The organism is Novosphingobium sp. PhB57, assembly GCF_004342985.1.
GTDB lineage: Bacteria > Pseudomonadota > Alphaproteobacteria > Sphingomonadales > Sphingomonadaceae > Novosphingobium.
The window spans coordinates 57,672-115,342 of sequence record NZ_SMBO01000009.1 but is presented as its reverse complement, the minus strand read 5'-3'; the positions used below and the strand labels follow the sequence as shown (position 1 = coordinate 115,342).

General features: G+C 67.0%; 40 protein-coding genes and 1 riboswitch (2 of these 41 cut by a window edge). Of the genes, 15 read left to right on the top strand and 25 right to left on the bottom strand.

From position 1 onward, the window contains the following. A protein-coding gene (locus EDF58_RS21705) for a transglycosylase domain-containing protein (RefSeq protein ID WP_132269364.1) crosses the window boundary here: on the bottom strand, positions 1–1,969 show its 5' portion. It extends 128 nt beyond the left edge of the window; 1,969 of the gene's 2,097 nt are visible here — the first part of the coding sequence; it begins with the start codon at positions 1,967–1,969; the stop codon falls past the left edge of the window. A 324-nt stretch (positions 1,970–2,293) separates the two neighbouring features. Here EDF58_RS21705 and EDF58_RS21700 point away from each other — a divergent pair, with 324 nt between their 5' ends. The 6 genes from EDF58_RS21700 to EDF58_RS21675 are packed head-to-tail and all read left to right on the top strand — an operon-like array spanning position 2,294 to position 9,022. Beyond that, positions 2,294–3,781 carry an aspartate aminotransferase family protein gene (locus EDF58_RS21700; RefSeq protein ID WP_132269362.1) on the top strand — a complete coding sequence of 496 codons (1,488 nt, stop codon included), beginning with the start codon at positions 2,294–2,296 and terminating at the stop codon, positions 3,779–3,781. A 4-nt stretch (positions 3,782–3,785) separates the two neighbouring features. Next, entirely contained in the window at positions 3,786–5,378 is a 1,593-nt protein-coding gene (locus tag EDF58_RS21695; protein ID WP_165921521.1) for a glycosyltransferase family 39 protein, read from the top strand. 40 nt (positions 5,379–5,418) lie between these two features. Beyond that, entirely contained in the window at positions 5,419–6,459 is a 1,041-nt protein-coding gene (locus tag EDF58_RS21690) for a UbiA family prenyltransferase (protein WP_207913092.1), read from the top strand. Positions 6,460–6,472: 13 nt separating this feature from the next. Continuing rightward, the gene (locus EDF58_RS21685) at positions 6,473–7,168 is read left to right on the top strand and encodes an HAD family hydrolase (protein ID WP_165921520.1); all 696 of its coding nucleotides are present in this window, start codon (positions 6,473–6,475) and stop codon (positions 7,166–7,168) included. Then, on the top strand, positions 7,161–7,559 hold the full coding sequence (locus EDF58_RS21680) for a hypothetical protein (RefSeq protein ID WP_132269355.1): 399 nt from the start codon (positions 7,161–7,163) through the stop codon (positions 7,557–7,559). Before EDF58_RS21685 ends, EDF58_RS21680 begins: the two co-directional genes overlap by 8 nt. Next, entirely contained in the window at positions 7,556–9,022 is a 1,467-nt protein-coding gene (locus EDF58_RS21675; protein WP_132269353.1) for a GMC family oxidoreductase, read from the top strand. The genes EDF58_RS21680 and EDF58_RS21675 overlap by 4 nt, the downstream gene beginning before the upstream one ends. A gap of 163 nt (positions 9,023–9,185) precedes the next feature. On the opposite strand, the gene EDF58_RS21670 is transcribed toward EDF58_RS21675, so the two are convergent. From EDF58_RS21670 to EDF58_RS21660, 3 genes are read right to left on the bottom strand one after another with little or no spacing between them, the layout of a single operon-like run. Continuing rightward, the gene (locus tag EDF58_RS21670) at positions 9,186–10,223 is read right to left on the bottom strand and encodes a lysylphosphatidylglycerol synthase transmembrane domain-containing protein (protein WP_132269351.1); all 1,038 of its coding nucleotides are present in this window, start codon (positions 10,221–10,223) and stop codon (positions 9,186–9,188) included. Between the two features lie 2 nt (positions 10,224–10,225). Next, positions 10,226–10,888 (bottom strand): response regulator transcription factor, encoded by a 663-nt coding sequence (locus EDF58_RS21665; RefSeq protein WP_132269350.1) that lies wholly within the window; start codon positions 10,886–10,888, stop codon positions 10,226–10,228. Continuing rightward, positions 10,885–12,540 carry a histidine kinase gene (locus EDF58_RS21660; protein WP_132269348.1) on the bottom strand — a complete coding sequence of 552 codons (1,656 nt, stop codon included), beginning with the start codon at positions 12,538–12,540 and terminating at the stop codon, positions 10,885–10,887. The genes EDF58_RS21665 and EDF58_RS21660 overlap by 4 nt, the downstream gene beginning before the upstream one ends. Positions 12,541–12,718: 178 nt before the next feature. After that, a riboswitch (SAM-I-IV-variant riboswitch) is annotated at positions 12,719–12,830 on the top strand. A gap of 65 nt (positions 12,831–12,895) precedes the next feature. Between EDF58_RS21660 and EDF58_RS21655 the strand changes: the two genes are divergently transcribed. The 5 genes from EDF58_RS21655 (at position 12,896) to EDF58_RS26160 (ending at position 20,770) form a co-directional block, all read left to right on the top strand. After that, the gene (locus EDF58_RS21655; RefSeq protein ID WP_132269346.1) at positions 12,896–14,023 is read left to right on the top strand and encodes a low specificity L-threonine aldolase; all 1,128 of its coding nucleotides are present in this window, start codon (positions 12,896–12,898) and stop codon (positions 14,021–14,023) included. Positions 14,024–14,068: 45 nt separating this feature from the next. Next, complete coding sequence (locus tag EDF58_RS21650; RefSeq protein ID WP_132269345.1) at positions 14,069–15,412, top strand: hypothetical protein; 1,344 nt, start codon at positions 14,069–14,071, stop codon at positions 15,410–15,412. A gap of 170 nt (positions 15,413–15,582) precedes the next feature. Continuing rightward, positions 15,583–18,132 (top strand): sulfite reductase flavoprotein subunit alpha, encoded by a 2,550-nt coding sequence (locus EDF58_RS21645; protein ID WP_132269343.1) that lies wholly within the window; start codon positions 15,583–15,585, stop codon positions 18,130–18,132. A 247-nt stretch (positions 18,133–18,379) separates the two neighbouring features. Further along, positions 18,380–20,041 (top strand): YbaL family putative K(+) efflux transporter, encoded by a 1,662-nt coding sequence (gene ybaL / locus EDF58_RS21640; RefSeq protein ID WP_132269341.1) that lies wholly within the window; start codon positions 18,380–18,382, stop codon positions 20,039–20,041. Between the two features lie 216 nt (positions 20,042–20,257). After that, positions 20,258–20,770, top strand: a complete 513-nt coding sequence (locus EDF58_RS26160) for a hypothetical protein (RefSeq protein ID WP_207913091.1) — start codon at positions 20,258–20,260, stop codon at positions 20,768–20,770. A gap of 35 nt (positions 20,771–20,805) precedes the next feature. On the opposite strand, the gene EDF58_RS21630 is transcribed toward EDF58_RS26160, so the two are convergent. The 9 genes from EDF58_RS21630 to EDF58_RS21595 form a co-directional block, all read right to left on the bottom strand. Further along, positions 20,806–22,023 carry an HlyD family type I secretion periplasmic adaptor subunit gene (locus EDF58_RS21630; RefSeq protein WP_132269339.1) on the bottom strand — a complete coding sequence of 406 codons (1,218 nt, stop codon included), beginning with the start codon at positions 22,021–22,023 and terminating at the stop codon, positions 20,806–20,808. Then, positions 22,020–24,164: a type I secretion system permease/ATPase gene (locus EDF58_RS21625; RefSeq protein ID WP_132269338.1), complete on the bottom strand. Its 2,145-nt coding sequence runs from the start codon at positions 24,162–24,164 to the stop codon at positions 22,020–22,022. The genes EDF58_RS21630 and EDF58_RS21625 overlap by 4 nt, the downstream gene beginning before the upstream one ends. Continuing rightward, a complete protein-coding gene (locus EDF58_RS21620) occupies positions 24,157–25,764 on the bottom strand; it encodes a TolC family protein (RefSeq protein WP_132269336.1) in 1,608 nt (535 codons plus the stop codon). The genes EDF58_RS21625 and EDF58_RS21620 overlap by 8 nt, the downstream gene beginning before the upstream one ends. Positions 25,765–25,805: 41 nt before the next feature. Beyond that, a complete protein-coding gene (locus EDF58_RS21615; RefSeq protein ID WP_132269334.1) occupies positions 25,806–37,535 on the bottom strand; it encodes an Ig-like domain-containing protein in 11,730 nt (3,909 codons plus the stop codon). A gap of 737 nt (positions 37,536–38,272) precedes the next feature. Beyond that, a complete protein-coding gene (locus EDF58_RS21610) occupies positions 38,273–40,240 on the bottom strand; it encodes an oligopeptide transporter, OPT family (RefSeq protein ID WP_132269333.1) in 1,968 nt (655 codons plus the stop codon). A gap of 18 nt (positions 40,241–40,258) precedes the next feature. Continuing rightward, a complete protein-coding gene (locus EDF58_RS21605; protein ID WP_243654429.1) occupies positions 40,259–41,416 on the bottom strand; it encodes a phosphatase PAP2 family protein in 1,158 nt (385 codons plus the stop codon). A 479-nt stretch (positions 41,417–41,895) separates the two neighbouring features. Further along, positions 41,896–42,069 carry a hypothetical protein gene (locus tag EDF58_RS25970; RefSeq protein WP_165921519.1) on the bottom strand — a complete coding sequence of 58 codons (174 nt, stop codon included), beginning with the start codon at positions 42,067–42,069 and terminating at the stop codon, positions 41,896–41,898. 132 nt (positions 42,070–42,201) lie between these two features. Further along, positions 42,202–42,933 (bottom strand): Crp/Fnr family transcriptional regulator, encoded by a 732-nt coding sequence (locus EDF58_RS21600; protein ID WP_243654428.1) that lies wholly within the window; start codon positions 42,931–42,933, stop codon positions 42,202–42,204. Between the two features lie 116 nt (positions 42,934–43,049). After that, positions 43,050–43,715: a Crp/Fnr family transcriptional regulator gene (locus EDF58_RS21595; RefSeq protein ID WP_165921518.1), complete on the bottom strand. Its 666-nt coding sequence runs from the start codon at positions 43,713–43,715 to the stop codon at positions 43,050–43,052. Between the two features lie 701 nt (positions 43,716–44,416). Between EDF58_RS21595 and EDF58_RS21590 the strand changes: the two genes are divergently transcribed. Further along, positions 44,417–44,776, top strand: coding sequence for a hypothetical protein (locus tag EDF58_RS21590; protein WP_165921517.1), 360 nt, complete (start codon positions 44,417–44,419; stop codon positions 44,774–44,776). Positions 44,777–45,086: 310 nt separating this feature from the next. Then, a complete protein-coding gene (locus EDF58_RS21585) occupies positions 45,087–45,341 on the top strand; it encodes a hypothetical protein (protein ID WP_132269327.1) in 255 nt (84 codons plus the stop codon). A gap of 25 nt (positions 45,342–45,366) precedes the next feature. Here the strand turns inward: EDF58_RS21585 and EDF58_RS21580 are convergent, their stop codons facing one another. The 6 genes from EDF58_RS21580 to EDF58_RS21555 form a co-directional block, all read right to left on the bottom strand. Then, entirely contained in the window at positions 45,367–46,677 is a 1,311-nt protein-coding gene (locus EDF58_RS21580) for a glycosyl hydrolase family 28 protein (protein WP_132269326.1), read from the bottom strand. A gap of 90 nt (positions 46,678–46,767) precedes the next feature. After that, complete coding sequence (locus EDF58_RS21575; RefSeq protein ID WP_132269324.1) at positions 46,768–47,286, bottom strand: lipocalin family protein; 519 nt, start codon at positions 47,284–47,286, stop codon at positions 46,768–46,770. Positions 47,287–47,352: 66 nt separating this feature from the next. Beyond that, positions 47,353–47,616: a DksA/TraR family C4-type zinc finger protein gene (locus tag EDF58_RS21570; RefSeq protein ID WP_132269322.1), complete on the bottom strand. Its 264-nt coding sequence runs from the start codon at positions 47,614–47,616 to the stop codon at positions 47,353–47,355. Between the two features lie 85 nt (positions 47,617–47,701). Further along, positions 47,702–48,151 (bottom strand): c-type cytochrome, encoded by a 450-nt coding sequence (locus EDF58_RS21565; protein WP_132269320.1) that lies wholly within the window; start codon positions 48,149–48,151, stop codon positions 47,702–47,704. Between the two features lie 5 nt (positions 48,152–48,156). After that, positions 48,157–48,477 carry a hypothetical protein gene (locus tag EDF58_RS21560; RefSeq protein ID WP_243654427.1) on the bottom strand — a complete coding sequence of 107 codons (321 nt, stop codon included), beginning with the start codon at positions 48,475–48,477 and terminating at the stop codon, positions 48,157–48,159. Continuing rightward, positions 48,470–48,898: a DUF983 domain-containing protein gene (locus tag EDF58_RS21555; protein ID WP_132269318.1), complete on the bottom strand. Its 429-nt coding sequence runs from the start codon at positions 48,896–48,898 to the stop codon at positions 48,470–48,472. Before EDF58_RS21555 ends, EDF58_RS21560 begins: the two co-directional genes overlap by 8 nt. Positions 48,899–48,990: 92 nt before the next feature. Between EDF58_RS21555 and EDF58_RS21550 the strand changes: the two genes are divergently transcribed. Both EDF58_RS21550 and EDF58_RS21545 read left to right on the top strand, forming a co-directional pair. Continuing rightward, positions 48,991–50,361 carry a PLP-dependent aminotransferase family protein gene (locus EDF58_RS21550; protein WP_243654426.1) on the top strand — a complete coding sequence of 457 codons (1,371 nt, stop codon included), beginning with the start codon at positions 48,991–48,993 and terminating at the stop codon, positions 50,359–50,361. 268 nt (positions 50,362–50,629) lie between these two features. Then, positions 50,630–52,213: an alkaline phosphatase D family protein gene (locus EDF58_RS21545; RefSeq protein WP_132269314.1), complete on the top strand. Its 1,584-nt coding sequence runs from the start codon at positions 50,630–50,632 to the stop codon at positions 52,211–52,213. Positions 52,214–52,220: 7 nt separating this feature from the next. Here EDF58_RS21545 and EDF58_RS25965 read toward each other — a convergent pair whose 3' ends face one another. The 6 genes from EDF58_RS25965 to EDF58_RS21520 all read right to left on the bottom strand — a co-directional run. Beyond that, positions 52,221–52,394: a hypothetical protein gene (locus EDF58_RS25965; RefSeq protein ID WP_165921516.1), complete on the bottom strand. Its 174-nt coding sequence runs from the start codon at positions 52,392–52,394 to the stop codon at positions 52,221–52,223. Positions 52,395–52,618: 224 nt separating this feature from the next. After that, a complete protein-coding gene (locus EDF58_RS21540; RefSeq protein WP_132269313.1) occupies positions 52,619–53,521 on the bottom strand; it encodes a glycosidase in 903 nt (300 codons plus the stop codon). Between the two features lie 4 nt (positions 53,522–53,525). After that, complete coding sequence (locus EDF58_RS21535) at positions 53,526–54,317, bottom strand: glucose 1-dehydrogenase (protein WP_132269311.1); 792 nt, start codon at positions 54,315–54,317, stop codon at positions 53,526–53,528. A gap of 76 nt (positions 54,318–54,393) precedes the next feature. After that, entirely contained in the window at positions 54,394–55,368 is a 975-nt protein-coding gene (locus EDF58_RS21530; protein WP_243654425.1) for a copper resistance protein B, read from the bottom strand. After that, entirely contained in the window at positions 55,368–57,143 is a 1,776-nt protein-coding gene (locus tag EDF58_RS21525) for a copper resistance system multicopper oxidase (RefSeq protein WP_132269309.1), read from the bottom strand. Before EDF58_RS21525 ends, EDF58_RS21530 begins: the two co-directional genes overlap by 1 nt. A 24-nt stretch (positions 57,144–57,167) precedes the next feature. Next, a protein-coding gene (locus EDF58_RS21520) for an RNA polymerase sigma factor (RefSeq protein WP_243654424.1) crosses the window boundary here: on the bottom strand, positions 57,168–57,671 show its 3' portion. Its footprint extends 66 nt past the window's final position; 504 of the gene's 570 nt are visible here — the last part of the coding sequence; its start codon lies beyond the right edge, outside the window; the stop codon is at positions 57,168–57,170.

The window sequence follows — 57,671 nt, the reverse complement described above, 5'->3', positions numbered from 1 at the left end:
TGATCTGGGTCGAAAGCACCGCCTTGCCCTGTTCGACGCGCAGATTGGCATCGCCGAGCGGAATATCGCCGAGATCGGGCACGTCGAGCGGCTGGACCGGGCCTTCCGGATCGGGGCTCTCGGTCGCGCGCGGACGGGGCGCAGCGCGCTCGCCCAGGGCCTGCTGCATGAAGTCGCGCCAGATGCGCGCGGGGATGGTACCGCCGGAAACCCCCTTGAGCGGCGTATTGTCGTCATTCCCCACCCACACGCCGACCACGAGGTCCTTGGCATAGCCAACGAACAGCGCATCGCGGTTTTCCTGGCTGGTCCCGGTCTTGCCGTAGTTCGCCGCCTGGAGCCGCGCCCCGCGCCCGGTACCGCGATTGACGGCGCCGCGCAGCAGGGTCTCCATGTTCTCGTGGACATCGCTGGACAGGCTGCGGCGGCCGCTGATCAGCCCGTCGAACCAGCCTTCCTCCTTGGACTTGAACGCCGTGGGCACGACCGGGAAACGGTTGCCCGCGACACCCGCGTAAGCGGCGGTCAGTTCCATGAGGTTCATGCTGGAGGTACCCAGCGCCAGGCTGGGATCGCCATGGGGCAGCGGCGCAGTGACGCCCAGCTTGCGGGCCATGTCGATCACCGCCTTGTCGCCCACTTTCTGGAACAGGCGCACGGCGGCGACATTGCTGGAATGGGCGAAGGCATCGGCCAGCGTGATCGTCTTCGAATAGGCCCCGCCCGCGTTCTGGGGGCGGTAGTAGCCGATCTCGAACGGGGTGTTCTCGATGGTATCCTCGGGCTTCCACCCATCGTTCAGCGCGGCCAGGTAGACGAAGAGCTTGAAGGTGGAGCCCGGCTGCCTCTGTGCCTGGGTCACGCGGTTGAACGGCGACTTGGCGTAGTCCCTGCCGCCGACCATCGCCACCACTTCACCGTTCGGACGCATCGCCACGAGCGCAACTTGCGCGTTGCCGAGCGGCGCGCCTTCGATGGCGCGGCGCGCCGCGGCCTGGAGGCGCGAATCGAGCGTGGTCTTGTAAGTCTGCGCGGCATAGCTCGCCTCGTCGATCCCGCGCGCCTGCGGCAGCGCCCAGTCGGCGAAGTACGTGCCGGTCGGCAGGTCGTTGCGCGAGCGCACGTCGAGCCGCGGCGGACGCGTGGCGCGGGCTTGCGCGGGCGTCATGTAGCCGGCATCGACCATGGCCAGAAGCACCACTTTCATGCGCTTTTCGGCCAGGTCGTAATTGTTGGTGGGCGCCAGGCGAGAGGGCGCCTTCATAAGACCGGCCAGCATGGCCGACTGCGCCGGCGTCAGGCTTTCCGGCTTGCGGTGGAAATAGTGGAGCGAGGCGGCGCGAAGGCCATAAGTATTGTCACCGAAGTAGGCGTTCGAAAGGTAGCGTTCGAGGATCTCGTCCTTGGTGAGCCAGGCTTCCAGCCAGAACGCGATCAGCACTTCCCGCGCCTTGCGGGTGAGGCTGCGTTCGGAGGTGAGGAACGTGAACTTGGCCAACTGCTGGGTGATCGTGCTGCCGCCCTGGGTGCTGCCGCCGCTGACGTTGCTCCACAAGGCGCGGGCGATCCCGCGCGGGTCGATCCCCCAATGGCTGTAGAAGCGGCGGTCCTCGATGGCGATGAAAGCCTGAGTGACGTGGATCGGCAGCTTCTTCACTTCGACCGGCGCGTCGACGATGGCGCCGTTGCGGGCGATCGGCGTCCCGTCCGCGGCCAGCAGGGTGATCTGCGGCGGCGAGATCGGCTGCAGCGATTTCGACATGGGCGCGGTCACGGCCAGCCAGCCGATCGTCACGATGAAGAGCATGAGCAGCGCCGCCACCCCGCGCGAGAACCACCACCAGCGAGAGCGACGCCTTCGCGGCTTGCCTTCGGGCGGCGGAGGCGGGTTCGGGGAATGGGGGGAAAGGTCGCCCTGAGCGGGTCCGCCTTCCGGCAGACTGTCCAGGTTATCCAACGTCAAGGCCATGGTTTTCGGCTTCGCCTGCATTTCCCGTGTATCGGGCCCACCCCGGGCCGGATTCCGCCAATACGGGGTTCCGTGCCGCGTTGCGAGGCAATTGTTGTCGCAAAATCGACAAACCGCAGACCCGGCCCGATGACCATCGCGCCGGCCATGCTCTCGTTTACGCAGTCCCCGGGTCATCGGTCCTACCCAGCAGGGATAGGCCTTCGCTCTGCCGGGTTAGAGCGCGCGGCCCGGCCGGGCATTCGGTAGTATATGGTCCTGTAGATACATTCCGCCCTCACCCTCCGGTAGCGTCTTCCCATTCGCTTGAAGGAGGGAACGAGCGTGACGGCACTTGCAAAGATAGAAGCCCCGAGCCGCGAAGACCGGCAGAACCGCGGCCTGCTGACCCTGGACCAGAGCCTTGCGCTCGACAGCGAGTCCGCGATGGGCCTCTACGCCGCCCACCTCAACAAATACATGCTCCAGGTCTTCGACATCCTGGGCCTGGCGCAGATGGATATCGAAAGCGCGCAGGGCGCCGAGATCACCTTGCGCGACGGGCGCAGGATCCTCGATTACTCGGGCGGTTTCGGCGTGCTGGGGCTGGGCCACAACCACCCCCGCATCATCGCCGCAGAGCGCCGCTGCCACGATCTCAAGGTGCTGGACTGCATCAAGATCGCCCCGCACAAGCTGCAGGGCGCGCTGGCCTACAACATCTCCCGCTTCCTGCCGGAACCGCTCGACGTCTCGTTCCTCGCCGTCTCCGGCACCGAGGCCAACGAAGCGGCGATGAAGATCTGCGAGCGCGTGCAAACACCCAAGGGCAAGACCAAGTTCCTCTGCTTCAAGGGTGCCTTCCACGGCAAGACTCACGGCCCGCTCTCGCTCACCACGGCTACCGACGTGCAGAGCGGCTTCATCATGGGCGTGCCGAAGGAGAACGTGGTCTTCGCGACCTATGGCGACATCGCCTCGGTGCGCGAGGCGATCGCCCGCGAGAAGGCCGATATCGGTAAATCCGGCAGCGGCAACCGCATCATCGCCGGCATCATCGAGACGATCCGCGGCACCTCCTGCCACGTTCCCGATCCCGGCTTCCTCACCGAATTCGCGCAAGTCTGCCGCGAGAACGACATCCTGACGATCTTCGACGAAGTGAAGGTCGGCATGGGACGCACGGGCAAGTTCTGCGCCTTCCAGCACGAGGACGTGGTGCCCGACGTCGTCACGCTCGCCAAGACGCTGGGCGGCGGCAAGCGCGAGCTGGGCGCCATGGTCACTTCGCAGGCGCTGTTCGACAAGGCCTATGGCAACAAGAACGACTGCAACCTGCACAGCTCCAGCTTCAGCGGCATGGGCGAGACCTGCGCCGTCGGCATCGAGACGCTCAACGTGCTGGAGGACGAACGCCTGATCGAGCGCGCCGCCCGCATGGGTGAATATCTGCGCGCCGGGCTGGAGCGCCTGCGCGAAAAGTACCCGCGCAAGATCGTGTCGCTGCGCGGCAAGGGCTGCTTCCAGGCCATCGAGCTGAACTTCGGCCAGCAACTGGCTGAAAAGGCGATCGATATCCGCAAGAACCCGCTTTTCGTCACTTACGAGACGGTCCTGATCGGGGCGATGGCCCGCGAACTTTACGAGCGCCACGGCATCCTGGTGCACTTCCAGCCCGGCGCCCGCGACCTGCTGCATTTCATGCCGCCCTACATCGTTTCCGAAGCGCAGATCGATGCCCTGGTCGATGCCCTCGACGATGTGCTGGGCCGCGGCGTGGCCGATGCCACGGTGCGCTTCGTGGTCAAGAACATCAAGCGCGTGCTGGGCTGACGCCATGGCCACTCCCGCCGACAGGCTCACCTCCGCCCCGCGCAGCTTCACGGCTCCGCACGTCTCCGCCGCCGCTCCGGGCGGATGGATCGCCTGCGCCGCGATCCTGGTCCTCTCGCTGGTGCTGTTCCAGCTCAACGTCCATCACGGCATGGTCGTCACGCCGGACAGCACCCGCTACATGGGGATCAGCCCGATCCCCTACGACGCGCCGGTCTATCACTGGATGCTGGTGCTGCCCCATGCCCTGGGCATGCCGCTGCTGACGGCAGCCAGCGCCTGGGCGCTGGTCACCCTGGTGGCCAACGTGATCCTGATCTTCGCGCTGATCCGGCGCACGGCCGCAGACTGGCGCTATGCCGCCATCGGCACTGCGCTCATCGCATTGGCGCCGCAGTTCGTTTCGCTTCACGCTGCGGTGATCTCCGAGCCCCCGTTCATCACGTTCGTCCTGCTGACCCTGTGGTTCACGCTGGACTATTTCGAACGCGGCGCCCGGCGCGATCTCCTGATCGCTTCGCTGATGCTGGGCATGGCCACGCTTACCCGCTTCACCGCCCCGCCGATCGGCGCCGCCGTGGTCCTGGTGATCCTGGCGAACCCGCGACTGCCCTTCGGACGCCGGATCGCCGACAGTGCCCTGTTCGCCATTCCCGGCGCCGCGCTGTTCTTCGTCTGGGTCGTCGCCAGCACGCTGACGGTCGGCCATTCGATCGGGCGCGAACTGCGCTTCTACGGCAACATGGGTCCGGCACAGTGGTGGGCGAACCTGGAGACGACCGCCGCCTGGCTCCTGCCCGACGCCGTGCCGCTGGCCCTTCGCGTGCTGCTGCTCGTCGCCGTGCTCGGCTTCGCCGGCTGGCAGTTCGCCCGCCAACTCGCCGCCTGGCGCCGCGTTCGCCCCGATGCGACCCCGCGCGATGGGGGCTGCGACCCGCGCTTGGCGTTCTCGCTGATGCTCGGCCTGTCCTTCGTCGGCTACTTGGCTTTCGTCTGGCTCTCCACGGCGCTGGAAGCGAACCTGCAGTTCGTCGGCCGCTACGGTTTTCCGGCCTATGTCATGCTGGTCATGATGGTCACCGCGCAGGCCAGCGGCCTCGACCAGCGCCTCGGCGGCCTGCGGACGATCTGGCTGGCCCTTGCCGCCCTCGCCGCGCTGGTCCTCGTCGGCCACACGGTCCGCACTTCGGCCCGCACGTATCAGGTATTCCGCGAGGGTATCGGCTTCCTCAGCCTCGAATGGCGCGCCTCGCCGACCATCGCCGCCGTCGAAGCGCTCCCGGGCAATGCCTCGCTCTTTTCCAACGGCCCCGAAGTGGTCGCCCTGCTTACCCAGCGCAGCGCCCAGATCGTGCCGCAGGAGCGCCTGCTGCGCACCAACAGGCCCGATCCGGCCAACCCGCCCGAAGCCCAGCTTGCCCGCATCCGGGCCCAGGCGGACGCAGGCCTGCCGGTCTACGTGGTATGCTTCGACCGGATCGACTGGCGCTTCTACCTCGCCAGCGAACAGCGCCTGAAGCGCGACCTCTCGCTAGAACCTGCCGGCGCCTTCGCCGACGGCCGCATCTACCGCGTCAAAGCCACCCTGCATCCGTGAATGCCCCAAGTTCACCCCTCCGTTCCAGGAGAATCCGGAAATGAACACATCTGAAATGAGGGGGCCTGAAATTGCGGGACCCACCACGAAGGGCGCCGCATCGCGCAACCGGAAGACCGCGCGCCTGCGCGACTACCTGAGCCTTGCCCGCTTCGATCACGCCACCAAGCACGTCTTCGTGATCCCGGGCCTGATCCTGGCCTATGCGCTGCGCGAACCTTCGCTGCTGGACGCCCCGGCGCGGATCGTGATCGGCTTCGTGGTGGCGATCGCCATCGCCTCGGCCAACTACATCATCAACGAGTGGCTGGACCGCGAATCCGATGCCCACCATCCCAGCAAGCACCACCGCACCGCGGTGTCGCTGCAGCTCTCCCCGGCGCTGGTCTACCTGCAATACACGGTCTTCGCGGCCTTCGGCCTGGCCCTGGCGACCTCGCTGGGCAGCGCCTTCTTTACCGTGGCGGTCGTGTTCCTGGTCTCCGGCATCGTCTACAACGTGCGCCCGCTGCGCTCCAAGGACCGGCCGTTCCTGGACGTGGTCTCGGAATCGGTGAACAACCCCATCCGCCTGACCCTGGGCTGGCTGATGATGGACCCCTCCAGCATGCCGCCTGCCAGCCTCCTGCTGGCCTACTGGGCCGGCGGCGCGTTCCTGATGGGCTCCAAGCGCCTTTCCGAATATCGCGACATCACCGCCATGGTGGGGATCGAGACGCTGACCCGCTACCGCAAGTCCTTCGCCGGCTACACGGCGGAAAGCCTGGTGGTGAGCTGCCTGGTCTATGCCATGCTCTCCTCGTTCTTCCTGGGCGTGTTCCTCATCAAGTACCGGGTGGAATACATCCTGGCCTTCCCGTTCATCGCCGGGCTGTTCGGCTGCTACCTCTGGCTTTCGATGCTGCGCGACTCCATCGCCCAGCGGCCTGAGCGCATGTTCCGCTCGCGCCGCCTGATGACCACGCTGGGCATCACGGTGGGTGTGCTGCTGCTGCTCTCCTTCGTCGACCTGCCCAGCCTCACCGCGCTTTCCAACCGCAGCTTCACGCCGGTGGACATGCTGCCCGGCCACGGCAAGTAAGGGAGTGGAAACCGTGACCGACGTGGCCTGGAGCAAGGTGCGGCTCGTGGTGTTCGACCTCGACGGCACGCTCTACGACCAACCGCCGCTCCGCCGCGCGATGGCGCTGGAACTGGTCAAGCACAGCCTTCGCCGCCGCAGCCTGCGCACGGTGGAGACGCTGCGGGCCTTCCGCCAGATCCGCGAGCTGCTGGGCGAGGTGCAGGGGGACGACTTCAACAACGAGCAGTTCCGCCTCACCGCGCGGCGTTGCGGCTGCTCGGAAGGCGAGGTCCGCGCGCTTGTCGAGGAGTGGATCGAGCGCCGCCCGCTGGCCTTGCTGCCCCGCTACAAGGCGCGCGGGATCGACGGCCTGTTCTCGGCCCTGAGGGCGACCGGGCGGCGGATCGCGGTCTGGTCGGACTATCCCGTGAACGACAAGCTCGCCGCGCTCGGCCTCAAGGCGGACCACGTCATCTGGTCCGGAGACCGCGGTATCGGCCGGCTCAAGCCCGATCCCACCGGCCTGCTGGCCCTGCTGGAAGAGGCCGAAGTCACCGCGGAGGAAACGCTGGTCATCGGCGACCGGCAGGACCGCGACGCCGCCGGTGCCGCCGCGATCGGCGTGCCCTCGCTGATCCGCAGCGCCCGTTCCAGCGGCGATGCCCTGTTCCGTCGTTTCGACGATCCCCCGTTCGCACCCATCCTTGCGGAGGCCCGCCATGTCTGACCGAACCCGGCGCCATACCGACGCGGTCGCGCGCTGCGTGACGGCCATCGTCGATGTCCTGATCGACGAATCCCGCCCGGACCTGCCCGCGCCGGAGCGCGGCCTGGTGGCGGACTATGTGCGCGCAACCCTGGCCAGCATGCCGGACTATTTCCGCATCGGCTTCCGCGCGCTGGCCCTGGCTTTCGACGTGGCGGCGCTGCCGGCCCACGGGCAGCGCTTCTCACGCCTCGGCGCGGCCGAGCGACAGGCCCATCTCGCCGCCTGGCGCCGGTCCCGCATCGGCTTTCGCCGTTCGATGATCGCTTTCTACACGACTTTCGCCTGCTACGGCCTCTATTCGCTGCCCGCTACCGCGAACAGTGCGCAGGCGGCGAGGATCGCGGCATGAAGGGGGCTGCCAACGGCGCCAGACACGGCTCGGGCGAGATCGAGACCGAGATCCTCGTCATCGGATCCGGCCCCGGCGGCGCGGTGAGCGGAACGCTCTTCGCCGAAGCCGGGCGGGACGTGACCATGGTGGAGGAAGGCGATCATCTCGCCCTCGAAGCCGCGCCCCACTTCTCGCGCGAGGAAATGCTCCTCAAGTACCGCAATGCCGGTGTCGGCGTGGCGCTGGGGCGACACAAGCTGGCCTGGGTGGAGGGCCGCTGCGTGGGCGGCGGGAGCGAGGTCAATCGCGGCCTCTATCACCGCACCCCCGGCTATGTCTTCGACGACTGGCGGCGGCGCTTCGCGGTGCACAGTCTGGACCTGGCGGAAATGACGCCGCATTTCGCGGCCTGCGAGGCCGTCGCCCGGGTGGAATACGCCGGCAGTGCCGCCTCCGACATGTCGCGCCGCCTCCAGCAGGGCGCCCAGGCGCAAGGCTGGCTGGCGATCGAGGCGCCGCGCCTCTATCGCTACGACCATGACCATGGGCGCGGCGTGAAGCAATCGATGTCGGCCACATTCGTGCGCCGCTTCCTGGAGGCCGGCGGCGCGCTGCTTCCGGCAACCCGCATCGCCCGGCTCCGCCGCATGAACGGCCACTGGATCGCCGAGGGCACGCGCCGCGGCGAGGATGGCAGTCGGCGCGCGGTCACTTTCCGCGCAAAGACGGTGGTGGTTGCCTGCGGCGCGGTCCAGACGCCCGCCCTGCTGCGCCGCTCGGGGATCACGAAAAACGTCGGCGACAGCCTGCGCTTTCACCCCATGGTCAAAGTCGTCGCCGAATTCGACCGCGACGTGAACCATCCCGGAGACTTCGACCCGGTCCACCAGGTCAAGGAATTCGAGCCGCGCTTCGGCATGGGCTGCTCCATCAGCACGCCGGCCATGCTGGGCGTCGCGCTGTCGGGCCGGCCCGGCCACTGGGACCTGGTGGCTGAGCGCTGGCGGCGCATGGGCATATACTACGTCCAGTCCGGCGGCGGCGAGGCAAGCGTTCGCAACCTGCCCGGCTTCGAGGATCCCATCGTGCGGGTGCGCTTCTCGCAAGGCGATCTCTCGGTGCTGGGCGAAGGTCTCCGCCGGCTGTGCGAGGCGCTGTTCGCGGCGGGTGCGCAGCGGATCTATCCCTGTCTCGCAGGCTATCCTGACCTGCATTCCCCGGCGGACCTTGCCGGCCTGCCCGAACTGCTTCAGGCCAGCGATGGCAACGTCACGTCAGTCCACGTCTTCTCGTCCTGCCCGATGGGCGAGGACGACCGGCGTACCGCGGCCAATTCCTTCGGCAAGGTTCACGGCACCGACGGCCTCTACATCAACGACGCCTCGCTGCTCTGCGGGCCCACTTCGGTCAACCCGCAAGGCACGGTCATGGCCGTCGCCCATCGCAATGCCACTGAGGCCCTGACCCGCCGGTTCCACTGATCGGGTGCGGTGCGGGCCGGGTCGGCCCGCATCGACGCCTTTTGCCGCGGCGCCAAAGGCCAGCCGCGCTCTATCCCTCCATCATCGGGAATCCGACAAGAAGCAGCGCCCTGCCGGCGGGCCTTCCGGTGTCCTGGCGCATGCCTCCCGCTGCGGCGCAAGCCTAGCCGGCCTGGCCTGCCTTCATGACCAGCAGCGGAGACTCCCGCCGCATCGATACCAGCCAGCCCAGCGCGAACAGCGCGGTGGGCAGCCAGAGCAGCAGATGGGCCAGCAGGATCGTCGCCGTCGCCTGCTCGGCATCGACGCCGACGGCGCGGTAGGAAAGCATGCCGAAGAATTCGTAAGACCCGAAATGGCCCGGCAGCGCGGGCACCAGCGTGCCCAAGGTCGAGAATGCAAAGGCCACCAGCGGTTTCAATGCGCCGCCCACCTCGCCGCCCAGGCTCACCCAGGCACCGAACATGACGAGGCTTTCCAGCAGCCACAGCGCAAAGGACAGCAGGACCATGCCCAGGATGCGGCGCGGATCGCCGGTGCCGCGCACGGCCCCCGCCACCGAGCGGGCGGTCTGGGCAATGCGGGCCACCAGAGACAAGGGAAACGTGCGTTCGGCCCATCCGGCCACCGCCTCGATCGCGCCGGGCGAGAGCAGGACGAGCAGGCTCGCCCCTACCGCCACTAACAGCACGAGGCGAAACTGCGCCACGATCTCGGCCGGCAAGGCCGTGTCGACCAGAAGCAGCGCCAGCCCAGCGACCATCAGGATCGAGACGAGATCGAGCACGCGCTCCACCACCATGGCGCCGAGCACATGCCCCATCGGCAGCGAGAAACTGCGGTGGAACCAGTAGACGCGGAACACGTCGCCGAGGCGGAACGGCAGTATGTCGCTGATCCCGAAGCTGGCGACGAAAGGTGCAACGCTCGGCCCGAACGGCACTTGCCGCCCGCCCGGATCGAGCAGGACGCGAAACCGCCAGGCGCGGAGCAGGAAATCGAGCCCATAGGCAAGCAGCGCCAGCACCAGCGGCGGCCAGCTCGCCCGCGCCAGCAAGGCGCCCACGGCCGCCATGTCCACCGAAGTCCAGAGCAGCCCCAGGAACACCGCGCCAACCAGGGCGCCGAGCCAGAAGCGCAGTTGTCCGCCGCCCTTCTTGCTGCCGGCGTTGCCCCCCGCTCCTGCCGCTGCCCGGTCCATGGTCAGCCGTTGTCGCTGATCTGGGACTGATACTTGACGAAAAGCGTGGCCAGGGTGGTGCGGCTGGAAATGTCGAGCTTGCGGTAGATGTTGTGCAGGTGGATGCTCACCGTGCCTTCGGTCGATCCCACCATCCCGGCGATGGCCTTGTTCGAGAAGCCCCGGCAGACCAGCGCGCTGATCTCCTTTTCGCGCGGCGTCAGGCTGGCGATCTCGCCGCCGATATCGACGCCGCCGCCGCGCTTGGCCTTGGCCACGAGGTCTTCGGGCAGCCACTTGCGGCCGGCCATGACCTCATGCAGGCAATCCAGCAGCGAATCCGAGGCATAGTCCTTCAGCAGCAAACCCCAGACGCCAAGCCCGATGGCCTCGGCGATCTGCCTTCCGGTCATCGTGGCCGAGAGGAATATGACCCGCACAGGCCAGCCGTTCTCGCGAATGGCGCGCAGGATCGCCAGCCCGCCGACATCGGGCATCGACACGTCGAGCACGGCGACTTCGGGCCGCTTGTCGCGGATCACCGCCAAGGCGCGCGTACCGCTGCCCGTCGCTTCCACCAGTTCGACTTCGCGGGTCGCCTGGAGCAGGTCGGCCAGCCCGCGCAGCAGCAGCGGATGGTCGTCGGCAACGAGGACCCGGCAGGTCTTGAGGTTCACGACGCTCATGCCGCCTCGTCCAGCGGGATGACCATGGTGACGCGCAGCCCGTCGGCACTGTCATTGAGCGCGATCGAGCCGCCGAGCTGCATGGCGCGGCTGCGGAGCGAAACCGGGCCGATCCCGTTCGCCGCCGGTCCCAGGCCGCGCCCGTTGTCCACCACGCCGAGTTCGAGCGCGCTGCCCACGCGCCGCGCTTCCAGTGCGACGCGAGTGGCCGACCCATGGCGCACGGCATTGGCCGTCGCCTCGGAGAACAGCGCGATCACTTCCTCCACCAGGTTGCGCGGCAAGTGGGTGGAGCGGCCGTGCCAGTCGAAAGCGACGGTGACGCCCCATTTCTTCTCCAGCAGGTCCGCCTGGCGGCGCAAGTCCGCCACCATGTCGGTGGGCTGGTCCGCATAGACGTCGCGCTGTTCCTCCACGAAGCGGCGAATGCGCCGCTGCTGCTCGGTGACGAGTTCCTCGATCGCCTTGAGGTCCTGCGCCACGTCGGGTTCACGGGCGGCCAGGCTGCGCAATTTCAGGCTGGTCGCCGTGAGATCCTGGAGCACGCTGTCGTGCAGGTCCTGTCCCAAACGGCTGCGCTCCTCGGCACGGGCACTGTCGGCGCGCCGTGCCACAAGCTCGACGTGCTCCAGCTCGGAACCGGTGCGCGCGGCGATGATCTCGGTCAGGGCCAGGGCATCTTCGGGGCGGCCGTCCGGGTCCACCACGATCATCGCGCCGCGAAAGCGCAGGCCCGAGAAGCCGGAGCGCACGGCGTAGTCGTGCGGCAGGGGGCGCGGCAATCCCAGCGCATCGAGCGCCAGCGTCAATCCGGACATTTCTGCGGGGCTGACGAGGCTGGCGCGGGTGCGGTCCATGAAGTCCAGCCGCGCCTCCGCGAAGACGCTGCGGAACGTCGCCGGGTCGAGCGGCAGCAGGCGCAGGCCTTCCTTGCGCCAGTGGGCGATGAACCCGGTCGGCTCGTCCTGCTCGCGCCAGATGAGGATCAGGCTTTCGCAGCCGGTGATCGCGCCGGAATGGCCGCAGAGTTCCGCCAGCCAGCCGCGCCGGTCGCCGACGCCCGCATCCATCGGCCAGCCCGCCAGGCGCGCCAGCCGTTCGCGGCTGCTCTCGCGGTAGGCGCCGAAATAGCCGAGCATCACCGCGCAGACCAGGAAGTAGACGGTGCGGATGATCAGCACGTTCAGTTCCGATTCCCCGTCGAGGATGTCGGGAATGCCGATCGTGAACAGCACCACTTCCAGCATGACCGCGCCGATCATGGCGCCCATGAAGCCCCAGCGCACGGTCATCGCCAGCAAGGTGAAGGGCAGGAACGAGAAGAAGGGGCTGGTCAGTTCGTTGGTCAGGAACGCCAGCCAGCCGAGAATGGCGGTGTCCAGCACATGGACGAGGAAATGGACCGGACTGTCGACCGGCCGCCGGATCGGCACGGCCACCAGCACGATCGCCATGACGAGGTAGATCGCCAGCACGTCCTGCACTTCCGCGCGGTAGCGGCTGGGCTGGGTGGGGTCGAGATAGATCGCGATGACGGCGAAGATCGCCGTAATCAGCCGTCCATAGCTGATCAGCCGATTGGGATCGGTGATCAGCAAGGCATTGCGTGCCCGGCTGACGCCGGATGCCGTCGCGTCGAAAGTCCGCCCCATGTGTTCTTCGGTTCCTCGCGCCCGCGCGGCATAACGGCCGGAAGCGTAGGAAAAAGCTACGAAGCTGCCGCAATTTCGTCGAGTCAGACTTACTGCTGATCGGCCTGCGAAAAGGGATAAGTGTGCGGTCGAATCCGCAGAACCGATTGACGAATTCGGGCGCCGGGCCTAGTCAGCGCCCCAGCATCAAGAGTCGGGATCGCGCCCGGCACCAACCTGCTCCCGAGCAAGGTGGTACCTTCGCAGACATGCGAAGGGATGTGGCCGGACCGGCAACAAACGGGTTTTCCAGCTGCATCGCCGTCGTTCCTCCCCGGCTCGCCCGAAGTCCATCGCGCGCCAGAAGGAAGACCGCATGTCCGAACAGTTCCCCTCAGGACCCACGCAGCAGTTCGCCAGCGACAACTATGCCGGCATCTGCCCGGAAGCCTGGAACGCCATGGAGCAGGCAAACCGCGGCTCCGCGACCGCTTATGGCGAGGACGAATGGACGCGCCGCGCCGCCGACGCCTTCCGCGACCTTTTCGCCACCGACTGCGACGTCTATTTCGCCTTCAACGGCACGGCCGCCAATTCGCTGGCGCTGGCCGCCCTGTGCCAGTCCTACCACTCGGTGATCTGCTCGTCCTCGGCCCATGTCGAGACGGACGAGTGCGGCGCACCGGAGTTCTTCTCCAACGGCTCCAAGCTGCTCGTCGCCCAAAGCGCCGACGGCAAGCTGACCCCCGCCGCCATCCGCGGCCTGGCGACCGGCCGCTCGGACATCCACTTCCCCAAGCCCCGCGTCGTCACGATCACCCAGCCCACCGAAACCGGGCAGGTCTATACCGTGGCCGAGATCGAGGCGATTTCCGCGACCTGCCGCGAACTCGGGCTGAAGCTGCACATGGACGGCGCCCGTTTCGCCCATGCCTGCGCCGCCCTGGACTGTGCGCCGGCGCAGATCACCTGGCAGGCCGGCGTGGACGTGCTCTGCTTCGGCGGCACCAAGAACGGCATGGCGGCGGGCGAGGCGGTGATCTTCTTCGACCACGCGCTGTCCGAGGACTTCGCCTATCGCTGCAAGCAGGCCGGCCAGCTCGCCTCGAAGATGCGCTACCTTTCGGCGCCGTGGATCGGCGTGCTGGAAACCGGCGCCTGGCTGGGCAATGCCCGCCACGCCAATGCCTGCGCCCGCCGGCTGGCCGGCGCCGTCACCGGGATCGAAGGACTGGACCTCATCTTCCCGGTGGAGGCCAATGCCGTGTTCCTGGCCGCGCCCGAGCCGGTGCTGGACGGGCTGCGCGCCCGGGGATGGCGTTTCTACACGTTCATCGGCGGCGGTGCGCGGTTCATGTTCGCCTGGGATGCCGACCCCGCCCAAGTCGACCGTCTCGCCGCCGATGTGATCGCGCTGGCGCGGGAAAGCACCCTCGTGCCGCAAGGTTCGGGGACCGCGAATTTTCAGAGAAGCTCTGAGGAATTGGCAGTAAACACCGCATAACTTGCATGTTACGATCGCCCTTCGTGACGAGACGGGGGGCGATCCTTGGCAGAAGTGCGCAAAACGGCAGTCATTCTCGTCCACGGCATCGGCGAGCAGCGGCCGATGGACACGCTCTGGAGCTTCATCGACGCGGCATGGTCGAAAGACCGCTCGCTCGTCGCGGGCTATGACAATACCGTCTACTCCAAGCCCGACGTCACTTCGGACAATTTCGAACTGCGCCGGGTGACGACGCGCTACTTCGACCCGCCCGATCCCCGCCGCGTCGACTTTTTCGAGTATTACTGGGCGCACATGATGATCGGCAACACGGTGGCCGGGATCGGCCGCTGGATCGCCTCCCTGTTCTTCCGCAGCCCGCAGAGCATTCCCCGCGCCTACCTGCCCTACTGGATCGCGGGTTGGCTGGTGGGCCTGGCGATCACCATCGCCATCGTCGCCTGGCAGCTCCTGTCCGGCGACGAAGCGGATCACCGCCTCTGGTGGACGCTGCTGCCCGGCCTGATCGGCCCGGCGCTCACAAGCGTGATCGTGGGCATGCTGGTGCCCTATGTCGGCGACGCGGCACGCTACTTGCGCGCGGAGCCGGACAATGTCGAAGCCCGTCAGCGGATCCGGGCCGGCGGCGTCGAGCTGCTGCGCAAGCTGACCGAGAGCGGCGAGTACGACCGGATCGTGCTGGTCGGCCACAGCCTCGGCTCAGTGATCGCCTATGACATCCTGACCCAGGCCTGGGCTCAGCTCGATCCGCTTCGCCTTCAGGCGCTCCATGCCGCCGGCTCGCCCCTGTTGGAACGACTGACCGCGCTGGAGAAGGCCGGGGCGGTACTCGAAGCGGCCCAGCGCGGGGGCGATTCTGCCCTGGAGGAAACCGCCCTGCCCGCCTGGCGCAATGCCCAGCGCGCCTATCGCCGCGCCCTGGCCGGTGTGCCGGAAGCCCCCTGGCTGGTGAGCGACCTGGTGACGCTCGGCTCGCCGCTGGGCAAGGCGGACCTGCTGCTGGCCGATGATGCCGCCGCCTTCGAGCGCCGAAAGAACCGGCGCGAATTTCCCGTCGACCCGCCGCTCTTCGAATATTGGAGCGAGCGGAACCGGCAGTTCTCCTATCCCGAAGGCAAAGGCGCGCGTATCCCCCATCACGCAGCGCCTTTCGCGCCGACCGTCTGGACAAACCACTGGTTTCCCACCTCGTTGCTGGTTCTGGGAGATCCCATCTCCGGCCCGGTGGCGCGCCATTTCGGCGCCGGCGTGAAGGACGTGAAGCTGCCGGGCAAGCGCCTGCGCTTCCAGCACCTGGACTATTGGACGCGAACGCCCAAGGACGAGACCACCCCGGCCGTCGAGGCCCTGCGACAGGCGCTCAACCTCCGCGACCTGGACGAATAGCGCTCCCCCCGTCGATCCCGCAAACGTGTGAAATCCCCATTGCTATTGCGATTGTATCTCATTAGCGGAGCAAATGGAGGGGAAGCTGGCGAAAGTTCGGGATGCTTATCGGCACCTGCTTTCCAGGGTAACGGTGAGTGGCGCCACCAGATTTTCGGAAAGCGATCAGGGTGACGCGGCAAGTATTGTTCCAAATTCACTGGTTCCTCGGAATCACGGCCGGCTTCGTGCTGGCGGTCATGGGTTTGACCGGCGCCACGCTGAGTTTCGAAAACGAGATCATGCGCGCCCTCAGCCCGGGCATCGTCACGCTCTCCCACGCCACCGGCCCCGCCCTTTCGCCCGACGAAGTGATCGCCCGCGCCGCCGCCCAGCGCCCCGGCCAGGCCGTGGAGCGCTTGAACGTGGAGAGCGATCCCGACGCGGCCTGGACCGTCCAGTTCGCGGCCCGGGAAGGTGAGCGGCGCGGCGAGCGTAGCTTTGTCGACCCGCATAGCGGCATGCTGCTGGGCCAGGCGACCGGCGCGGGCTTCTTCCGCACGATCGAGAACCTGCACCGCTGGCTGGCCCTGCCCGGCGGCCCCAACGGCATCGGCCGCCAGATCACGGCCTTCTCGGCGATCTCGCTGGTGTTCTTCGCCATTTCCGGTCTCTATTTGCGCTGGCCGCGTCGCACGTTCGACTGGCGGGCCTGGCTCGTGCTCGATCTCAGGAAGAGCGGCCGTAATCTCTATCGCGCGCTCCATGCCGTCATCGGCGGCTGGGTGGCCCTAGTCTATCTGCTCAGCGCCATGACCGGCCTCTGGTGGTCCTACGACTGGTACCGCCAGGGTGTGCTCTACACCCTCACCGGCAAGACCAGCCGCGAGGAAGGCGGACACGGCGGCGCAAAGCCCGATCATGCCCAGGACCCGGCAGCCCCGCCGCGCCTCCTGCGCGCCTGGCCCACCGTGATGACCGCCATGGACGGCCGCTACAGCTCCATTTCCGTCACGCTGCCAGAAGGGCACGAACCCGCGACGTTCCGGGTCCTGCTGGCCGATGCCCGCCACGACCGCATGACCGACGATCTCAAGGTGGACCTTGCGACGGGCAAGCTCGTCAAGGCGGACCGCTATGCCGACCGCAATCTCGGCAAGGTCATCACCACCAGCATGTACGAGCTGCACCGCGGCGCCTTCTTCGGCATCGGCGGACGCATCCTGCTCCTGCTGACCAGCCTGACGATGCCCCTGTTCACCGTCACCGGCCTGCTGCTCTATCTCGCCCGCCGCAAGCGCAAACGCGCCTTGGCGGAAGTGGCCGAAGCGACGGCGAGCCAGCCCGCAGGCAGCCCCGGCGCCGCGGGCGGGATCGGCGACATGCTGATCGCCTTCGCCAGCCAGACCGGCGGCGCCGAGCGTCTCGCCCGGCAAACTGCCTCGGCACTGGGCGGCGCGCGCGTGCTGCCGCTTTCGGCCGTGGACGAAGGCGTGCTCTCCGAAGTCGACCGCGCGCTCTTCGTGGTCAGCACGTATGGCGAAGGCGAACCGCCGGACCCGGCGCGCCGCTTCGCACGCCAGACCATGGCGACGCCTCCCGGCGCCGATCATCTCGAATATGCCGTGCTGGCGCTGGGTGACCGCGAATATCCCGAGTTCTGCGCCTTCGGCCATTCGGTAGACCGCTGGCTCCATGCCGGCGGCGCCCGCCGCCTGTTCGACATGATCGAGGTCGACGGTGACGACACCGACGCCCAGCGCCAGTGGCAGCAGCAGCTCGCCGCGCTCGGCGCCGAGCCGGACATGCCGGACTGGGAACCTGCCGCCTATTCCCGCTGGCGGCTGGCCTACCGGCGCCGGCTCAACGCCGGAAGTGCCGGCGGCCCCGCCTTCCTCGTCAGTCTGGAGCCCTGCGACGGCAGCGCTGCCTGGCAGGCCGGCGACATTGCCGAAGTGCTCCCCGGCGCCAACGATCCCGCCCGCGTCGCGGCCTATCTGGCTCACTGCGGCCTGGCCGGGTCGGAGATGGCGAGGGGCCAGCCGCTGGCCCACCACCTCGCCCTGGCGCTGATTCCCGACCATCCCGTCGCCACTGCAGAGGAACTTCTGGCCGCGCTGCGCCCGCTGCCTCACCGCGAATATTCGATTGCATCGATCCCGGCGGACGGCCGCCTCGACCTGCTCATCCGGCAAGTCGAACGAACCGACGGCACCCTGGGGCTGGGTTCTGGCTGGCTGACGCATTTCGCCCCGCTCGGCAGCGAGATCGCCCTGCGGCTGCGCGGCAATGAAGGCTTCCACGCGCCCGTGGCCGGCCCTGCCGGACCGCGGCGGATGATCCTGATCGGCAACGGCACGGGCCTTGCCGGACTGCGCGGCCATTTGCGCGCTTCCGAAGCGGCTGGGCGCGGCGGTCACTGGCTGCTGTTCGGTGAGCGCAATCGCGATCACGACGCCCTGCTGCCTGACGAGATCGAGCACTGGCTGGCACGCGGCACCCTCACCCGGCTCGACCGCGCCTGGTCACGCGATGCCGATTGCGGGCGCTACGTCCAGCACCTCTGCGCCGAGGCTGAAGCCGACTTGCGCGACTGGGCGGAGAACGGCGCGGCGATCATGGTCTGCGGCAGCCTTCAGGGCATGGCCCCCGCCGTCGACGCCGCATTGCGCGCGGCGCTTGGCGACGAGCGCCTGGAAGGGATGGCCGAAGCCGGGCTCTACCGCCGCGACATCTATTGAGGCCCCGGCCCGGAGAAACATTCCGAAACGCGTCGGACACCAACAGGAAGCCGGTTCCTGAGCAATATGCGGTTCGTCAACGCAAGCGGAAAGGAACCGGCGATGGTCCGTAGGCGTAACATGGCTCCGGGGTGGCTGCTGCCGCTCCTGCTGGTCGGATCGATGGTCGCGGCCGCAATCGCCGTCGCTTTCGTCTCGACCGTGGAGTGAAGGATTCGCCGGTGGTGAAACACGCCAGGAGTCCCGATTGCCCCATAGTACGCCTCTCGTCGCAACGGTCGTCGCCGGTCTGGTCGCCGCCTTCGCGATGGGCGCTGTTGCCCACCGGCTGAGGATATCGCCGGTCGCCGGCTATCTCTTCGCCGGAGTGCTGGTCGGCCCGTTCACGCCGGGCGTCGTGGCGGACAGCGCGCTGGCGAACGAACTGGCGGAGCTGGGCGTGATCCTGCTGATGTTCGGCGTCGGCCTGCACTTTTCCGTCCGCGACCTGCTCTCGGTCCGCAAGATTGCCGTGCCCGGTGCCGTGCTCCAGATCGCCTTCGCCACCGCGCTGGGAGCGGGGCTGGCGACCTGGCTCGGTTGGAACCTTGCCGGCGGCCTGGTGTTCGGCCTCGCGCTGTCGGTGGCCAGCACCGTGGTGCTGCTGAGAGCGATGCAGGTCGGCAAGCTGATGGACACCGAACGCGGCCGCATCGCGGTCGGCTGGCTGATCGTCGAGGATCTGGCCATGGTGCTGGTTCTCGTGCTGCTGCCCGCGCTCGCCGGCCTGGCCAACGGACGCGCGCAATCGGGCATGGAACTGGCGTGGATGATCGGCCTGACCCTGGCGAAAGTCGGCGGCTTCATCGCGCTCATGCTGATCGTCGGCAAGCGGGTGATCCCGGCCGCGCTGCACTGGGCCGCCCATACCGGCTCGCGCGAGCTGTTCCGCCTCGCGGTCCTGGCGATCGCACTGGGCGTCGCGTTCGGAGCGGCCTACGTCTTCGACGTCTCCTTCGCGCTGGGCGCCTTCTTCGCCGGCATGGTCATGGGAGAGAAGCAGCTCAGCCGCCGCGCCGCCGAAGAGACCCTACCGCTGCGCGACGCTTTCGCCGTACTGTTCTTCGTCTCGGTCGGCATGTTGTTTGACCCGGCGGTGGTGGTGGAGCATGGCGGCGCGGTTCTGGCCACGGTGCTGATCGTCATCCTCGGCAAATCCCTGGCCGCCATCGCCATCGTGCGGTTCTTCGGCCACTCGCTGCATACCGCGCTGACGGTCGCCGCCGGTCTCGCCCAGATCGGCGAGTTCTCCTTCATGCTGGCCGCGCTGGGCGTCAAACTTGGCGTCCTGCCCGAAGAGGGGCGCGACCTCATCCTGGCCGGTGCGATCTTCTCGATCTTCGCCAATCCCCTGCTCTTCCGCTGGCTGGCCGGGCGGCACAGCATCGTCAAGTCCGTGGCCGCGTCGGAGAGTGCAAGACGCGCGCCGTCCGCAGCCGGAGAGCGCGTGGTGCTGGTCGGCTACGGCCGGGTCGGACGGCTGGTGGCGGAAGGCATCTCCGGCGAGGCCCGCCAGATGGTCATCGTGGAAGAACGCGCCGACCTGGCCCGTTCGGCGCGGGAGATCGGCCATGAAGTGGTGGAGGGAAATGCCTCCAGCATGGATATTCTCGAAGAAGCGGGCATCGGCGAAGCCACGCGGTTGATGATCGCCATACCGGAAGGTTTCGAAGCCGGCGTGATCGCCCAGCATGCCCGTCAGCGAAATCCCGACATCCAGATCCTCGCACGGGCGCATTCCGACGAGGAGGTCGATCACCTCGAAAAGATCGGCGCGGACCATGTCGTGATGGGTGAACGCGAGATCGCCCGCCGCCTGCTGGAGCTTCTGCAATCGTCGCGGCGCCAGGGCAGCGGCGAGCCCGCCTGAATGCGGCCCCGGTTCCTCCATTTGGCTGATCGCCGGGCGGGAGTGGTGAATTTCTCCTAAGCTATCCGAAGCGGCCCTGCAAAAGCGTGTTAGCTGCCGGTGCCATACGGCGTAGCGCTTCGAAAATCTGGTGAGGGCGGGCCATCCTCAAGAGCGGCTTAACAGCCCGCGACGTTCCTGTACTTTCATGACTGGGGCGGAATGCGGAGATAAGTCATGGAAAAGCCCAAAATCTTCAATGGACCGGAAGGGGACAGCGATCGCCGCTCGTTCCTGACCGCCTGCGGTAAATACTCGCTGCTGGTGCCGCCGACCATGACCATGCTCCTGTCCACGACACTAACTTCGCCCGCCATCGCCAAGTCCGGAGGACATGCCGGCGGCGGAAACGGCGGCGGTGGAGCCGGCGGTGGCGGTGGCGGCGGGGGAGGAGCCGGGGGCGGTGGCGGAGGTGGTGGCGGCGGAGCCGGTGGAGGCGGCGGCGCGGGCGGTCCCGTCGCCCGCGTGGACGACATCTGCAACACAGGCGAATCCTCGACCGAGACACTCGGAGACCGCACCCAGCTTGCCGCCAATCAGGATCTGGAAGTCCGCGCGCGGACGTGGAAAGCCACATGCTGCAGCGATCCGGAACCGAAGGCGCGCAGCCGTCCTTTCCTTGCCCGGGTGCAAGCCAAGTTCGGCAAGGCGCCGGGCCGGGTTCCCAATTCGTCCTGCCAGCGCGTCTGACAGGATGATTGCTACCTGAGCAGGCCCGGCGTTTTCTAGCGTTCGCGCATCGCTTCGGCTGCCTTGTTGATGGGCTTCATGAGGTACTGCAGGATCGTCTTCCGCCCGGTCCTGATCTCCACGGTCGACACCATGCCGGGCATGATCGCGTATTCATGGCCGTTCTTGGCGCGCAAGGTCGAACGCTGGGTCCGCACATAGACACGGTAATAGACCTGATCGCGATGGACCTCGTCCTGGAGCGTATCGGGGGAAATGCGATCGACCGTCCCGGCCAGGGTGCCGTAGATCGAGGGATCGTATGCGGTGATCTTCACCGTCGCAGGCTGCCCCGGACGGATGAAGGCGATGTCCCTCGGCTGCACGCGGGATTCGATCAGGAGCTGGTCCTCCAGCGGCACGATTTCCATCAGCGAACCGCCCGGCTGGATCACGCCGCCGATGGTGGTCACTTCCAGGTTCTTCACGATGCCGCGAACGGGTGAATAGAGGATCGTGCGGTCCAGCTGGTCGCGGCGACCGCCGATGACCTGGGTGACCTGGTCCAGTTCCGCCCGCGCTTTCGCATAGTCCGCGCTGGCATCGATGACGTACTGGTTACGCATTGAATCGAGCTTGGCCTGTATCTCGTTCTCCTGCCGGCGAAGCTGGATGATCTCCACCTGGTTCGCAGCGCCCAGATCGACGAGCGGCTCGGTCATGGCCAGCTGGCGGCGGGTCAGGGCCAGAGACTGCCGCATGCTGGCCGTCGCGACATCGAGGTTCTGGCGCCGCGATCGCATCAGCTCAAGCTCGCGCGCCATGAGACCGGGTGTCTCCTTGACCGACGCGGGAAAGTTGGGACTGCCACCGCTGATTTCAGCCTCCAGCCGCGCGGCGGTCGCCTCCAGCGCCCGCGCTTTCGCCTCCGCCTCGCCCAGCATCGAACTGAAGCGCGCGCGGTCAAGCGTGGCGAGCTTTTCATGGGGGCGGACGATATCGCCTTCATGCACGAAGATGCCGTTGACGATCCCGCCCTCAAGGCTCTGGATCACCTGCGAGCGCGACGGCGGCGTGACTTTGCCGGAACCGACCGTCACTTCGTCCAGCACGCCGAAATAGCTCCAGACCAGGAAGGCCAGGATGCCCACCGAGAGGATCGGGATGATCCGCAGCCGCCCCACGGTTCGCAGCCAGCGGCTGTCTTCCTCTCCGCGCAGGCCCTCGAGCAGGCCGCCGCCGGCAATCGCGCTTGTGGGGTTACCGGCCGTCATACCTGCTTCTCCCTGATCCCGGCCGGTCCGGCCAGGGCGCCGAGCACTTTTTCCTTCGGCCCATCCAGCGCGATGCGGCCAGAGTCTATGACGACGATACGGTCGACCAGTTCGAGCAGACCCGGCCGATTGGTGGTGACCACGAGCGTGCGGCCGCGCAGCCATTGCCCAAGGTTGGCGACGAGCGCCCGCTCGCTGATGTCGTCGAGCGGAGCGGAAGGCTCGTCGAGCAAAAGGATGTTGCTATTGCGCAGCAGGGCGCGCGTCAGGAGCAGCGTCTGCCTTTGCCCGCCGGACAGCCCGGCGCCGCCCTCCTGCAGCAGCAGGTCGAGACCTTGCGGCTGGTTCTGCACGAGCGGCAGCCCCCCGGTTACGGCCAGAGCGTGGAGGATCTGTTCGTCGTTCACGCCCGGCGCGCCGATCAGCAGGTTTTCGCGGATGGTGCCCAGGAAGAGCTGCGCGCCCTGCCCCAGATAGGCCGTGTCGCGGCGGACATCGACGGGGTTGATAAGCGTCAGGTTCGTCCCGTCCAGGAGCACTTCGCCGCTGGTCGGCCAGGCAAGGCCCGACAGCAAGCGGAGCAGCGTGGACTTGCCCGCCCCGATCCGGCCGAGGAATGCCACGCGCTCCCCGGCGCGGATCGACAGACGCTCCACTTTCAGTGCAAGCGGTCCATCGCGATCGTAAGCGTATGTCAAATCCTTGATTTCATAATAGCCGTTGAGCGTCGCCCGGCGCAGCAGGCCGCGTTCGGGATCGTGGTCCACCGGCTTGTCGAACAGGTCCTCCAACCCGGTCATCGCCACTTTGGCATTCTGCCAGCGGGTGAATATCTGCCCGAACGGCACGAACAGGACCAGTGCGCGGCTGGTGAGGATCGAACAGGCGATCAGCGCGCCCATCGTCATGTCGCCTTCCATGACCTTGAAGGCGCCCGCCACGACGACGGCCGTATAGGCGAGTTGCTGAAGCGTCTGCGTCCAGTTGACGAAAAGCGCGGAAAGGAAGCGCTGTTCGGCGCCGACACGGGTGCCGGCAAGGGTCAGGCGTTCCCAAAGCGACTGGAAACGGGCTTCGGCCTGTGCCGACTTGATCTCGTCGATCCGTTCGATCGATTCGACCAGGATCGCGTTGCGCAGCGCCCCTTCCCGCATGCCTTCGGTGGCGAGGCGGGCCAGCGGGCGCTGAAGCAGCAGTCCCGGCAGCAGGATCAGGACAGCCGCGCCGATCAGCACGAAGGTCAATTGTCCCGCCAGGAAGGCGAAGAGCACCAGGAACAGCAGGATGAACGGCAGGTCGATCATCGCCGAAACGGTGGTGGACGTCAGCATTTCGCGTATCTGCTCGACATCGCGCAACTGGGCGATCAGCGCGCCGGTCGAGCGCGGACGGGCATCGTTGCGGATGTCCAGCGCGCGGGCGAAAATGCGCGAGGAAATCGCGATGTCGGCGCGCCGGCCGATGCGGTCCACCAGTTGGACGCGCGCCGTGCGCAGCAACAGTTCCAGGAACAGCGCCAGCCCGGTCCCCAGCGCCAGCACCCATAGCGTGGGGACGGACTGGGCCGGGATCACCCGGTCCCACACCTGCATGGCGAAGAGCGAGGTCGCGAACGTGAGGAGATTGCCGAAGACCGACCCGAGCACCACTTCGCCATAGCCGCGCCGGTCGGCCATGATGATGTCCCACAGCCAGGACCGCGAAGGTGCCCGCAGGAATTCGTCCAGCCGGGCATCGCGCGAACGCGTGGAGAGCGGCTCCACGAAACCGACGCGGCCGGTGGTGCGGCCGCGGAACGTGTCGAGCGACAGTTCCACGGGCGCATCGTGCCGCATTCCGGGCATGGAAACGCGCACGCCCAGCCCGTCCCGGGCGTGTAGGATCGCCGTGCTCTGGTCGTTGAGTTCGACGATGGCCGGAAGCAGCAGTTGCGGCACGTCGTCAACGCGCATGTTCACGATCTGGAAGTCCAGCCCCGAGAGGCGCGCGGCGTGGACAAGGGTCTTCTCGGCGTCCAGGCCTTCGGACCAGTAGAGGCGTTTCGCCAGTTCCTGCGCGCCCACCGGCACGCCTTTCAGAGTGCCGAGGGCCGCGACGGCGGCGGTCCAGGGCGGCTGGACGATATCGGCGCTGTCAGCCATCGAAGTCTTCCTCCTCACGCAGGCGGGCAGGCAGGCCGAGCGAAGGCCGCAAGGTGCCGCTGACGTTTTCGAAACGGACGCGCGCTTCCATGATGTCGTATTGCGCAGCGATGCGCGAACTGGCTGCGCGGTAGATTTCAAGCTGGGTGTTCAGCAGTTCCGTAAGGGTGCGCTTGCCCAGCTTGTATTCCTCGAAGAAAATGCGGCTGGCGGTGACAGCCTGCTCTTCCTGGCGGGAATAGGCTGAGATGCGGGCCTGCCCGGCGCGGATTTGCTGACGGGCCGAAAGCGCCTTGCCCCGTGCTTCCAGCACTGCGGAGTCGCGCGCCGCCTCGGCCCCGCGGCGATCTTCCTCTGCGGCCTCGATCAGGTAGTGGTTGCTGCGGCGATAGAGGTCTCCGGTAACGGTCACCATCCCCGCGAAGGAATTGTCGCGCGTGTTGTAGGTGTAGTTGTTGCGCGTGTAGCCGAGCTGGAGGCCCAGCCGGGGGTAGCGTTCGGCCTTGGCCTGGCCGATCTTCGAGGCGGCGGCATGTTCGGCCTGTTCCGTGGCCACCACCGCGGGCAGCTTGTCATAGTCCGGCTCGTCGTCGCCCGTCTCGAAGCGGGATATCTGTGCGGTCGGGTCCTCATAGCTCTGCGGAAGATCGCCGATGAGATTGAGCAGGCCGGACTGCGCAACGGCGAGCGAGGTTTCCGCCTGGATCGCCTCTCCCCGGGCGCTTTCCACCCGGACATCGGCGAGCATGAGGTCCGACTTGTCGGACACGCCGGCGTTGACCCGCAGGCCGATCAGGTGGCGCAGCCGTTCCAGCTCCTCCACTTGCTTGCGGGCCTCTACCGAAAGCAGTTCGAAGCGCTTGACCTCCAGGAAAGCCATGGCGCCTTGCTCCGCCAGTTGGTCCGCGACGGATTCCAATTCATATCGGCGCTGACGCATGGTTGAACGGGCGGCGCCGATCTCTCCCTTGGAGCGGCCGAAATCCCAGACCTGCTGCTGCAGATAGACGCTCGGCCCGGCCATGTTTTCGTTGAAACCGGACGTGTTGCGGCCGGAAAGCATGTTCGGTCCGAGATTGGCCTGATAGGAAACCTGTGGCGTCCAGGCAGACTTGGCCGCGCCGAGATCGGCCCGCCCCCGCGCCAGGGCAGCGTTGGCGCGCGAAATCTCCGGGTGGCGCATCAAGGTGAGCACCACGGCATCGGAGAGGTCGAGCCGGCCCGGCACCAACGGGGCATCGGACTGATCTTCGCCCGGCTGCCCGGAAGCTGCCTGACCGGAGCCGGGAGGCAGGCCTTGCGGCGGCGGTGGAACAGCTTGCGCCCAGCCAGCCTGGCCATCTTGCGGAACGGCTGCGACGCTCGCCGCAGAGACGGCGTTCGGCGCAGCCCCGACACCGGGCGCCGCGGATTGCGGCGCCACGGTGCCTGAGGTGGCGGTGCCCGGCGGGAGAACTTCCTGCCTACCGATCGGCGGCAGTTCGCCCGAGGCGATTACGGCATGCGTATTATCCTGTTCCTGTGCGTGACATCGACTACCCACGATCCCCAGGACGGCGATTCCCACCGTTCCGGCGACCCTCCACTCCGTAAACGCCATGCTCCCCTTTCATGAACTGAGTTCGCTGGCCGTGCTTCCTGTCAGATGACGACCATCACCGGATGGTCGACGAAGATGTCGGTCGTACCCAGAGAGTAATGGTTGTAGGCCTCTCCATTGATGAGCGTCTGTCCCTGGAACACCGCGCCGGTCATCGTCACGCTGTCGTTCCCATCGCCGTTGATGGTGAGTTGATGACTGCTTTCGGTGGCACGAATGACTCCCGCTTCCGTTAGGTTTATCCGCCGCCCCGCATCGCCGATCCCGAGATTGATCACCTCGATATTCCGGATGTTGGTGGCCGTTCCCAAGTCCAGCACTTGTCCGGTGCCGCTGTCGATCAGAAGTGTATCCGTTCCGGTTCCACCGTCGATCAATGTGTCCGCGGAGTCGTAGACCAGGGTGTCGTTGCCGGCGCCGCCGTTGAGGGTATCGGCGCCGGGACCGCCGCGCAGGAAGTCGTTGCCGTTGCCGCCGTTCAGCACGTCGACGCCGGCGTGGCCGTAGAGACGGTCGTTCCCTGCGGTGCCGTTCAGGAGGTTGTTACCACCGTCGCCCTCGATGAAGTTCGGCGAACCGCTGGCGTTCAGCAGACTGAGATCGAGCAGCGTCCCCGTCGACGAAGAGGCCGAAAGGTTGGTGGTGTCAGTGGCGGTAATGCTGACCGAATTGAGAAGGTCCACGCCCAGGGTCGAGACGTTCTGTTGGAAGTGCACGGTGTTGAGCAGTTCGTTGACGGCCAGGTTGTCGATCGCGCCGCCGCTGAGCGAGGTGATCGTCAGCGTGGAGGTCGGCGCGAGGATGCCGAGCAGGCCTGCGGTATTGGTGACGGCGATCTGCAGGCCCAGTTCCGCTGCCAGCGCACTGGAGCCGGTCAGCGTGTAGGCGCCGAGACTGAGCGCCAGGAGGGGTGCGTAGCGGACCTGGACGCTCTTCAGGTTGTTGTTCGGGTCGACCGCCATCAGCGACTGGGTGCTAAGGTCAATGAGGTTCAGCGCCTCGACCCCCACGAGGCCGAGCAGCGATGTGCCGGTGGCCTGGACGATCGGTGCCTGAGCCGGAATGGCGGCGATGCTGAGGTTCTGCGAGGCACTGTTGCCGACATTGCCCGCCGCGTCGACCACGCGGGCGATGATGCTGTGCGATCCGGTCGCCAAGGTTCCCGCGCCGTAGAACCAGGTCGATCCGGAGGAACTGGCGTTGATCCAGGTGCCGCCGTCGATCTGGACCTGCACTTGCTCACCCGCCCCCAACGCGGCGCTGAGCGTGCCGCCGATGGTAGGGGTGGTATCCTGCGTGCTCCAGTCGCCCTGAGTGCCGGTGTCGGTGGTCAGCATCGTAATCGCGATGGTCTGGACCGGCGCGGCGGTGTCCACCGTCATGCCATAGGTATTGGACGCCGCGCTGGCATTGCCGGCGGGATCGACGGCCACGGCGGTGAAGCTGTGGGCGCCGTTGGCGATCGTGCCGGTCGGCGTGAAGCTCCAGGCTCCCAAACCGTTCGACGTGGTGCTGCCGATCAGGACATTGTTGTCGTAGACCAGGACCACGGTATTGATCGCGGCCGTGCCGTTCAGCTGCGGCGAGGCATCGTTGGAGATACCGCCGCTGGGGACCGTGCCCGTGACCGGGGCGACATCGTCGACGATGCTGGTGATCATCGGCGAGGGCGGCGCGGTCAGGTCTACGGTGATGCCGAAGGCCGCCGAAGCGGTGCCGGGGTTGCCGGCGGCATCGGTGGCGAAGGCGGTGAAGGCATAATTGCCCTCGCCAAGGGCAGTCGGGGGCAAGAAGCTCCAGTTGCCGGTGGCATCGACTTGGGTTGTGCCGATCGCGGTGCCGTTGGCCAGGATCGTCAGGACCGAGCCCGCCTCGGCCGTGCCGCGCAGGAGCGGGATGGTGTCATTGGTCACGCCGCCATTGGCGACGGCACCCTGCACCGAGCCCACGTCGTCAGTGACGCTGGCGATGACCGGGGCGGCCGGGCCGGCCGTGTCCACCCTTACGGTATAGGCTGCGGACGCGGCGCCCTGGTTGCCGGTGGCATCGGTGGCGCGGACCGTGAAGCTGTGGTTGCCGTCCCCCAGGGTCGTGGTGGGTGCGAAGGTCCAGACCCCGTTGGTGTCTGCGGTTGTCGTGCCGATCTGGAGGCCGTTGTCGAACACCGCGATGCTGGTATTGGCCTCGGCCGTGCCCGTGAGTGTCGGCGTCGTATCGTTCGTGGCGCCGCCGCTGGCCACGATGCCAAGCTGCGGCGCGGTGTCGTCATTTGCCGAGACGATCACCGGCGCCACGGGCGGCGTGGTGTCCACGGTGAAGGCGTAAGCCGCGGACGTTCCGCTTACATTGCCCGCAGCGTCGCGTGCGGAGGCCGTGAAGCTGTGCGGGCCCTCCGATAGCGGCGAGAGCGGTGTGAAGGACCAGTCCCCCGATCCGTTCGCAACAACGGTCCCCAGCAGGACGCCGTTGTTGAAGATCGAGACGGTCGCGTTCCCTTCGGCGGTACCCGTGATCTGCGGGAGAGCGTCGTCAGTCAGGCCGCCATTGGCGATCGGTCCGGACACGCCGACATCGTCCGTCGCGCCGGTGATGGCGGGCGCCGCCGGGGCGGCGGTATCCACGGTCAGGTTGAAGGCTGCCGTGGGCCCGCTCTGGTTGCCGACGGCATCGGTGGCGGTCACCGTCAGGATATGACCGCCGGGATCGAGCGGCGTGGTGGGCGTGAACGTCCATGCGCCGGACCCATTGGCCGTGGTAGTGCCCAAGAGCACGCCGCGGTCCAGGATCGAGACGGTGGAGTTCGCCTCTGCAGTGCCGGTCAGGGTCGGTCGGGTATCGTCGGTCTGCGCGCCCGATACCAGGGCGGTCTGGATCGTGCCCACATCGTCAGTGACGGACGTGACTGCCGGCGGGTTCGGTGCAGCGGTATCGACGTTGACGGTGAAGGCGCTGGAGTTGGCGCTTGCCGTGCCGGCCGCATTGGTGGCGACGGCCGTGAGAACGTGCGCGCCGTCCTGCAACAGGCTGGTCTCGATCGACCAGGCCCCGTTGATGTCGCTGGTGGTCGTGCCTACGGCCACTGCGCCTTCGTAGAGCGTGATCGTCAGGTTCGCGCCGGCGCTGCCGGTGATCGTGGGCTGGCTGTCATCCGTGGCCCCGCCATTGCCGATGGGACCGACTATGGTGCCGACATTGTCGGCGCCGCCGGTAATGACCGGGGCGGCCGGCGTGGAGGTGACGATGGTCAGCGTGTAAGGCGCGGAAGCGCCGCTGACGTTGCCGAACGTATCCGCGGCCGTGACGGTGAAGCTGTGCGGCCCTTCTCCCAGGGCGGTCGGCGGAGTGAAGGTCCAGGCGCCGCCCGTCGCTACCGCGGTGCCGAGCAGCGTGGCGCCGTCGTAGACCGAGACGATGGCGTTCGCCTCTGCGATGCCCGAGAGCGTTGGCGTGGTGTCGTCCGTGCCGCCTCCGGTAGCGACGGGGCCCAGGACACCGCCGGCATTATCGTCTGCTCCGGTGATGGCGGGCACGGTGGGCGGCGTCGAATCGATGGTCGCCGTGGTGCTGCCGGAGAGATTGCCCGCCACGTCCCGCGCGGCCACGGTCACCGCGGCGGAGTCGGGAATGGGCGTGCCCGGCGTGAAGGTCCAGTGTCCCGTCGCGTCCGCCTGAACGGTGGTCGATCCGCCCGGATAGGTGATGATAACGCTGGCGTTGGCTTCCGTCGTGCCGGTAAACACCGTGCCGTTGCCCGGATCGACCACAGGCGCCGGCGGCGGGGTGAGGTCGAGCGTGAAGGCGATGGCGTTGCCGCTGATGCTCTCGACGCCATTGGCGGTCGCTGTGGCGGAAATGCTGTGAGGGCCTGCGCCCAGAGGGGGGGTCGGCGAAAAGCTCCATGCGCCATCCCCATCGCTGTTGGTCGTGCCAAGTAATGTCGTGCCGTCGTAGACGGAGATGAGCACGTTGGCACCGGCGGTGCCGGAGATCAGCGGCGAGGTGTCGTCGGTGACGCCGCCGTTGGTGATGGCCCCCACGACGAAGCCCGCATCATCGCTGATAGTGGAAAGGACAGGCGTGGCAGGCGGGGTCATGTCGACGCCCTGGTCGACCGTGCCGGTCCCGGGACCGGAATTGTTGCCTGCTGCATCCCTCGCGGTGGCGGTGAGAGTGGTTCCGTTGGCTGCCTGTATCGGCAGGGTCAGGCTCCATTGGCCGACGCTGTTGGCTGTAGTTTCGTAAGTACCGCCGCCGGAGACTGCGAGCGTAATCGTGGCGCCGATTTCGCTCGTGCCCATGACGGTGGTGCCGTCGCTGCCGGTGATGACAGGCGCACCGGGCGCAAGAGTATCGACGACGATCGCGAAGTCGCCCGAAGGCCCGCTTTGATTGCCCGCAGCATTGGCGGCCGAGACGGCGATCGTATGCGGCCCGTCATCGAGGCTGGGCGCGTTGAACGACCAGTCGCCGGTCCCGGTTGCGGTCATCGTGGCGACGCCGGTTCCATCGATGATCAAGGTGACGATGGCGCCCGGATCGGCCTTGCCGGATATGAGCGGCGTCGGGTCGTTGGTGGCGCCGCCGCCCAGGATGGCGCCAGGTGTCGGGCCATCGTCGGCAACCTGGACGATCGTCGGCACGGCCGGGTTTCCGGTCAGAACCGTGAAGACCAGGGCCGGACTTTCCGTGCCTGCATTTCCGGCAAGGTCGGTGGCGATATACGTGATGCTGTGAGGGCCGTTGCCAAGCGCGACACCCGGCGTGAGGCTCCAGTTGCCGTTGAGGTCGGCCTGGACGGTGCCGATCGGCTGTCCGGCGTCGAAGACCTGAACCGTCGCGTAGGCTTCGGTGGTTCCGGAGAACAGGGGAAGCGTATCGTCGGTCGTCGAATTGGGCGCGATCGCGCCCATGACGAGGCCCTGATCGTCTTGCGCAGCGATGGCGACAGTTGCAGCAGGCCCGGTCAGGTCGACGAATACCGTCGTGGCCGACGAACCGTTGCCCGCCGCGTCGATCGCGGTCACCGCGATCTGCGTGTTTTCGGCATTGCTGCCGGGAATGGCGTAAGTCCAGTTGCCGGATGCATCGACATTCGGCGTCGCGGCCGTCCCGCCGCCGATGACGATGCTCACCGTGGTGTTCGGCTCGGCCGTGCCGCTGAGCGTTCCCGTGCCATTCGTGGGATTGACCAGGGGCGCCGCAGGGGGTGTGGCGTCCACGGTGAAGACGAAGGGCGCTGACTGCACGCTGCTGCTTCCGGCCGCATTGGCGGCGCTGACGGTGATGCTCTGCGGACCGTCTCCGCCGGTAACGAGCACATATTGCCAGTCGCCAGTCGGCGAAGCCGTCGTGGTATCGATCGCAACGCCATTGGCGTAGATCGTGACGACCGCGTTGCCGTCCGCCCGGCCGATGAGGGTGGGCGTGGTATCGTTGGTAAGGCCGCCGCTCAGCACCGGCGTCGTGATGCCCGGCACATCGTCGTTGGCCTGGGTAATCGTCGGCACCGCAGGAACGGTGGTATCGATATTGATCTGATAGCCGGCTGAAAAGCTGCTGGAGTTGCCGGCGGCATTGGTGGCGATGGCCGTGAAGGTATGCTGGCCGCCCCCCAGCGTTCCAGCGGGGGTGAAGGACCAGTCGCCGCTGCCGTTCGCCACGGTGGTGCCCAACAGGCCCGCCACACTGTCATAGACGGCGACGGTCGCATTGCCGCCCGCGGTTCCGACGATCGTCGGCAGCGCATCGTCGGTCGTGGCGCCCGGCGCCACCGTGCCGACGATCGTACCGACATCGTCCCGCACCGAAGTGATGACCGGCAGGACGACCGGGCTGACGTCCACGGTCACCGCATAGGCAGGTGAGGCCGGGCCGACGTTGCCCAGCGGATCGGTAGCCGTGGCCGTGAAGGAATGCGGCGCCGAACCGAGCGGCGTCGTCAGCTGCAAGGACCAGGTGCCGGTGGCGCCGACCACGACAGTGCCGACCGGCGCGCCGAAATCGAAGAGGTTGATCGTCGAGCCCGGCTCACCCGTACCCGTCAGTTCGGGCAAAGTGTCGTCGGTGGTGCCGCCATTGGCGACATTGCCGGCCTGCGCGCCGACGTTGTCCAGGATCTGGGTAATGCTCGGTGCCTGCGGCGGCGTGCGGTCGATCACCACGCTGTCCGTGCCCGAAGCATTGCCCGCCGCGTCGACCGCCGTGACGATCACCGTCGTTCCGTTGTCCAGCCGGGTCGCAGGGGTATAGCTCCAGACCCCGTTGCCGTCGGCAAAGGTGGTGGCGTCGATCGTGCCGTCACCGTCGAGGTCCAGCAGGATCGTGGCGTCCGCTTCCGCCGTGCCGTTCAGGATCGCGCCCGCGCTGGGATCGATTTCGGGGGCAAGCGGCGCGCTGGTGTCCACTTCCAGCGTGAAGCCGCCGGACGCCAGGCTGATATTGCCGATGGCATCGGTGGCGGTGGCGGTGAAGACATGCGGGCCTTCGGACAGTGCCGAAGTCGGCGTGAAAGTCCAGCCGCCAAGCCCATCCAGAGTCGCCAGACCCAGGGGCGTGCCATTGTCGTAGACCGTTACGGTGCTGCCGATCGGCGCCGTGCCGCTCAGCACCGGCAACACGTCGTCGGTCACGTCGCCACTCGCCAGCGCGGCCGTGTAGCGTCCGACATCGTCGGCAGCGGATGTGATCGAGGGTGCGCCGGGAAGCGCAGTCGAGACCGTCAGCACGAAGTCCGGAGAGACGGCGCTGGGCACACCGGCCTCATTGGTGACACTCGCGGTATAAGTATAGGTGCCCGGCGCAAGGGTGGCAGGCGTGAAGTTCCAGACGCCGAAGGCATCGGCCGTCACCGTGGTGACGAGAATGCCCCCCTCGAAGATGTCGACCTGGGCATTCGCATCGGCGGTTCCGGACAGGACCAGCAGGGTATCGTCGGTTGCCGCGCCGCTCGCCAACGCGCCCTGCACGGACCCTACGTTATCGAAGGCGGATGTGATCGCGGGTGTGGTGGGAACCACACTGTCCACGGTCAGCGTGAAGGGCGCCGAGGGCGTGCCGGCATTGCCGGCAAGGTCCGTGGCGATGACGACGATGCTGTTGCTCCCCTCCGGCAGCGCCGCGCCGGGGATGAAGTTCCAGATGCCCGTCGTGCCGTCTGCCTGGGCCGTGCCCAGCAGCGTCCCGTTGCTGAAAATCGAAACCGTGGAGCCGGACTCCGCCGTTCCGGTAAACGCCGGCCGGGTATCGTCAGTGACGCTGCCCGATACCAGCGGATCGGTGATCGCCCCCACGCCGTCCGCCACCGATGTGATGACGGGCGCGTCCGGGCCCTGGTTGTCGACCACGACGGTGAAAGTCGCCGGCAGGCTCTCGTTGCCCACCGCGTCCGTCGCCGTGATGGTGAGCGCGTGGCTCCCCTGCCCCAGCGGCACCAGCGGCGTCACCGACCAGGCACCGGAAGGACCGGCCTGCGCCGTGCCGATCACGGTCGTGCCTTCGTAGAGCGTGATGATGGCATTGCCCTCGGCCGTGCCGCTGAAGGTGGGCTGGGCATCGTCGGTCGAGGCACCGTCCACAAGCGGATCGGTGTAGATTCCGACATCGTCGGCCACCGCGCCGATCGTCGGCGCCAGCGGAGCGGTGGCGTCGACCGTTCCGATCGCCGGGCCGGAAGTGTTGCCGGCCGCATCCGTAGCGGTGGCGGAAATCGTGCCGCTGATCAGCGGCACGAGCGGCGTATAGCTCCAGACGCCCGCGCCGTCGGCCTGGACCGAGGTATCGGCGGTGCCATCGTTGTTGAGGTCCAGATTGATGGTAGCGTTGGCCTCGGCCGTGCCGGTGATGGCCTGCCCGTCCGAAGGATTGATGACCGGGGCGGCGGGGGCCGCGGTATCGACCGTCAGCGCGAAGGCAGGCGATGGCTGGCTCTCGTTGCCATTGGTGTCGGTCGTCGTCACCGTCAGGCTATGGGCGCCTTCGCCAAGCGGCGCGGTTGGTTCGAACTGCCAGTCCCCCAGCCCGTCCGCCGTGGTCGTGCCCAGCAGGATACCGTTGTCGTAGATCGTCACGGTCACATTGGCTTCGGCCGTACCGTTGAGAGTGGGCTGGGTGTCGTTGGTGGAGCCGCCGTTCGACAGCGACCCTTGCACGGGATCGGCATTATCCGTCACCACCGCCAGGACGGGAATGGGCGGCGGCGTGGTATCGATGCTGTCATCCACGGTGACAGTGGCAGGCGCAGTGGAATTGCCCGCGACGTCCACCGCCGTCACGCTGACGACCGTCCCGTCGGGCAGAGGCGCGGTGAAAGTGACGCTCCAGCTGCCGTCTGCCCCCGCCGTCACGGTCTGGTCGGCCGTGCCGTCGCCATTGGTGTCGACCAGCACGGTCGCGCCGATCTCGGTCGTACCCGTGAGCGTGAAGCCGTCCGTGGGGTTCACGACCAGCGACGCCGGAGGCGAAAGATCGACCACGACGCCGTAAGTCACCGAAGGGCCGCTGACATTGCCGGTGGCGTCGGTGGCGGTAACGGCAAACTCGTGCGGACCTTCGGCGAGAACGCCGGTGGTGAGCGTCCAGCTGCCGGATGGGTCGGCGATGAGCGTGCCGATCAGCGTGGCCCCGTCGTAAATCCGCACCGTGGAATCGGGCTCGGCCGTGCCGTTGATCGTCAGCGTGGCATCGTTGCTCACCGAACCGCGCGGGACGACGCCGATGACGCCCTGCACGTCGTCGACCACTTCCGTGATGCCCGGCGCGACCGGCACGCTGGCATCGACGATCACGGCGGCCGGCGGCGAGACATTGCCCGCGGCATCGATGGCCGTGACGGAGATCGTCACGCCATCGGGCACGGCGCTTCCGGGCACGTAAGTCCAGTTCCCGGCTCCGTCCGCCTGGACGTAGGCATCGGGAACGCCGTCTCCGGTCATGTCGATACCCACGCCCGCGCCGATCTCGGCGGTGCCGGAGATCATCGTGCCATCGGTGGGATTGACCGTGGGCGCTACGGGAGCGTTCGTGTCGACAGTGAAGGCGAAGGGCGCGGACGCGGCACCCTGGTTGCCCAGGGCGTCCGTCGCGACGAAGGTCAGGCTATGCGGCCCCTCGCCCAACGCGACCAGCGGCGTGAAGGTCCAGCTGCCGTTGGCGGCGACAGTGGCATTGCCGATCGGCGCGCCATTGTCGAACACCGCCACGGTCGAGCCGGGCTCGGTCGTACCGCCGAAAGTGGGCGCGGGATCGTTCGTGGCGGTATCGGGCAGCAACGGCGCAATCACCGGCGCCGTATTGTCGCTGCCGCCAGACACGACAGGCGCGGCGGGCGGCGTGGTATCGATGCCCGCGTCGACCGTCGCGTTCCCGGTGCCCGAGACATTGCCCGCGGCATCGGTGGCCGTGGCGCCGACCACGGTGCCGTCGCTCAGCGGGGCCGGCAGGGTAATGCTCCAGGTGCCGTCACCGGCAGCCGTCGTGGTCGCATCCGGCGTACCGTCGCCGTTGGTGTCGAGGCCGATGGTCGCACCCGCTTCCGCCGTCCCGGAGATCGTGGTGCCATCGGTGGGATTGAGCGCCGGAGCGGCCGGAACGATGGTGTCTACCGAGAACGCGGAAGGCGCCGAGGCCGGGCTCTGGTTGCCCGCTCCATCGGTGGCCACGAAGGTCAGGCTGTGCGGCCCCTCGCCCAGCGGCGCAGTCGGCGTGAAGCTCCAGGTGCCATCGGCGGCAACGGTTGCAGCGCCGATCGGCGTGCCGTTGTCGAGAACGGTGACGCTCGATCCCGGCTCGGTGGTACCCTGGAACGTCGGCGTGGTGTCGTTGGTGGCGCCCCCGGCGGCGACGCCGTCGGTAACAACCGGGATCGGCGGCGGCACGTTGTCCACCCCGTTCACCACCGTGGCGTTCGCCGGAGCGGAGGGATTGCCTGCCGCGTCAGTGGCCGTGGCGCTGACGACGGTGCCATTGCCGAGCGGGGCCGGCAGCGTGATGCTCCAGGTGCCGTCTGCACCGGCCGTGGTGGTCGCATCGGGCGTGCCATCGCCATTCGTATCGAGGCCGATCGTGGCGCCGGCCTCGGCCGTGCCGGAGATCGTGGTGCCATCGGTCGGATTCAGCACCGGCGCAGCAGGTGCAGCCGTGTCCACGGTGAAGCCGAGCGCCGGCGTGGCGGCGCTGGGGTTGCCCGCCGGATCGGTGGCGGTGAACGTCAGGCTATGCGCGCCCTCGCCAAGCGGGGCGGCGGGCGTAAAGGTCCAGGTGCCGTCGGGGCCGACCGTCGCCGTGCCGATGGACGTGCCATTGTCGAAGACCGTTACGGTCGATCCGGCCTCCGCCGTGCCGGTGAATGTCGGCGTCGTATCATTGGTCGCGTCGCCCGGTTCGAGACCGCTGGTGACGACCGGCGTGGCCGGCGGTGTAGTGTCCAGGCCGCTGTCTACCGTGGCGTTCGCCGGAGCGGAGGGATTGCCTGCCGCGTCAGTGGCCGTGGCGCTGACGACGGTGCCATTGCCGAGCGGGGCCGGCAGCGTGATGCTCCAGGTGCCGTCTGCACCGGCCGTGGTGGTCGCGTCGGGCGTGCCATCGCCATTCGTATCGAGGCCGATCGTGGCGCCGGCCTCGGCCGTGCCGGAGATCGTGGTGCCGTCGGTCGGATTCAGGACCGGCGCAGCAGGTGCAGCCGTGTCCACGGTGAAGCCAAGCGCCGGCGTGGCGGCGCTGGGGTTGCCCGCCGGATCGGTGGCGGTGAAAGTCAGGCTATGCGCGCCCTCGCCAAGCGGGGCTGCGGGCGTAAAGGTCCAGGTGCCGTCGGGGCCGACCGTCGCCATGCCGATGGACGTGCCATTGTCGAAGACCGTTACGGTCGATCCCACTTCCGCCGTGCCGGTGAACGTCGGCGTCGTATCGTTGGTCGCGCCGCCCGGTTCGAGACCGCCGGTAACGGCGGGCGCTGCGGGGGCGGCCGTGTCCACGGTGAAGCCGCGTGCCGGCGTGGCGGCGCTCTGGTTGCCGGCGGCGTCGGTGGCCGTGAAAGTCAGGCTATGGGCGCCTTCGCCGAGCGGTGTGCCGGGCGTGAAAGTCCAGGTACCGTTGGCTGCGGCGGTGGCTGTGCCGATGCGGGTGCCGTTGTCGAAGACGGTTACCGTCGAGCCGGCTTCCGCCGTGCCGCTGAAGGTGGGCGTCGTATCGTTGGTGGCACCGCCCGACTGGAGGCCGCTGGAAACGACCGGCACCGCAGGCGCCGTGGTGTCGCTGGGCGGATTACCAACATTTCCGCCGCCGCCACCGCCACCGCCGCCGCCGGCAGCCGCAGCGACACCGCCGCCTACGGCCAGCGCGCCCAGACCGATCAGGAGGCCGTTGCTGATCCCCCCGCTCGCCGCCGCGCCGGCGGCACCGGCCGTGCTGGCGGCGGCACTGTCGAGCGGGGTCAGGTTGTAGTTGACGGCCTCGGTGGAAACATCGCCCGGCGCCACGCAGGACACCTCGCTCAGGTTCACCAGCCATTGCGATCCGTTGGAGGGATCGTCGAGCGTCAATTGCCCGAGGTCTTCCGGCGAGCAGCCGAAGTAGCCCTCAAGACGAATGATCGATCCATCCGCGAACTTCAGGACGAGGTCGTCGCCCTCGCGGACCATGGATGCGACGGAATTGGGCGGGGCGTCGATCTTGACGTTGGAATCGAGGGGGATCGGGATGCGGGTTTCGCCGGCTCGGGCGACGGCATTGGTTGTTGCCTTGGTGGCGCGATTCACGATCTCGACCCGCTTGTCCATCTCGGTCCTCCCAGCATTGAAGTATCGCCTAGCGCGATACAGCCGTTCGTTGCGCGAAGATGGCCCGCGTCTGCGGACGAACCGAAGAGATCGCCTTAGTTAGTTTTATCAACTAACCAATCTCTGTTTTATTCACCGTGACCTAGGGCGCCACGGCAACAGGATTTTTACGCCCCTCCAACTCATCAATACGTCTGCGGCCCAGTCCCCATCAGGTTTTTAACTTAGGCGATGTCACCTAGTTACGGCCTGCAACGTCGATTTCCAGCCGAAGTTTCCCGAGCGAAGTAAGCGATTTGTCACAGAGACTGCGCGATTGGACACGGGAAGGCAAAACACGGCCAGATCGACGCGCGCATGAGCAGCCACGCGAAGTCTGCCGATCTCCTCTTGAGGCAACGGAATCCGCTATTTCTCAATGATTAGATGGCATCTTCAAAGAAGAGCACGAAGTTCTCAACGAGACGCATTTACATTCATTACGGCTCTATTTTTCAGGCCGAAATGGTTTTTGTTTCCGTCACTTGCATGGGTTCCGGTGACGCCTCGAACGAGCGATCGAGGGGCGGGCGAAGGCCTCGGCGACCGAAGTGGAGAGCTGATCCGCAGTACGCAGATCACGCGGCGCGCATAAAGGGCGCCGGCGCGGTCGCTGTCTCGACAAGGACAGCCTTTGACTAACGGACAGTGGATTTTCCGGTTCCCGATTCCGCCGATCGCGGCACCGGGCAGCGCCTTCAGTCCGAAGTCACCAGCTTGCGGGTCCGGCGATAGAGCGCATGAACCAGGACGAAGAACAGCAGCGTGCCACCGACGAGCGCCGGTCCGGCGAAGCCGTCGCCTACCAGGGCCAAAGGCGCGTCGCTGCCCGAAGCCGCAACGATCCCGGCGAAACCGACGCCCCAGAGGCTTTCGCCCACGATAAGGCCCGTCGCCGTGAGCACGCCCATGCGCTCGGCGAATTCGGGATCGCGCTGCTTCCCGGCCCAGCGGTCGTAGAAGAAGCCCAGCACCGATCCGATCACGGTCGGCAGGATCACGCTCATCGGCAGGTAGATGCCGATACCGACGCCGAGCGGCGGCAGGCGCAGGCGGCCCATGGCGCCCAGCACTTCGTCGATCACGATGAAGGCCACGCCGGCAGCAGCGCCCCAACCGATCATCGTCCAGTTGAGATTGCCGCCGAGCACGCCCTTGGCCAGGGTCGAGATCAGCGCCGCCTGCGGGGCGGGCAGCGCGTTCGGGCCGGCATTGGCCGCGCCCGCAAAGCCGAAGGCGGTGTTCAGCAGGTCCAGCACCGGCGGGATCACCAGCGACCCGAACACGACGCCGATCACCAGAGCGACCTGCTGCTTCCACGGCGTCGCGCCGATCAGCTGCCCGGTCTTGAGGTCCTGGAGATTGTCGTTCGAGATCGTCGCCACGCCGAAGACGATGCCGGTGACGATCAGGGCATAGGCCACCAGCGCCTCGGTGGTTCCGGTCGGTTGATCTCGGCCGAACAGGCCCACCAGCATGAGCGAGGCCGCCACGACCGAGAGGATGCCGATGCCCGAAACGGGCGAGTTGGACGCACCGATCAGGCCCGCCATATAACCGCAGACCGCCGCGATCAGCAGGCCGATCACCAGAATGAAGGCCAGCGCGCCGGAAATCAGCAGCATTTCGGAGCCTGCCAGCGGTCCGCTGCCGATGACGCTCCACAGCAGCACCGCGATGGGAACCAGCATGGCGAGCGTGCCGATGAAGACGATGGAGATCGGCAGGTCCTGCTCCTCTACCGCCAGCTTCTCGCCCGCCTGGCGCGCACGGCTGGCGGCAAGGGCGGAACGCACGCCGCCGATGACCGGTCCGGCGATGCGCAGCAAGGTCCAGACGGCAGCCACGCCGATCACGCCGGCGCCGAAGAAGCGGACGTTTTCGGAGAACACGGTGGAAGCCCAGACTTCCGCCCCGCCCGGCAGCGGGTTCTGCGCGGTCAGGATCGGCAGGAGCACCCACCAGCCCACCACGAGGCCGAGGAACATGGCCATGCCGACCGAAATGCCCACGAGGTGCCCCACGCCCATCAGGGCGAAGGAAAGGCCGCCGGAAATGCCGGTCGCACCGGGCCCGGCGCGGAACCAGACCGAGGCTTCCGCCACGGCAAGGCGCGTCTGGGTGAGGATCGCGAAGCCGGCGGACGCCAGCGCGTTCCACAGGAGGACGGAAAGACCCTTGGCGCTTTCCTCGGCACCTTCGCGCGATTCGGAGCCGACGCGCAGCACTTCGGCGGCGGCGTGGCCTTCGGGATAGGGCAGCGGCGTATCCAGTACCAGCGCACGGCGCAGCGGTACGGAGAACAACACACCGAGAATGCCGCCCGTCCCGGTGATCGCGGCCGTGGTCCAATAAGGGAAGCCCTGCCACCAGCCGATCATGACCAGCCCCGGCAACACGAAGATGATGGCCGCCAGCGTCCCGGCCGCACTGGCGACGGTCTGGACGATGTTGTTTTCGAAGATCGTCGAGTCCTTGAACCCGCGCAGGATCGCCATCGAGATCACGGCTGCCGGGATCGAGGTGGCGAAAGTCAGGCCAACCTTGAGGCCCAGATAGACGTTCGCCGCCGTGAAGAGCAGCGTGATCACGCCGCCGAGCAGCACCCCGCGCAGGGTCAGTTCAAGCGGCGATCCCGCGCGCGTGCTGCCAGTCTGGTTCGCCATGTTGTCCCGTTCAGCCGATCATGGGGCCCACCCGCCTTCTGCCTGGCGAGAAGGAGGCCCGATATGGAATTCTCTGCGATCTTCGGAAGTCGAAGCGGCACGCTCGCTGCCATATTGTCGCGCAGCCGTCCAGCGCGACCCGCGAACAGCGCCCGCTTTCAGGCGTCGCACGTGCCATTCGAGCAGCAAAAGCGCGGTTACCGCCACCGCCGCGCCCAGGATCATGTCGATCAGATAATGCGTGCCTTCCACCGGCGTGGACAGGAGCATCGCCCCATTCAGGGCGATCACCGGCCAGCGCAGCCCCGGAATCCGCCAGGCCGCGACGATGTAGAGCACGGCCGCGGCAGTGTGGAAACTCGGCGCCGAAACGATGCCCCGCAGATGCGCCAGGTCCACCACATGGACGCCGTGTGCCCGCAGCGCCGGGATCAGGCCGGGCTGCCAAAGCTCGCTTTCCGGCATGTAGACGATCGGCTGGTGCCACAGATGCGAGAACGGCCCCAGCGCCGGCATCAGGCTGAACACGGCCAGGGTGATGACCGCCGCCAGCCAGAAACCGGCCAGAAAGCGATAGGCCGCCTCGCGCTGTCCGGACTTTGCCGCCGACCACAGCAGCAGTGCAGGCGTGATGTAGATGCTGCGATAGGCGGTCGTCCCCAGCACCTGGAGCCAGGGATGCGCGACGACCTGGCGATAGAGCGCGAGCCAGTCGAACCCCAGCGCCTCATCGATCCGCTGCAGGGCGTCATCGGCATAACCATGCGTGAGCGCGGCGACCGGATAGCTGGCGGCCGCCCCCATCAGCGAGATCGCGGCGAACAGCGCCGCATACTCGCTGAACGCCGCACCGGCCTGCGCATGGCGCCACCGCATCCGGGGAAGGAAATGGCGGCATGCCAGCGCCAGGGCGCCCGCGAGATAGAACGGCACGTTACCCGCGCGCCAGGGGTCGATCCGCAGCCCGGCCCAGTGCAACAGCATCCCCAGAGCCACCAGGCTGAGCGCGAGGCCGACCATGAGATGGCGGCGAAGCACATCGCCCTGGCCCGATGCCGTCAGGCGCGTGGCCGGACGGACTGCCGAACGCTCCGGCAGCCTCGCCTCCACGGCGCGCGCCTCCGCTCCGTCGAGTACGGAGGGCGGCACGGGCAGAAGCGGCTGCATCAGGGTCATTGCGGTTATCCAGGGGCGCGAAGCCCACGTTTCGAAAGGATCGCGTCCAGCCCGAATTCTCCTTAAGCGGGGCTTAACTGCTATCCGGGCGGCAGATTAACTCTTCGTCATGTTCGGTTTTCCGCGAAAGGGCGGAACCTCTTCGCGACAGGGGTGTTGAGATCGGGACTGCTCAAAGAGGCAGAGACCCCGAGGGCCCAATCCCCACCCCCGACCGGGCCCCGTCACTCCATCAAGGCCGCCCCCATGCACGGTGGGCGGCCTTTCCATGTCCGGCGTGAACGGCAGGACGGGCTTTTCCGGCGATCTGGGCGGTGGGTTATGGCCGCCGACCGCTTGTTGTCGGCGCAAACCCGCTCTAGAGGCCGCGCCCGGTCCTCGCCTCTAAACAACGATGGACCGGGGGGCGGTGGCGCGCTGCGTTGCCGCCCCCTCCTCCTCGCTATCGTCTGCGGACCATGCGAAGAATACCGCGAATGTCAGAAAGAACGCGTGCCTTCGCCTTCATGGTCGGGCTCGTTCCGGGAGCGCAGCCGGTCGAGCAGATCGGGCACCAGATCGCGAAGATGGATCAGGTCGAGGCGCGATCCCACCCGCGATGCGGCAAGATCGTAAAGCCGCTGGGCATGGTCGATCAGTTCGTCGTCGGTCATCGCAGGCGCATCCTCTGTTCGGCCATCCGCGCAAGCCGCTAGTCTTCCGCCGATGCCTGCACAAGCAGGCGCCCCGCACTATCCCCTTTCACGTCGATGGATCTTGCCGCCTCCACTTGCGGCGGCGGGCGCTCAGACCCGAACGTCCAGCATCAGGTAGCCCGGATCGAAACTGCCGCGACCGGCCAGGGCGTCCCAGTTCTCCACGCGCACCCGCCCCTGCTCGAAGAGGAGGCCGCATTCCTGGCGCAAGGCGGAGACTGTGCGATTGACGTGAACGGTGGTCAGGCCCAGCGCATCGGCCATCTGGGCCTGGGTGATCGGCAGGGCGAAATCGTCCCGCGCGTCCAGCCCGTGCGCTTCCATCCGCATGCCCATCTCGCAGATCAGGTGCGCCGTGCGGGTGACGGCATCGGCCCGGCCGAGATTGGCCGTCCATTTCGCCAGGATGGAGGCATCCGTCACGGTGTCGCGCCAGAACGCCCTGGCAATCGCGGGACGGGAATCCGCAAGCCTGCGCAAGTCGCCGTGCGGAATGTGCAGCACGACCGAGGGCACCAGCGCCTGGATGCCCCAGGCAGGGAGCGGCATCGGCACCGAATGCAGATCGGCCATGTCGCCTGGAATGTGCAGCGCCGTGATCTGCCGCTTGCCGTCCGCCATCTGGTCGAACCGGGCCAGCAGGCCGTCCACCAGCAGGATCGCATGGTTCACGCCGTGGCCCGGAAGAACCAGATCCTGCCCGCGCGAGGCATGGACGCGGCGGCCGCCAAGCTGCTGCATCGCTTCCACTTCCTCGGCGGAAACCACGCTTCTCAGCTGGATACGCCTTACGAACAGAGCGACGGCATCATGACTGTGCACAGGCGTTCTCCCCGTCTGCAGGTGCGCAAATTCCATGCGGGCACAATGGATCAGTCGGCCGTAAGTTGCGTGAGATCTGCTTCCGGCCATCTCGAGCGCGCACGGCAAGGGCAGCCTCAGGATTCGTGGCCCATGATCTCGGCGTAGCGAGCCTCCGCGACGCCATAGAACGGCCCGCAATACTTCACCAGGCCCGCGCGGTCGCGGATATGCACCAGTCCGCGCTGCGCCCTGATCCAGCGCTCGGCCTCGAGGTTGTGGATGGCGTGGGTTATGCTGGCCCGGCGCACGCCGAGGATGATCGACATCGCCTCATGCGTGAGCGCAAGATCGTCGTTGCCGATGCGGTCGTGATACATCAGCAGCTTGCGCGCCAGGCGCTGCTGCACCGTGGCCCGCACGCCGGCGCTGGCGGCAAGGCTGATCTGCACGATCTGCGTCTGGATGTAACGCAGGAGGTAGCGCAGCAGCGACGGGCTCGTCTCCAGCAAAGTCTGGAATTCCCCGCGACCCAGCGAAAGCGCCTCTCCCTCGATCTGGACGCAGCTGTCCCGTTGCGGAAGCAGGGTGCAGATCGCACTGGCGCCGACGATACCCTCGCAGCCGACCACGCCGACTTCCAGCGGTATGGGAATGTCGCTGGTCTCCAGATTGGAAACCACGCCCGATTCGATGAAGTAGACCTTTTCCTGAAGTTCGCCGCGTCGCTCCAGATACTGCCGGGTGGCAAGCCACTCCCGGCGCAGCAGCGATTCGACGCGCCCGCGGTCGTCTTTCGACATGCCTAGCAACAACTTGTTGCAGGTCTTTCCCGTCTTCAATCCGCCTGTCATCGGCAGAGCCCTCCCCCTGGCCGGACCGACCAAGAGATATTCCATTTTATCAGGAAAATACAACGATCGATGCGCGCCAAGGTTCCTTGAAATGCGGCCTTCCCGACGCACCGCGCAAGTATCTGCAAAAGCACCGTATTTTTACATATACTCATTTTCGATCAGTAGAGTTACCCTTTCGGGCTACCCCAAACCACTGTACGCGGCCGTACAAAGTTTTCCTCTTTTTAAAACCGAGTGCGAACTGTAGATAAGCCCTCGCAAGAACGCCAAACGGCATACAATAATAATAAGTATACGATTATCGCCGAATGCACCGGCAAAGCGCCAGGGAATGCGCGTCCGGTCTTGCTGACTTATTGCGAGGAGGAACTGGATCGTCATGAGCATCGGCTCGAGGAGAGGGCGGACGAACCTGCGCGGATCGTCGTATGTCGCGGCACCGGCGCACCGGTCATGGTCACGCTCGGACAAGGATGGGCGTCCTTCGCTCACGCCTTCGGAATCGGCTGCCCTGCAGCAGCGGCTCTGGGCCTTGCTGGACGGAGACTAGCCGGACGCTTGAGGGCCTCGCGTCTCCGCTGGAGGCCCCGAGCACGGACGTGATGCATTCGCGACTTCGAAAGCAGCTATTGGACAGAGGATGAAGCATGATTGAGTTCTCAGGTTTCGAACAAGGCATCGATCGCGCCAGGTCCATGAGCGAACACCTCGCCTCGACCACGCGGATCGCCGCGGAACAGATGCTCGAAAACGGCCAGGAAATTCAGGCGCAGATCGTGGCCCAGGTCTCGACGGCACGCGAACGGCTGCTGACTTGCCTGGACGGAATGGCCAAGGCCGGCGATCCGGCCAGTGCATCGCAAGTCGGGGTGTCGTTCATCACCGATTCCGTGCGCGCCTATACCGAGAACATGGCGCAATGGAGCGACCTGATCCTGCGCAGCTGTCACCGCGGCCTCGATGCCGCCCAGCCGATCGCGGGCGAGCGAACCGTACCCGCCGCGTAACCGCCAGGCCCCGGCCTCTACGGGACCGATCCATCGAAATTCAAAGTGCGACCCTGACTGGGCCTCGCGCGCTGGTGCGTGCGGGGCCTCATTGTCGTGCCGAAGCGGCGCAAGCCCTGTGCGCTTCACACCTCACCCTACCCGGCGCGGCTATCGGCAATCGTTGTCAACGGTTCGTCGCAATCGCGCGACCGGGTTGGCTAACCCGATCCTATGAATAGTTCGAGCGCATCGCGGCGCCATCGAGGAAAAGGGTTCAGGGTTCGTGGAATTGTTCGGTCTTCCGCCATATGAAGGCATTGCAACGCTGGTGTTTCTGGCGCCTCCCGTGGAACTGGCGTTCCGTTCGCACCGCAACGCGAAACCCGCTTCGGTGGAATGGCTGACCCGGCAATTCGACCGTATCGCCGACGAGACCCTGCGCGCCCGTACCGCCCAGGAACTGCGCAAGCTGGTTCGCGCCACCAAGGATATCCGCCGCGCCGATTTCACCACCGCGCTTGAACGCGCCCGCGCTGCGCTGCAGTCTCCGGCCGGCGAAGAGGCAGCGCACGCCGTCAATTGACGGAACTGCCCGCGCCGGCGCGATCCTACCCCTGAGCGGCAGGCGCCTTGCGCACTTTCCCGTTTATCATGACGTGATCGAACACGATATCCTCCACGCCCTGCCCGTGGAGTTCCCCGTCGGCCAGTTGCAGAGCGAAGTTCTTCAGCAGCACGTCGCGGATTTCCGTCTGCCCCGGATTGGGCCTGATCGTGCCGAGCGCGCCGAACCGGCCGCTGATGCCGGAAAACTCCAGCCCGCGCACCCATGACATCGGCGGCGCCATGCCCTTGAGGTCGGTATACTGGCTCCAGGGCTCCACCGCCATGACCGTGCCTTCGGCATGATCCAGGCGGATGTTCCGGAAGCGGATATCCTCGTAACGCTGCGGCGTGTCGGCGCGCAGCTTGAGGCGCGCCAGCACCATCCTGCCGGTGACGCGGCAGTTCTCCATCACGACATCGCGCACGACCGTGGCCTCGCTGCCGCAGGCCAGGGCGTGATGGCCGCGCCGGAAGTGGCAGTTGCGCACGCGCAGCCCCTCCACCGGGGGACTGTCCCTGTCTTCCAGGGCATGCGGCCCCTTCGATCCCTTGGCGGCGATGCAATCGTCCGTCACCGAGAACGTGCAGCCGTCCACCGTCACTTGCCGGCAACTGTCGACATCGATGCCATCGGTGCTGGGCGCCTGGGCATAGTCGTCCGGCACTTCGAAGCGCGCATAGCGCACCAGCACATCCTCGCAGCGATAGAGGTGCAGGTTCCAGAACTGGGAATCCTTGAAGGTCACGCCTTCGACAAGGACGTTCTTCGAATTCTCGATCAGGGCCAGGCGCGCGCGCGGCAGGCCGAGGTTCGGGAATTCATCAGGAACCGGCGCGGCATTGCGCAGCTTCCAGAAGCGGTCCCAGACCGGGCGTCCCGCCCCGTCCAGCGTGCCGCTGCCGGTGATGCGCAGCCCGTGGCAGCCGTCCGCATTGATGAGCGCCGGGGTAAAGCTAGGCTCGAAATGCCCCTCGATGCGGGTGCGGCGCGGCGGGAAATTTTCCATCCGCGTGGTACAGCGCAGCACCGCTCCTTCGGCGAGATGAAGGTGGACTCTCGGCTTGAGAAACAGCGCGCCGCTGACGAAAACGCCCTTCGGCACCACCACCGTCCCGCCGCCCCGTTTGGCGAGACTGTCTATCGCCGACTGGATCGCACGGGTGTTGATGGTGACGCCATCCGCCTTTGCACCGAAGCTGACGATCGACACTGCAATGTCCGGCTCCGCCCCCGCACCGCCGGCCTGCGCCAGAAGCGGCAGCGCCAGCACGGATAACGCGAAAGTACGGCGATCGCAGTGGCTGCTGGACATTTATGCTCCCGGTTCGGGTCGAAAATCGATCCCATATGGTGTTGTCTTATTCCACCATACATGACCGCAAGCCCAAGGGAAGCCTCCGCTTCAGTCGGTGAAGGCCGCCTCCGGCACGGCATATCCGCTCTGAACCGGCGTGATCAGCCCGGACAAGTCGAAGCCTTCACGCTCGGCCGCTCCCAGGAAGTCCGCCGTCACGTCCGGCGCAAGATCGGCGGTGCGGGACAGGAGCCAGAGGTTGTCGCGATCGGGCGTGCCGACCAGCGCCACCGTATAGTCCGAGGATATCCGCAGCACCCAGTAGTCGCCCTTGGTGAAGGGGATCCAGCGCAGGAACTGGGGCAGGAAGCTGACTTTCAGGCGCGCATTGCTGCCGTCGATCGGGAAGGCCTGCCCGATCGATCGGTCCGGATTCCCGTCCTTGTCGATGCAACGGTTTTCCACCCGGACGCTGCCGTCGGGGTTGCGGGAATAAGTGGCGGTAATGTCCCGGGCTTGCGCATCCTCCCACTTGAGAGGCAAGCGGCAGATTTCGAACCATGTTCCGAGGTAGCGATCGATATCGAGCGCCGGAACGGTAGAGACTTCGCTGTCGTGGTCGGCCATGGGCTACTCCGTTTTGCGAGGAAACGAAGTGGTGCGCCGAGTTGTTCCGGCCCGCCGGAGCCGTGCTCAGCGCAATTGGCTGTCCTTGCTGCCACGCCGGTTGATGCCGGAGAAATCCGGCCGCTTGTCGCGCTGGGACTGGCAGGAAACGCATGTCCGCGCGCCGGGAAGTGCACGGCGGCGGGCGGGGGGAATGGTCTCCCCGCAGACCTCGCAATCCTCCAGCCCCTCACCCTGCGGCAATCTTGCCCGGGCGATGGAGACGGCGTCCTTGAGGCTGTCGTCGATCTGGTCCTGAACGGCGCCGTCGGGCGCCCAGCCGTTGGCCATGTGACTTTCCTTGCATCCGCCCTTCCGCCCGGTAGCGATATGGGGACGCCGGCCGGCGATTGCATCGGCTTTTCGGGAAACTGCTCTAGCTCTGGGGCTTCTGGCTGCGCAGGTAGGCGATCAGGTCCGCGCGGTCGAGCGGGTCCGGCACGCCGGGGAACTGCATCGTCGTGCCCGGAATCAGGGCAGAAGGCCCGGCGATCCAGGTGTCGAGGGTCTTCGCGTCCCAGGTTCCGCCCGCGCGCGTAAGCGCGGCGGTGTAACCGTAGCGCGTGCTGTTGGTGCCGAAACGCTTGCCGAATACCCCGAAAAGGTTGGGCCCGCCGCGGTCCATCGCGCCCTCGATCACGCTATGGCAGGCCGCGCATTGGCGGAACTTGCGCGCGCCGGAATCGGCGTCGGCCACTGTCATGAGGCGTTCGAACGAGGGATCGGGTCCGGCCGCGCGCAAGCGCTCCTCGCGCCGGTCGTCCCCGCAGCCTGACACGAGGGCGGCAGCGGCCAGCAGGACCGACAGGGCTCTTTGCCATGTCATCGCTGTCAGTCGCGGTGGAAGAACGGCGGCCGGCCGCCCAGCACGTTGCGCGCCATCTGGCCGCTGTCATGCAAGGCCAGCGCACCGCCCGGCGTCGCCTCATCCCAGAAACCGGGATCGGCATATTGGCCCAGCGCTTCCTCATATCGCCGCAGGACATCGGCCTGCACCGAAAGCATCTCGACCGCAGCACGAACCTCGGGAAAATCGTCCCCCTCGCCCGCGCGCACCATATGCGAGAGATCGGCCCGTCCCGCCGCCTCCAGATATCCCGACACGAAACTGCGCGCCATCCCGATCGCGGCGTGGCCGTAGCGGTCAGGCATCATGCTTTTCCGCCCTTGCGTTCAGGTCGGCCCAAAGCTTCTCGGTCCCGGCTTCCTGCGCCTTGTTCACGTATTGCGAGGCGACCAGCCAGCCCTTGATATATTGCAGCGGCACGATGCATCCGATCCCCAGCAGCGGGAACGAAGTCAGCAGATGGACCCAGAACGGCGGCTCGAACGCGACCTGCAGCCAGACGGCGAAGAACGTCAGCGGAAAGGCGACGATGCACAGCGAGAAGAACGCCGGGCCGTCGTCGGGTGCCGCAAAGCCGTAGTCCAATCCGCACTGGGGACAGGTATCCTGCAACTTCAGCCACTTGCGGAACATCGCGCCTTTTCCGCAGCGCGGACACAAGCCTTTCAGCCCGCAATGGAAGATCCAGCGTCCCTTGCTGGGCGGCAATGTATCCGGCTGCGTCATGGTCCGATCCGAAAAATGTCCCTGGAGTCGATATTGCATCATATGGGTTTTGTATGCATACAAAGTCAATGCAAATCACATCGCAAAAATGGTTGCCAGAGATCGACCCGGCCCTCGGGCCTGTCTACCTGGCGATATGCGCGGCCATCGGGCGCGATCTGGAGCAAGGAAGGCTCGCCCCCGGCGACCGTCTTCCCCCGCAGCGCGAATTGGCGGAAGCGCTCGGCATCGACACTGGAACGGTCACCCGCGCCTATGCCGAAGCGCGGCGGCAGGGGCTGATCGATGCCGAAGGTCGCCGCGGCAGCTTCGTGCGCAATCGGCCTGCAGGCGGCATTTCCAGCGAAGTTGCGCCTTTCGATACCGGGATGAACCTGCCCCCGGTCCCCGCTGCCGGCACTTTCGCGCGGCGCTTCGCGCAGGACCTGCAGCAGGTGCTGGACGGACCGGCTGCCGCCAATCGTCTCCAGTATCAGCCCGCAGGCGGCGCGCCCGAGGACCGGGTGGCCGGAGCGCAATGGCTCCGTGCATCGGGGATCGAGGCGAACGAGGACAATGTGGTGGTCACCAGCGGCGCGCAGACGGCGCTCCATGCCGTGGCCAGCGCCATCCTCCAGCCGGGCGACGCGGTATGCACCGGCGCTTTCGTCTATCCGGGCTGGACTGCGATCTGCCGCAGGCTGGGCATGGCCATCGTGCCCCTGACCGGCGACGAAGAGGGTATCGACCCTGACGCATTCGAACGGGCCTGCACCGCCCAGCCGATCCGCGCGCTCTATCTCGTGCCCGAGAACGACAACCCCACGACCGGCACGCTCAGCCGGCAGCGGCGCGAGCGGATCGTGGAGATCGCTCGCCGCCACGACGTTCTCCTCATCGAGGACGATCCCTACTCGCGCCTGGACAGGACCGATGTCCCCGCCCTTGCCGCGCTGGCGCCGGAGCGGACCTGGCATGTCGCCAGCCTCTCCAAGCTGATTTCGCCCGCGCTGCGGGTGGCCTACCTGCGCGCGCCGCTGCTGCGCGACGCTATGCGCCTTGCCACGGATACGCACGAGACCACGATCATGCCGCCGCCGCTCAACATGGCCGTGTGCACGCAGTGGCTGGTCGACGGCACCTGGGCCGCCCTCGTCGGCGAAGTGCGCGAGGAATGCCTGGCCCGGCAGGCCATCGTCGCTTCCACCCTGCCCGCAGGCGCCTACCGCACGGCGCCTGCGGGCTATCATCTCTGGATCCCTTTGGGGGGAGAGACTCGCGCTCACGAACTGGTGAGCGCGATGCGCCCACTCGGCATCTCGGCAGTCTCCAGCGAGCACTTCCGCGTCGATCCGGCGTGCCAGCGCCATGCCGTGCGCCTCTCGATCGGCGGCAGCGTGGACCACCCGCGCCTCCACCGCGCGCTCGAAACGGTAGACGCCCTGCTCCACCACCGCGACGGTCGGGCCAGCCCGATGGTCTGACGCCTTGCGACAAATGTCGCAGATCGCAACGCGCTAGCGATGCTGCAACTGCACATGCAATTTTGTCTATTGCGCTGCACCGCAACATGGCGCAAGAAGGACGGGCCTTTCAGGCATCCTCTCCCAAAACTTTTCAAGCCGGTCCCATGGGCCGGCTTTCTTTTTGCTGCGACTGCGTTGCGGCCGCCTCGCCATTTTTCGGCAGGGACCGGCGCCTGCTGGCAATTGTCACGGTTCGGTAACATTGGATGCCGATAGCCCGGCCATCATGACCCAAACCCGCCCCACCGCCCCTCTCGCCTATTCCCGCCGCGCCGTCATGGGAGGCGCGCTGGCCGCGGGGACGCTGTTTTCGATCGGTGCCCATGCGGCGGCCGGCCTGCCGCCGGGCCTGTTCACGCTCGGCGTAGCCTCGGGCGATCCCGAACCCGAAAGCGTGATTCTCTGGACCCGCCTCGCGCCGCAGCCCATGGCACCCGACGGCGGCATGACTTCGGCCCCGGTGGACTTGCGCTGGGAGGTTTCCGAGGATGAGCGCTTCTCGCGGATCGTGCGCTCGGGCGTGGCCCGCGCCGAGGCGCGCTGGGGCCATTCGGTCCATGTCGAGGCTGGGGGCCTGCGACCCGGCCGGGCCTATTTCTACCGCTTCATCGCCGGCGGCGACGCCAGCCCGGTGGGCCGCACGCGCACGGCCCCGGCACGCGGGGCCGCCGTTGACCGCCTGCGGCTCTGCTTCGCCTCCTGCCAGAAATACGAGGTCGGCTTCTACGCGGCCTGGCGCCATGTCGTGGAAGAAGACCCGGACCTGATCCTCTTCCTGGGCGATTACATCTACGAAGGCGCGCCCAACAAGAAGGACGCGGTTCGCCTCCACCGCAATTCCGAACCGATGGATCTTGCGGGCTATCGGGTCCGCTATGCCACCTACAAGCTCGACCCCCTGCTCCAGGCCGCCCACCACGCCGCGCCCTGGGCGCTGACCTGGGACGATCACGAGGTGGCCAACGACTATGCAGGGGCGCTGGACCAGGGCAACGGCAATCCGGCCGCATTCCTGCGCCGCCGTGCCGCCGCCTACCAAGCCTATTACGAGCACCAGCCGCTGCGGGCTCGCCCACCGCGCGGGGCGGACATGCGGCTCTATCGCACGCTCGACTGGGGAAGCCTGGCCCAGTTCCAGATCGTCGACGACCGCCAGTACCGGGGGCCGCACGCCTGCCAGCCCGAGGGCCTGATCGAGGCGCACCAGCCTTATCACAGCCGCATCGGCAATTGCGCGGACCTCTATACCCCCTACCGCACGATGCTGGGCGCGGCGCAGGAGCGTTGGCTGGACGAGCGCCTGGGCAAGAGCACTGCGCAGTGGAACCTGCTCACCCAGCAGACGCTGATGCGCCAGACGGTTCAGCATTACGAGGATGGCGCCGCGGAATACTCGGCGGACAACTGGTCCGGCTATCCTGCCGCGCGCGACCGGATCTTCCGCCGCTGGGCCGAGGCCGGAACCAGCAACCCGCTGGCTCTGGGCGGGGACATCCACGCTTTCGCCGCCGCCGACATCCACAATCCCGACCGTCCGGATGATGCGCCGATCGCCGCCGAATTCGTGGGCGGATCGATCACCTCGCTCCGGCCGGATCCGGACTTCAAGCGCCTGGCCGCCACCAACGGGCTGGCCTTCGCGGAGAACGACGTGCGCGGCTACGGCCGGATCGACATCGATGCCCGCGGGGCTGCCGTCACTTATCGCGGACTGGCGGACGCCCGGCGCGAGGATTCGGGGATTGCCGACATTGCCCGCTTCTCGCTGGAAGCCGGCAAGCCCGGCCTTCACGTGGAAAGCGTCGGGTAGCCGGCGGCTAACAGGGTTCGAGGGCTCCGGTGACGTGCGTGCCCGGCCGCAGCCGGACGGTCATGAGCGCGAGGCCGAGGCACAAGGTGGCCATCAGCCACCATGCGGGGGTCAAGTCGGCAAGGTGCTGGCGCAGCACGCCCGCGATGAGGGGCAGGAAGGCAGCCAACCAGCACGCCATCGTCAGCGGCCTCGATGCGTTTGAACAAGTGCAGCTCAGCGTGCTGCTCGCCAAATTGCTGGCGACCGCGGACTAAGCGCGCGGCGCGCAAGGGGGCAAGGATCGGGCACTATCCCGCCGCAACGTCCCTGTCCGACGGTCAGGAACTTCCAGCGCCAGAGCGCCCTGCCAGCGCGAGATGAGGGCTGCGAACATCCGGTCAGGTGCGCGGTTCCGGCATGATCCTAGAGACAGCTGCGAACCAGGGCCCGCCGCAAGATCTTGTCCTCCAGCGAGTAGTACAGCCAGATATCGTCCCCGATCACGAGGCAGGAGGCCGCGAAGGCGATGTCGGTCGCATCGCGGCTCCTTGCCGGAGGCGGCATGATGAGCGGTTCGAGGCCGCGTCCGGTCACTTTGCCGAAGTCGGGGGAGAAACTGATCCAGCCGATCCGCCACCGGGCGTCCATCGTGGCGCCGTTGTAGAACATCACCGGGTCGCGCCCGTCCTGCTGAACGATCGGGCCGGTCGACAAGTGCCAGTTGTCCCAGCCCTCTTCACGGATCGAAAAGGGGTCCTCCACCACGGTCCAAGGCCCCTCCACCGTCGGGCCGATCGCCATTCCGATCCGCGAGGCATTGTCCTTGGCATATTCGTAGAACAGCCTGAAGCAGCCGTCCGTCCCCTGCGCGAGGGTCGCTTCCTTGATATTGCCCTCGCCGCGCGGCGCCGTGAGCATGACTCGCTGCTCGTGAAGATCCGTGACCGCCGGCCCTTTGGCCACCAGCAGCGAGCCTTGCTGACGTGCGGCGTCTACCCCGGTGTAGAAAACGAGATAGGCGCCGTCCTCGCCCCGCACGACCGTCGGGTCCTCGCATCCGCCAGCGTCGTCGGGGTTGGGCCCCGGTATGATCGCCGGAGTTTCGCGCATCCGGAAATGCAATCCGTCGTCGGAATCGCCGCCCCAGATGACGCCGGTAGGGTCGGCTGGACCCAGCGGGTTTGGCAGCACGCGGACGAGCATTCGATATGTCTCTCCTTCCGTCCAGACGAACGGGCTCATCAGATCGTAATGGGCGAGCCGCCCCTCGGGCCCCGCCACGTCGAGCGTCACATCCTCCAGCGCCTCCACCACATAAGCGACCATGGGCTCAGGCTCCCTGGGCGACGGTGAGCGACAGGGCTCCGTCGATCGTCACGGTCGTTCCGGTGATGTAATCGGCGGCGGGCGAGAGCAGGAACAGGATGAGATCGGCAACTTCTTCCGGCGTGCCGGCCCGGCCCCAGGGTATCGCGGCCTCCTTTCGCTGCAACTCGTCCGGATGGTCCAGCGCGCTCTGGTTCATCGGCGTCAGGATCATGCCGGGGGCAATGCCGTTTACCGCGATATGCTTCGGCGCCAGTTCGAGCGCGAGCGTGGCGGTCAATTGTGCCAGCCCGCCCTTGGCGGCGTCGTAATCCGCCCCGCCTGGACGCGGCGCGCGTTCGTGGATCGACGACACGTTGACGATCCGGCCCCCGCGTCCCGCATCTTCCAGAGCACGCACCATCCGGCGGCAGCTCAGGAAAGGTCCGTAGAGATCGACGCGGACAAGCCGGTCGAACTGAGCCAGCGCCATGTCCCGCAGCATGACGCCGGACATGTTCAGACCGGCAGAGTTGATGAGGAGATCGACGGTACCGAACCGCTGTTCGGCCATCGTGAAGAGGTTCTCCACGGCCTGCTCGTCGCTGACATCCGCCTTTATTGCCGCTGCCTGGCCCCCGTCCTGGGCAATGGCGGAGACAACGGCATCGGCCGCTTCCGCATCTTCGAAGAAAGTCAGCACCACGGGAACGCCGCGTTTCCCCAGCTTCAGGGCGGTGGCACGGCCGATGCCGGATTCGCCGCCCGTCACGATTGCAACCGAGGTCTCTTCGAAGGGAATGCCGAGATGTGTCATGCAATCGGCAACACCTGAAAAGACCGGGAGTGCCGTCCCATGTCGAGCAGCGCGCAAAAAGTAGCGACGGCGCCTGTCAGAACATCGCGCGCGCGCCGAAGACCGCCGAAACGCCCGAGACGCCCTCGCCCGCGGCACGCGCGAATTCGGCAGTCCCGCCCAGCTTGCGCTCCCAGTTCACGCCCACATAGGGTGCGAGGGAACGATTGCGCTCGTAGCGCAGCCGCAAGCCCAGTTCGAGCCGTTCGAAACCAGCGCCCACATTCAGTTCCGGCACGTCCTGGAAGGCGAAATCCACTTCGGCTTCGGGCTCGAGCACCAGCGACTGGGTGATCCGCTGGGTATAGCCCGCCTTGCCGCGCGCGTGGATGTCGCCCTTGTTCGAGACCAGCAGCTGGCCTTCCAGTTCGAACCAGTAAGGTGCCAGTCCCTCGATGCCGAGCAAGGCGTAAGTGCGCCGCGGATCGGGCCGGAAGTCCTGCCGCATGCCCAGTTGCAGATTGAACCACGGGTCCAGCGCATGACGCCAATAGGCGCCCAGTTCGATGCGCTCGGCCCGTTCGCCGAACAGGCCTTCACCCTCGCTGGCCAGCACCACGCGGTCGATATCGCCCCCGTACCAGGCCTGTCCTTCCCAACCGAAGCCGTCGCCGCCCTTGCCCGACCGCCATTCGAGCTGATCGACCTGAAGCGCGAATGTGCTGAACGTCATTTCCTTCACCATTGCCGCACGCGACACCGCCATGCGCGCAGGCGGGAAGAAGCGATCGGCGGGAAAATCGGTTGGCACCGGCGGCGGCGGAGCATCGCCCGGTTCGTCGGAGGCGTTGACTTTGGGCATGGCATGCGCGGCGTGATCCATTCCGTTCATGTCACCCGCGCTCATGTCCATCTGCGCATGATCCATGGAGCCGTGATCGCTTCCGGCATGTCGTTCGGCCTGCGGTGCTGTTGCATCGGTTTCCTGCGCCTGCGCCTGCGCCTGCGCGTGCAGCGCCAGCATGGCACCGGGCAGCAACAGCGCGGCAAGGATCGGGAAGCGCCTCGTCATCAGGCTTCCTCCGCCCTGCGTACCGTCACGACGCGCATCATCCCTGCGTGCATGTGGAGCAGCATGTGGCAATGGAAGGCCCAGTCTCCCTCGCCGTCGGCCGTGAGGTCGAAGGAGACCTTGCCGCCGGGCAGCACGTTGACGGTATGCTTGCGCGCCCGGTGCCCCGGCTCTCCGCTGACGAGTTCGAAGAAATGGCCGTGCAGGTGGATGGGGTGCGGCATCATCGTGTCGTTGACCAGGTTGACGCGCACGCGTTCACCCAGACGGAACGGGATCGGCGCCGGGTTTTCCGACATCGCCTCGCCGTCCATGGACCACATGTAGCGCTCCATGTTTGCGGTGAGGTGGACGTCGATCTGGCGGCTCGGCGTGCGCGGATCGGGATTGGCGTCGCGTGCGCGCAGTTGCGCATATGTCAGGACGCGGTGTTCCACCGTTTCCAGGCCGGTCGGCCGGTCGGCAAGGCGGTCGACCGGCATGGGAGACAGCATCGCGACCCCCGGGCCCATCTTCACGCCCGGCGCGGCGGACGGGTCGCGCATTGACATCGAGTGACCCTCCATGTGGCCGGTCATTTCGCCGGACGCCGGCTGGCTGAGGTCGATGACGCCGCCGGCTCCCATATCCATGCCGGACATATCCATACCCATGTCGCGCATGGTGAGCACCGGGCGGGCGCGCAGCTTCGGCGCCTCGGCCACCAGGCCCGGCCGCTGCGCCAGCGTGGCGCGGACGAGGCCGGAACGGTCTATCGCCTCCGCCACGATGGCATGGCTTGGGGCCGTCCCCGGCTCGACGATGAAATCGTAAGTCTCGGCAATGGCGATCTGGACTTCGTCGGTCTCGACCGGCTGCACGGGATTGCCGTCCGCCGCCACCACGGTCAGCGGCAGGCCGGGAATGCGGAAATTGAAATTGGTCATCGAAGAGGCATTGATGACGCGCAGGCGCACTCTCTCGCCCGGCGCGAAGAGCCCGGTCCAGTTCTCGGCATGGCCGTGGCCGTTGATGAGGAAGCTGTAAGTGGAGCCGGTCACGTCCGAAATGTCAGTGGCATCCATCCGCATCTGCGCCCAGGCGAGCCGCTCGGCCAGGGTCTGGTCCCGCCCGGCGAGCAGGCCCGATAGCGTCTGCCTCTGCCGGTTGAAATAGCCGCCCTGCATCTTGAGCCGGCGCATCTGCTCGTGCGGATGGATCGGACTCCAGTCCGACAGCACCAGCACATGCTCGCGGTCGCAAGCCAGCGGATCGACGCCTACAGGATCGATCACGATGGGCCCGAACAGCCCTTCGGCTTCCTGCATGCCGGAGTGCGAATGGTACCAGAACGTGCCGGAATGGGTGAGCGGGAACTCGTAGAGGAAAGTCTCGCCCGGTTCGATGCCGGGGAAGCTGACGCCGGGAACGCCGTCCATCTGGAACGGTACGAGCAGACCGTGCCAGTGGATGGAACTTTGCACCTTCAGGCGATTGGTGACGGCGATCCGCACCTTGCTGCCTTCCCGCAGGCGCAGCAGCGGCGCGGGCAGCGTGCCGTTCACAGTCGCGGCATGGGCAGAGCGGCCTCCGGTGGTGAAGTGGCTCTCGCCGATCTCCAGCGCGATGCTGTCTCCGGAGAGCACTTCCGATCCCGGGCGGGCGTGAGCCAGTCCGGCCGTACCGCTGCGCGCCCAGGCGGGAAACATGCCGAGCGTTCCGGCCACGGCACCGCCGAGAGCGAGAAAACGCCTGCGTTCCAGCAGGAGGCGAAACTGACTATCGTGGAGCGACATGCACCCGATACGCGGCGCGGCGCCCTATCCCTCGGACAGAAACGACAATTTCTGCCGCGCGCGGTAGATCCGCGTTTCCACGGCCTTGCGGCTGATGCCCAGGATCGCGGCGGCCTCTTCCTGAGAAAGCCCCTCCACGGCGCAGAGCAGCAACGGCTCCTTCAGGGCATCGGGCAGTGCGGCAACGGCAGCGTGAATGCGCCCCACCGCGCGGCGGGAGGAGAGCGTTTCCTCCGGGCCGGGCGCCGGGTCGACAAGGCCGGTCGCCGCCTCGATCGGCAGGGCGAAAGCGAAGAAGCGCCGCACTTTGCGCCGGCGCGCCCAGTCGTGGCATTTGTTGAGGGCGATGCGCAGGATCCACCCGCGAAACGGACGTGCCGGATCGTAACGGCGCAGCGCCAGGAAGGCGGCGACGAAGCTCTCCTGCGTCACGTCGAGCGCATCGGCCTCGTTGCCGAGATGGCCGCGCACCATGCGGAACACCGCGTCGCGGTGCCCCTCCATCAGCGCGGAAAAACCGGCCTGCCG

Excerpts from the sequence above, each read along its gene's own strand:
- EDF58_RS21555 (WP_132269318.1), bottom strand. The coding sequence starts at position 48,898 with ATGACGCAGCCGGATACATTGCCGCCCAGCAAGGGACGCTGGATCTTC.
- EDF58_RS26160 (WP_207913091.1), top strand. The coding sequence starts at position 20,258 with ATGGAAAAGCCCAAAATCTTCAATGGACCGGAAGGGGACAGCGATCGC.
- EDF58_RS21690 (WP_207913092.1), top strand. The coding sequence starts at position 5,419 with ATGAACACATCTGAAATGAGGGGGCCTGAAATTGCGGGACCCACCACG.
- EDF58_RS21655 (WP_132269346.1), top strand. The coding sequence starts at position 12,896 with ATGTCCGAACAGTTCCCCTCAGGACCCACGCAGCAGTTCGCCAGCGAC.
- EDF58_RS21595 (WP_165921518.1), bottom strand. The coding sequence starts at position 43,715 with ATGTCGAAAGACGACCGCGGGCGCGTCGAATCGCTGCTGCGCCGGGAG.
- EDF58_RS21580 (WP_132269326.1), bottom strand. The coding sequence starts at position 46,677 with ATGTCCAGCAGCCACTGCGATCGCCGTACTTTCGCGTTATCCGTGCTG.
- EDF58_RS21625 (WP_132269338.1), bottom strand. The coding sequence starts at position 24,164 with ATGGCTGACAGCGCCGATATCGTCCAGCCGCCCTGGACCGCCGCCGTC.
- EDF58_RS21570 (WP_132269322.1), bottom strand. The coding sequence starts at position 47,616 with ATGGCCAACGGCTGGGCGCCCGACGGCGCCGTTCAGGACCAGATCGAC.
- EDF58_RS21575 (WP_132269324.1), bottom strand. The coding sequence starts at position 47,286 with ATGGCCGACCACGACAGCGAAGTCTCTACCGTTCCGGCGCTCGATATC.
- EDF58_RS21675 (WP_132269353.1), top strand. The coding sequence starts at position 7,556 with ATGAAGGGGGCTGCCAACGGCGCCAGACACGGCTCGGGCGAGATCGAG.
- EDF58_RS21565 (WP_132269320.1), bottom strand. The coding sequence starts at position 48,151 with ATGACATGGCAAAGAGCCCTGTCGGTCCTGCTGGCCGCTGCCGCCCTC.
- EDF58_RS21535 (WP_132269311.1), bottom strand. The coding sequence starts at position 54,317 with ATGACACATCTCGGCATTCCCTTCGAAGAGACCTCGGTTGCAATCGTG.
- EDF58_RS21695 (WP_165921521.1), top strand. The coding sequence starts at position 3,786 with ATGGCCACTCCCGCCGACAGGCTCACCTCCGCCCCGCGCAGCTTCACG.
- EDF58_RS21660 (WP_132269348.1), bottom strand. The coding sequence starts at position 12,540 with ATGGGGCGGACTTTCGACGCGACGGCATCCGGCGTCAGCCGGGCACGC.
- EDF58_RS21670 (WP_132269351.1), bottom strand. The coding sequence starts at position 10,223 with ATGGACCGGGCAGCGGCAGGAGCGGGGGGCAACGCCGGCAGCAAGAAG.
- EDF58_RS21630 (WP_132269339.1), bottom strand. The coding sequence starts at position 22,023 with ATGACGGCCGGTAACCCCACAAGCGCGATTGCCGGCGGCGGCCTGCTC.
- EDF58_RS21665 (WP_132269350.1), bottom strand. The coding sequence starts at position 10,888 with ATGAGCGTCGTGAACCTCAAGACCTGCCGGGTCCTCGTTGCCGACGAC.
- EDF58_RS21610 (WP_132269333.1), bottom strand. The coding sequence starts at position 40,240 with ATGGCGAACCAGACTGGCAGCACGCGCGCGGGATCGCCGCTTGAACTG.
- EDF58_RS21680 (WP_132269355.1), top strand. The coding sequence starts at position 7,161 with ATGTCTGACCGAACCCGGCGCCATACCGACGCGGTCGCGCGCTGCGTG.
- EDF58_RS25970 (WP_165921519.1), bottom strand. The coding sequence starts at position 42,069 with ATGACCGACGACGAACTGATCGACCATGCCCAGCGGCTTTACGATCTT.
- EDF58_RS25965 (WP_165921516.1), bottom strand. The coding sequence starts at position 52,394 with ATGGCGTGCTGGTTGGCTGCCTTCCTGCCCCTCATCGCGGGCGTGCTG.
- EDF58_RS21560 (WP_243654427.1), bottom strand. The coding sequence starts at position 48,477 with ATGCCTGACCGCTACGGCCACGCCGCGATCGGGATGGCGCGCAGTTTC.
- EDF58_RS21530 (WP_243654425.1), bottom strand. The coding sequence starts at position 55,368 with ATGACGAGGCGCTTCCCGATCCTTGCCGCGCTGTTGCTGCCCGGTGCC.
- EDF58_RS21525 (WP_132269309.1), bottom strand. The coding sequence starts at position 57,143 with ATGTCGCTCCACGATAGTCAGTTTCGCCTCCTGCTGGAACGCAGGCGT.
- EDF58_RS21605 (WP_243654429.1), bottom strand. The coding sequence starts at position 41,416 with ATGACCCTGATGCAGCCGCTTCTGCCCGTGCCGCCCTCCGTACTCGAC.
- EDF58_RS21620 (WP_132269336.1), bottom strand. The coding sequence starts at position 25,764 with ATGGCGTTTACGGAGTGGAGGGTCGCCGGAACGGTGGGAATCGCCGTC.
- EDF58_RS21590 (WP_165921517.1), top strand. The coding sequence starts at position 44,417 with ATGATTGAGTTCTCAGGTTTCGAACAAGGCATCGATCGCGCCAGGTCC.
- EDF58_RS21545 (WP_132269314.1), top strand. The coding sequence starts at position 50,630 with ATGACCCAAACCCGCCCCACCGCCCCTCTCGCCTATTCCCGCCGCGCC.
- EDF58_RS21540 (WP_132269313.1), bottom strand. The coding sequence starts at position 53,521 with ATGGTCGCTTATGTGGTGGAGGCGCTGGAGGATGTGACGCTCGACGTG.
- EDF58_RS21615 (WP_132269334.1), bottom strand. The coding sequence starts at position 37,535 with ATGGACAAGCGGGTCGAGATCGTGAATCGCGCCACCAAGGCAACAACC.